This window comes from Plantibacter sp. VKM Ac-2885 (assembly GCF_015351205.1).
GTDB lineage: Bacteria > Actinomycetota > Actinomycetes > Actinomycetales > Microbacteriaceae > Plantibacter > Plantibacter auratus.
This window is the reverse complement of record NZ_JADKSK010000001.1, coordinates 1889402-1946056: the sequence shown is the minus strand read 5'-3', so window position 1 is coordinate 1946056 and position 56655 is coordinate 1889402. Positions and strand designations below refer to the sequence as shown.

The window sequence follows — 56655 nt, the reverse complement described above, 5'->3', positions numbered from 1 at the left end:
CACGCCGGCGACGGTGACGTTGACCTCGCTGGGCATCCCCTTCACCCCGCGCTCCTACCGACACGACCCGTCGGTGACGGCCTTCGGTCTCGAAGCCGCCACGGCGCTCGGGGTCGACCCGCCCAGGGTGTTCAAGACCCTGCTGGCGGAGGTGGACGGGTCGCTCGTCGTCGCGATCGTCCCGGTCGCCGACCAACTCGACCTCAAGGCGCTCGCGGCGGCCCTCGACGGGAAGCGGGCGACGATGGCGGACCCTGCCGTCGCCGAGCGGAAGACGGGCTACGTGGTCGGCGGCATCAGCCCGATCGGGCAGCGCACCACGCTCCCGACGGTGCTCGACGAGAGCGCCTTCGAGCACGAGACGGTGTTGGTCTCGGGTGGTCGGCGCGGGTTCGACCTCGAACTCGCCCCGTCCGACCTCGGATCGGCCGTCTCCGCCGTCGTCGCGCGGATCGCCAGATAGTCGGATCCCTCGAGGAGATCGCCCTACTGGTCCGCCACGGCGACGAGCCCGAGCTCCGCGGGGGTGAGGAGCAGCCCGTGTCTCGGCACGATGCGCACCGTGTACCCGAACCCTCCGGCCCGATCGAGGGGAAGCGTCCCCGCGTACTCGAGCGTGTGCTCCGGCCGACTCGTCGACGGGGACTGCTGCTGCTCGAGCGGCTGCGTCCGGATCTCGAGCAGTTCTCCCCCGGCACCGGGTACCCCGCAGACCACCTCGACGGTCACGTCCTCGGGTGACAGCGATCCCAGCTGGACGTAGGCGCGCAGCCGCAGCACGTCACCGACCTGCGGGACCGCGTCGACACCGCCGCTCTCGACATGGGCGACCGCCAGCTGTGGCCAGGCCTCGCGCACCCGCTGCTTGTATGCCGCGAGCTCGCGCGCCCGCTGCTGATCGGACGCGTTCAGCTCGCGCTCCATCGCCGCCGCCGGGAGGTACATGCGCTCCGTGTATTCGCGGACCATGCGGTCGGCACTGAGCGGTTCGGACAGCGTCGAGATCGTGTGTCGCACCATCTGCATCCAACGCTGCGGCAGCCCGTCGTCCTCGCGCTCGTAGAACCGGGGCACCAGCTGGTGCTCGAGGATCTCGTACAGCGCCGTGGCCTCGAGGGCGTCGCGTTCCTCGTCGTCCGCCGCCCCGTCCGCCGACGGGATGACCCAACCGTTCTCGCCGTCCGCGTACTCGTTCCACCATCCGTCGAGGATCGACAGGTTCAGTGCTCCGTTGAGCGCGGCCTTCATGCCGGACGTCCCGCAGGCCTCGAGGGGACGCAGCGGGTTGTTCAACCACACGTCACAGCCGGGGTAGAGCGTCTTGGCCATCCCGATGCCGTAGTCCGGCAGGAAGACGATGCGCGATCGGAGCTCGGGATCCTGGGCGAACTGTACGAGGCGCTGGATGAGTCGCTTGCCGTCGTCGTCCGCCGGGTGTGCCTTGCCCGCGACGACGATCTGGACGGGCCGTTCGGGGTGGAGCAGGATCGCGCGCAGTCGGTCGGGATCGCGCAGCATGAGGGTGAGCCGCTTGTAGCTCGGCACCCGCCGGGCGAACCCGATCGTCAACACCTCGGGGTCGAGCAGTTCGTCGATCCAGGACGGGAGCACCGCTTGCGGGTTCTGGGTCCGATAACCATCGGCGATCCGGCGCCGTACGTCGGCGACGAGGCGCTCCCGCATCCCGTGCTTGCGCGACCAGAGCTCGGCGTCCGAGAGCGACGGATCGGACCAGTCCGCCCGACTCGTGTCGGTCGTCCCCCACCGGTCCACGGCGAGGTCGACGAGCGACGGATCGGTCCAGCTCGGGGCGTGGACTCCGTTCGTGATCGACGTGATCGGCACGTCCGAGACATCGAAGCCGGGCCAGAGGCCTCGGAACATCGCCCGGCTCACCTCGCCGTGCAACCGACTGACGCCGTTCGCGCGCTGCGCCAGACGCAGGCCCATGATCGCCAGGTTGAAGACGTCGGCCGAGCCGCCGTTCGCCGTCTCGTCGCCGAGTGCGAGGACGTCCGGTGCGGCGACGCCCGGGAGTAGGTCACCGCTGAAGTAGCGCGTGATCACCTCACGGTCGAACCGGTCGATCCCGGCCGGAACGGGGGTGTGCGTCGTGAAGACGGTCCCGCCGCGCACGAGCTGCAGCGCCTCGTCGAAGGAGAGTCCGTTCCCGACGAGGTCGCTGATCCGCTCGAGCCCCAGGAAACCGGCGTGGCCTTCGTTGGAGTGGTAGACCTGCGGCAGCGCGTGGTCCGTGAGCTCGCTCCACTGCTTGATCGCTCGGACGCCGCCGATGCCGAGGAGGAGTTCCTGCAGGAGTCGATGCTCGCCGCCACCGCCGTACAACCGGTCCGTCACCCCGCGCAGGTCGGCGACGTTCTCCGGGATGTCCGTGTCGAGCAGCAGCAGTGGCACCCGACCGACCTCGGCGATCCAGACCCGTGCCGACAGGCTCCGGTCGTCGGGGAGCGCCAGGGTGACGGTGACCGGTGTCCCGTCCGGTTCCCGGAGCACCGTGACCGGGAGTCCGTCGGGGTCCTGCACGGGATAGGACTCCTGCTGCCAGCCGTCGTTCGTGATCGACTGCGCGAAGTATCCGGAGCGGTAGAGGAGGCCCACGCCGACGAGCGGCACACCCAGGTCGGACGCGCTCTTCAGGTGGTCGCCGGCGAGGATGCCGAGGCCGCCCGAGTACTGCGGCAGGGCCGCGGCGATACCGAATTCGGGCGAGAAGTAGGCGATCGTCTGCGGTTTCGGGTCCGGGAGGCCCTGGTACCACCGCGGCTCCTCCAGGTACCGGCGGAGGTCGGCGTGCAAGGCGTCGGCCCGGCCGACAAAGTCCGCATCGGCGGCGAGTTCCGCCAGTCGCTCCGGTGTCACGAGTCCGAGGCCGCTGATCGGATCGTGGTCGGACTCGCGCCAGACGTCCGGTGCGATCTCGTCGAACAGGCGCTGCGTCGGCTCGTGCCACGACCACCGCAGGTTCGCAGCAAGGGCGGTGAGCGAGGTCAGGGACTCGGGGATGAGCGCGCGGACGGTAAACCTGCGGATAGCCTTCACGCGCTCACTCTATGGCAACCGCAGCGGCCGCTCAGGGCACGGCAGCGCCCGAGGCCTTAGCATGACGCGCGACACCCCGCGCGCCCCTTCATCGGTGGTCGTTTCGCGGTACGGTCGGACCAGTGGCACCGAAGGAGATGGAACGCACTATGCCGAAGTCAGTACCGCAGTCCTCCACCGTCGACGACGCCGTACCGGTGTCGCTCACGCTGTCCCCGAGCATCGGGCGCATCCCGATCCTGGATCCGACCCCCTCGGTCGAAGGTGGCCGCTGGCCGGCCAAGGCGTTCGCGGGCGAGGTGGTGCCGTTCGGCGCGACCGCGTTCCGCGAAGGACACGACCTCATCGGCGTCGAGCTCCTGCTCACCGATCCGCGCGGGAAGACGGTCGCGCATCGGATGGCTCCGGGCGCGCCGGGCACGGACCGCTTCGAGGTCGAGGTCCAACTCGCGACGGAGGGCACCTGGCGGTACCAGGTCCGCGCCTTCGCCGACGAGTTCTCGACCTGGGAGCACAACGCCCGGGTCAAGATCGAGGCCGGCGTCGACGTCGATCTCATGTACCTCATCGGCGCGGAACTCCTCGAGCGCGCCGCGACGGACAAGCTCCGCCCGGCGAAGGACCGCCGCTTCCTCACCGCCGCCGCCAAGCTCCTCCGAGACACCGACGCCGAGCCGGAAGCCCGGTTCGCGGTGCTCGACGATCCAGAACTCCTGGCCATCGCCGACCGCCGGCCGTTCGCCGGTCTCGCGAGCACGAGCGACGAGCGCGTGGTCCGCGTCGAGCGCACCCGGGCCGGCGTCGGTTCCTGGTACGAGTTCTTCCCGCGATCGGAGGGTGCCGTGCGGAACCCGGACGGCTCCTGGACGTCGGGCACCTTCCGCAGCGCAGCCGGGCGGTTGCCGGCCGTCGCCGCGATGGGGTTCGACGTCCTCTACCTGCCGCCCATCCACCCCATCGGCGTGACGTTCCGCAAGGGACCGAACAACACCCTCACACCCGGCGAGCACGACCCGGGCTCCCCCTGGGCGATCGGTGGTGCCGCGGGCGGTCATGACGCGATCCATCCCGACCTCGGCACGGAGAAGGACTTCGTCGCCTTCGTCCGCCAGGCGAAGAAGGTCGGCCTGGAGGTCGCCCTCGATCTCGCCCTCCAGGCATCGCCGGACCACCCCTGGGTGACCGAGCACCCCGAGTGGTTCACGACCCTCCCCGACGGCACGATCGCGTACGCCGAGAACCCGCCGAAGAAGTACCAGGACATCTACCCGGTCAACTTCGACAACGACCCCGAGGGCATCCGGGCCGAGGTGTTGCGCATCGTCCGCCACTGGATCTCGCTCGGCGTGCGCATCTTCCGCGTCGACAACCCCCACACCAAGCCGCTCGACTTCTGGGAGTGGTTGCTCGCGACCGTCAACCGGACAGACCCCGACGTCGTGTTCCTCGCGGAGGCCTTCACCCGTCCGGCCCTGCTGCAGGGTCTGGCGAAAGTCGGTTTCCAGCAGAGCTACACCTACTTCACCTGGCGCAACACGAAGGAGGAGCTCGAGGAGTTCCTCGGCGCGGCAGCGACCGAGACCGCCGACTTCCTCCGGCCCAACCTGTTCGTCAACACGCCGGACATCCTCACCGAATACCTCCAGTTCGGTGGCCGGGCGGCGTACAAGGTGCGTTCGGCGATCGCCGCGACCGCCGCTCCGACGTGGGGGGTCTACGCCGGGTACGAGCTCATCGAGAACGTCGCCCGTCCCGGAGCCGAGGAGAACATCGACAGCGAGAAGTTCGAGTACCGTCCGCGGGACTGGGCCGCTGCGGAAGCCGCCGGCACCTCGCTGTCGCCGTACCTCACCCTGCTCAACCAGATCCGGTGTGCGCATCCCGCCCTCCGGCAGTTGCGCAACATCAGCTTCCACTGGAGCGACGACGACCAGATCCTCGTCTTCAGCAAGCATCTCGACCAGCGGTTCACCGGCACCGGTGAGCACGACACCCTGCTCGTCGTCGCCAACCTCGATCCGCACTCGGTCCGACAGACCATGGTGCACCTCGACCAGACCGTGTTCGGTGGCGTCCCTGGCGGCAGCTTCGACGTCACGGACCTCGTCACGGGAGCCGAGTGGATCTGGTCCGACAGCAACTTCGTGCGCCTCGACGCCTTCACCGAGCCCGTGCACATCCTGAGCGTGAGGATCCGACCATGACCACCAGCCCTGTGACCCCAGACGGAGCCGCTGCACCGAAGCGCTCCGGCCGTCGAGCCGCACCGATGCCGGTCGACGCCACACCGGCGCCCCGGGAGCTCCCGCTCCCCTCCGTCGAGGACTGGATCCTCGACGCCGTCGCGGAGGGCCGCTACCACGATCCGCACGAGATCCTCGGCCAGCACCTGGTCGACCTCGGCGGGGTGAGCGACCCCCTCGTGGTCGTCCGCGCCAGACGCCCGCTGGCCGAGCAGGTCACGGCGGTGCTCGCCAACGGAGCGCGCGTCGAGCTCGCGCACATCCGCGCAGGCATCTGGCAGGGCTTCCACGTCGACGGCATCATCGACTACACGCTCGACGCCCGCTACAGCGACGGATCGATCTGGAACGCCGACGACCCGTACCGGTTCGCGCCGTCGATCGGCGAACTCGACCTGCACCTCATCGGCGAGGGTCGCCACGAACGGCTCTGGGACGCCCTGGGCGCACACGTCACCGAGCTGTGTGGGGTCACCGAGTCGGTCGCCGGCACCGCGTTCGCCGTCTGGGCACCCCACGCACGTGCGGTCCGGGTCATCGGCGACCTCAACTCCTGGGACGGCACGGCGCACGCCATGCGCAACATGGGTGCGACGGGTGTCTGGGAGCTGTTCATCCCCACCATCGGCGCCGGCGAGCTGTACCGCTTCGAGATCCTGACCCAGCACGGCGACTGGGTCCGTCGGTCCGACCCGATGGCCCGGTTCACCGAGCGCTCCCCCGCCACCGCATCCGTGACCGGTGTCAGCGACTACCGCTGGACGGATGAGGCGTGGCTCGATCGGCGAGCCGCGAGTGATCCGCACAACGGACCCATGAGCGTCTACGAGCTCCACGTCGGCTCCTGGCGTCCCGGGCTCGGCTACCGGGACCTCGCGGACCAGCTCATCGAGTACATCGCGGAGCTCGGCTACACGCACGTCGAGTTCATGCCACTCGCCGAGCACCCCTTCGGCGGCTCCTGGGGCTACCAGGTCACCGGCTACTACGCGCCGACGAGCCGCTTCGGTTCGAGCGACGACCTCAAGTACCTGATCGACCGTCTCCACGGCGCGGGGATCGGCGTCCTCATGGACTGGGTGCCCGGCCACTTCCCCAAGGACGAGTGGGCCCTCGCGAACTTCGACGGTCAGCCCCTCTACGAGCACCCCGACCCGCGACGTGGCGAACAGCCGGACTGGGGCACCCTCGTCTTCGACTTCGGCCAGCCCCAGGTCAAGAACTTCCTGGTGGCCAACGCCCTCTACTGGCTCGAGGAGTTCCACGTCGACGGCCTGCGCGTCGACGCCGTCGCCTCGATGCTGTACCTCGACTACTCGCGGAAGGACGGCGAGTGGCTGCCGAACGTCCACGGCGGGCGCGAGAACCTCGAAGCGATCAGTCTCCTCCAGGAGGCGAACGCGACGGCCTATCGACGGAACCCCGGCATCGTGATGATCGCCGAGGAGTCGACGAGTTGGCCCGGCGTCACCGCGCCGACGAGCGAGGGCGGACTCGGGTTCGGCCTGAAGTGGAACATGGGCTGGATGCACGATTCGCTCCAGTACATCGAGCACGACCCGCTCTACCGGTCGCACCACCACGGCGAGATCACCTTCTCGATGGTCTACGCCTTCAGCGAGAGCTTCCTCCTACCGATCAGCCACGACGAGGTCGTCCACGGCAAGGGGTCCCTCCTCGCGAAGATGCCCGGGGACCACTGGCAGCAACTCGCGAACATGCGGGCCTACCTCGCCTTCATGTGGGCCCACCCCGGCAAGCAGTTGCTCTTCATGGGCCAGGAGTTCGGTCAGCCCTCCGAATGGTCGGAGGAACGCGGGCTGGACTGGTGGATCCTGGACCAGCCGAGCCACCGGGCACTGCTCGGCCTCGTGTCCCGACTCAACGCCGTGTACACGGAGCACCCGGCCCTCTGGGCCCTCGACCACGACGCCGCCGGCTTCGAATGGCTCGATGCCGGGGACGCGCAGAACAGCGTGCTCTCCTTCCTGCGCTGGGACGACGACGGCAACGTGATCGCCGCGCTCGTCAACTTCTCCGGCGCCCCCGTCGGCCCGTACCGGGTCGGTCTGCCTCGCGCGGGTCGGTGGGAGGAACTCCTCAACACCGACGCCGTGGAGTACGGCGGATCCGGCGTGGGCAACTACGGATCGGTCGAGGCGTCGGCGTCACCGTGGGCGGGACGCCCGGCTTCCGCCGAGCTCACGCTCCCTCCGCTCGGCATGATCTGGCTCAAGCACGTCGGCTGACCAGGCTTCCGCAGCACCCGGCTGCACGACGAAGGCCCGCCTCCTGAGGGAGGCGGGCCTTCGTCGTGCATCGGTCGGTCAGTAGAGCAGGCCGGTCAACCGGGCCCTGGCCTTCATGACGCGCGGATCGGTGACGCCGGCGACCTGGAACAGCTCGAGCAGGCGCGTCCGGACGGTGTCCTTGCCCGACTGGTCGAGGTCGGGGAACAGCGTCAGCAGACGGTCGAAGGCGTCCTCGAGGTGTCCTCCGGAGAGGTCGAGGTCGGCGACGGTCAGCTGGGCGTCGAGATCGTCGGGAGCGGCAGCCGCTCGTCCGCGGATCTCATCGAGGGTCTTCCCCGTGAGGCGGTGCAGCAGACGGACCTGGGCGAGGCCGGCCACAGCCATGTCGTCCTTCGGGTTCTGCGCGATGGCCTTCTCGTACGCGGCGATGGCCGTCGGGTAGTCGGCGCGCTCGATGGCCTCGTACGCCTCGGCGTGGAGGGGCGGCAGCGGCTCCTCCACGGGCTCGGCGGGAGCTGCGGCATCACTATCGGCGACGACGGCCCGACCGGAGACCCCGTTCTGCTCGGCCAGCTGCAGCAGTTGCTCGATGACATCGCGCACCTGCGACTCCGGGATCGCGCCGTTGAACATCGGCACCGGGCGTCCGCCCACGACGGCGACGACCATCGGGATCGACTGCGCCTGGAAGGCCTGGGAGAGCTGCGGGTTCGCGTCGACGTCCACCTTGGCGAGCACGAAGCGACCGGCGTATTCCGCGGCGAGGCGCTCGAGCACCGGCGAGAGCTGCTTGCACGGTCCGCACCATTCGGCCCAGAGGTCGATGACGACGGGGACCACGGAGGACAGCTCGACGACCTGTCCGAACCCGTCGTCCGTCGCGTCGAAGACGAGGGACGGGACCTGGACGGTCTGGTCGGTCGTCGCGCCGGGCGCTTCTGCAGGCGCGCCTGCTTGCGTCGGCGCGACGGCAGGCGGCGTCTGGTGGCGACGCGCGAGGCCGGAGAGGTCGACGGCGCCGCGCAGGTGTGCCGCGCTCGGCTCCGCGGCACTCACGGGAGCTCCGATGCGGCGATGAGGGTCTGGGTGAATCCGAGCAAGGTGATCTTCTCTCCGGAGTTGACGGCTGGCACGTAGAACAGGAGCTGGTCGCCGTAGGTGGCCTGTGTCCCCTTCGCGCTCTCGGTGATCCCGGAGAGCGCGGCGACCGCACCCGAAGGTTTCACGGTAGCACCGGCTGTGACGACGGAGACCACCTCGCCCTCCTGCACATTGACGGCGACGATCGCGCCGGAGTCGTTGGTCGCCAGCGCGACGTTCGGGCCGGTGCCGGCGGCCGCCGAGAAGGCGATACTCGCCGTGGTGGGGAGGCTCGCGGCCTTCGTGGCGCGGTCCGCGGCGACCTGCGTGCGGAAGACGTCGCCATCGGCGTTGAACAGGCCGGCGAAGGTGCTCGCATCGCCGTTCGTGATGATGTCGGCGTACGCCGCGGCGATCTCCTCCGGCGGCATGACGAGCAGCTTCGAGTCCGGCGGGACGCTCGCGGCACCGATGGTCGCGGGCGCGACGTTCTCGAGTCGCGCGCCCTCGAGGAGCTTCTCCGCGTAGACGACCTGGTAGTTCGACCGCGGGTCCTGCTGGGTCATCACGAGGACCGTCGGCGACACCGTCTCGTCGGCCTTGTCCTGGATCGCGGTCATGACCGTCCGTGGCCAGGCATCTGTCGCCTGAGGCAGCGTGAGCGTGACGGGTGACGCGGGGATGGGCGTCGCGCCAGCGGCGTCGGCCACCTTCGAGCGGAGGGCGTAGTTCGCGGTGCGCTCCTCGAGCGCCGGCCCGGAGAACCGGACGGCTGCGGCGGTACCGTCGAGCGCAGCATCGGCCTCGGACGCCGCCGTCGAGATCCGCGACACGATCCGCTCGACCTGAGGCACGGTGACGACGGGCGCCGCGAAGTCCTGGTCCTGGCTGTCGGTCGGCAGGTCCGTCGCGGTGACGGTGGGCGTCGGTGACGGCGCTCCGATGGTCGGCCAGTAGTCCTGGGAGCAGCCGCTCAGACCGAGCGTGCCGATGAGGACGAGCGGGACGCCCACGACGAGGGAACGGCGGAGCGGGGAGCGCTTCGTCTTGCCGGCTCCGAGTTCACGGGGGCGGCGCGGCTTCGGTTGTCTCGACATCTTCGTGATGCCCTTCTGTCCTTGTCCCGGACCCTTGCGACGCGGGCCTCGCGAGCGACGCATGCGCTGGATCCCCGAGAGGTAGAGCACGATGCCGGCGAGGAGCACGAGGATGCCACCGGCGATCAGCGGGCCGGCCCACGGGGTGGCGTTGTCGAGTGGCCAGGAGAGGCGGAGGGAATCCGGAGCAGCGGCCGAGCCGTCGGTCGCGATGAGCACGTCGATGTCCTTCGGCAGGTTCATCGTCGCGATGACCGCGCCCGCCTCGTCGTACTCGCCGAGCCAGAGGTCGGATCCGCGCGGGTCCGGGCCCTTCTCGGAGGTGGTGGTGTCGTCGGTGGCCTCGGGGGCCGGCGTCGCCGACGGCTCGGGACTCGGGGTCGCCCCGTCGTCGTCGGTGGCGTCCGCCTCGGCGGTGACGGTCGTGGTCGTCAGGGCGGTGCCGGCACTGTTGACGCCGACCCGGCTGTAGGGCTCGTCGCCGAGCCAGGCCGCGATGTCGTCGGAGCGCCCGTAGCTCATGAACACCTGCGTGTCGCCGCCCGCGCCCGCCACGATGGACTGCGCTCCCGGCTGCGACTGCAGCACGCTCCCGGGTATGACGATGAACCGGTCACCGCTGTCGACCGTGGTGGACAGGCTGAAGGTGCCGGGCGAGAGGAACACGGTCCGTTGCGCGATTCCCGTCACGATCATGACGGCTGCCACGACGAACGCGGCGATGGCGAGAACGAAACGCACGGATTACTCTCCTCTGGCGTCGGAGCGACGCGGGTGATCCTGCGTCCGACGGGATCCGGCGGGTCGGGCCGGCAGGAGACGCAGGTGGTTCAGGCTATCGGAAATGACTGGGAGGCGGCTAGACGGCCGCTGGGAGGCCGGGGGCCGGCCAGTGGGTCGGGAGCGGCAGCGCCTCGGGACGCACTGCAGCGACGATCTCGGTGAGCACGCGTCGGGTCTGGCTCTCCCCCACCCACAGGTGCTTGGCACCGTCCACAGGGACGAGGGTGGCCCCGGGGAGCACGCCGAACCGTTCCGCCGCTTCCGCTGGTCGGAGGTAGTCGTCGAACTCGGGCACGAGGACGACCATCGGTCGGTCGTCGCCGGTCCAGGCCCGGAGCTCGTCCTCCGTCGTGCGGTGCAGCGGCGGAGAGAGGAGGATCACGCCGTCGACGGCCGGGTCGCGCCCGTACTTCAAGGCGAGCTCGGTCCCGAACGACCATCCGACGATCCACGGATGCGGAAGCCCGCGCTCGGCCACGAACGCCAGCGCGGCCTCGACATCGGCCCGCTCGCCGACGCCGCCGTCGAACGCGCCGTCGCTCGTCCCCCGCGGAGACGAGGTGCCGCGGGTGTTGAAGCGGAGCACCGCGATCCCCGCGAGCGCAGGCAGGCGCGCCGCGGCCTTCCGGAGTACATGGGAGTCCATGAACCCGCCGGCGGTCGGCAGCGGGTGGAGCGTCACCAGGGTCGCGACGACCTCGCCGTCGGCCGGCACCGCGAGCTCACCGACGAGGGTCAGGCCGTCGGCCGTGTGCAGCTCGATCTCCTCGCGGACGGCGGGGAGCTCGGCGCCACCACGGATCTCGATGGTGTCGGTCATGAGTCAGTCCTCCGGGGCAGTGTGGTCGGGTCGTTTCGCGGCGTGCGGGGGTTCACCGGATCCGCCAGCAGTGGGAGTGCCAGTGCCGCCGGGCAGCGATGTCGGCCTGGTCGCCCAGGACCCCGTCAGCGCGCCACGTCACCACATGGGCGGTGCCGGGCGGGATGGACTGTCCGCATCCAGGACACACATAGGTCTTCTGCGCACTGGAACCGCTGACGGGCTGGACGAACCAGGATCCGTCTCGATGGTCCTCGGTGCGTTTCCACCCCGCCATCAGCCGTTCGAGACCGTTACCCTCGTCGTCGCCGGGCCGTGGCCGGTGGCGGTGGTGTCGGGGCATGGGTCAAGTCTAGGCTCAGCCTCCACGACCGTGTCGGGAGGCGGTTCCGGTCAGTACCAGCCGTTGGACTCCGAGTGGGCCCACGCGCCACACGGCGTGCTGTACCGACTCGTGATGTATCCGAGACCCCAGGTGATCTGCGTCGCGGGGTTGGTCGCCCAGTCGGCTCCGGCCGAGGCCATCTTGGAGCCGGGAAGCGCCTGCGGGATGCCCGTGGCGCCGGAGCTGGCGTTGTAGGCGTACACGTTCCAACCCGACTCACGGTTCCACAGGGAGACGAGACAGCTGTACTCGCCCTCGCCCCAGCCGTTGGCCATGACCATGTCGTAGGCGATGGCCTGAGCCGTACCCGGGTCGGGCGTGCCTGCCGCGGGAGCGCTGCCCGTGGACGAGGAACCGCCGCCGGTCGCGGCCGGCGTCGCCACGGGAGGCGGCGGGGGCGGAGCGACGACCTCGTAGCTGTCGCGGGCGAAGGTGTACTGGTAGTTCGAGCTTGCGACGACGGACTGCGCGGCGTTGCCACCGAACTGCGCCTGCTTCTCCGCATAGGAGGATGCCACGACGCTCGAGGTCGGGTCGACCATCGTCACGGCGACGAAGCCGAACGCAGCCGTCGCCGCGAAGATCCCGAGGACCTTCTTGCCGCGAGAGCGCGGCCGACGGTAGGGCTGAACAGCCTTACCGGTGTTCGGCTGGGCTGATGGTTTCCACGGGGTCACGTCAGTTGAGTCTTGAGGCACGATGCATCGATGGTAGCCGAGAATGCCTGATCAGGCCACCTGGTCGCCCGACGCTCAGCGAACCGCCAGCATGACGTCCACGACGCTGTCGAGCAGTGCGTCGACCTGGGACTCGCGGTAACCGGCCCATTCGTTGCGGAACACGGCCGTGCGGACGCGGTCGACGTTGAGCGGCGTCCCGTCGTGGAAGTAGGCGACGAGGCGATCCGCGAGGGCGTCCACGTCCTTCCGGCTGTAGCCGCGGGCGAGCAGGCTCACGCGCTGGAACCGCTGGCCCTCCGGCCTCGTCAGCCGGTTGAGGATGACCTGCGCGGTGCCGCGGGCGTCGCGCAGCCACTCCTTGGCGCCGCGCTCCTCGACCGACCGCTCCCGCTCGCGGAGCGAGAAGGCGTCCTCGAGTCGCTCGAGCGCCGCGTCGACATGCTCGGTGCTGTAGCCACCCCGGACGAGCCGGAACGCCACGTGCCGGATGTCCTCCGCGCTCAGGATCGCATCGGCGTCGGCGTCGGTGTCCTGCCCGTAGGCGGCGCGAGCGCGGTCGAGGAACTCGTCGACCTCGGCCGGATCGTAGCCACGCTTCGAACGTTTTGAGGTGGGGAAGATCGTGCTCACCGGACCATTCTCCCCCATGAGGGGCTGATCGGGCGAAATCGGACCGAGCCGGGACTCAGACCGCGAGTCCGCCGAACAGGAGGTAGACCACGTAGGCGACGACCGCCGACGGCAGGATCGAGTCCAGGCGGTCGAGGAATCCCCCGTGCCCGGGAAGCCACGAGCTCATGTCCTTCACGCCGATGTCGCGCTTGATGAGCGACTCCGCGAGGTCGCCGACCGTGGCACTGCCGAGGAGCAGCAGACCGAGCAGGACACCGACCCACCACGGAACACCGAGCATGAGGATCGCGAGCAGCACGCCGGCCACGACCGAGACGACCCCCGCCCCGGCGAAGCCCTCCCAGGTCTTGTTCGGGCTGATCACCGGCGCCATCTTGTGCTTGCCGAACGACAGGCCGCTCACATAAGCGCCGACGTCGACGCAGATGACGAGGATCAGGAACGCCAGCGTCCACCATTCGCCCTCGGGCTGGGCGACCAGGAACACGGCGAAGGAGGCGAGGAAGGGGACGTAGACCTGGATGAACGTCCCGGACGCGAGGTCGCGGACGAGAGTGGGAAGGTCGGTCCGCTTCGAAGCGATGGCCTGCTCGGCCACGCGCCAGACGATGACCAGCAGGATGCCGAGCAGGACGACGGACCAACGCCAGACGTCGTGGAGGAAGAACGCCGCCGGCTGCATCGCGACGGCCGAGATGACGGTCGGGATCGCCGGCACCCGGCGCCCGGTCTGCTCGAGGGCCTTCCGCAGCTCCAGTGTGGCGAAGGCCACCACGGCCGAAGCCAGGACGACGAAGATCACCTTGAAGATGATCAGGCTCACGAGCATGATGCCGCCCGCGGCCACCCCGATGAGGATGGCGTTCACGAGGTTGCGGCCGACGCGCGCCTCGATGCGTTCGTTCGTCGCATCGAACTGCGCCTTCGTCGCCTGGACCTGCCGTTCGATGTCGGCGCGTTTGGCGTCGACCTGCCGCTCGAACTTCGCGCGGCGGTCCTTCAGCTGGGACCGCAACTCCTGCGAGCCCGACTTGCCGGACCGGCCGGGCTCGGGCTTCGACGGATCGCTCGATCGCCCGGGAGCGACATCGTCTTCCACAGGTACCTCCAGCGGGCGTGCCGTCGGTCGAGGGACCGGTCGGCGAACGGAATCAGCGGTGGGACAGCGGCTCAGATGGAGAGCAGCTCGGTCTCCTTGGCCTTCAGCGCGGCGTCGACGGCGTCGATGTGCGACTTCGTGACGGCCTCGAGCTCCTTCTCGCCGCGTGCGACGTCGTCATCGCCGACCTCGCTCTTGAGCGCCTCGAGGTCGTCCTTGCCCTTGCGACGGATGTTGCGGATCGACACCTTCGCGTCTTCACCCTTGCCGCGGACGATCTTGACGTATTCCTTGCGACGCTCAGCGGTCAGTTCGGGCATGGTGACCCGGATGACGGTGCCGTCGTTCGTCGGGTTGGCGCCGAGGTTCGGGATGTCGCGGATCGCCTGCTCGATGTCGCGCAGTGCGGACTTGTCGTAGGGCGTCACGACGATCGTGCGAGCTTCCTGGTTCTGCAGGGAGGCGAGCTGCGCCAGCGGCGTCGGCGTGCCGTAGTAGCTCACCAGGACCTTCTGGAACAGCTGGGGGTTGGCGCGACCCGTACGCACCGTGGCGAAGTCATCCTTCGCGGCCTCGACGGCCTTCGACATCCGGGTACCAACATCCGAGAGGACATCCGCGATCACGAGCACTCCTTTGATTGCATTACTGGGTTCAGTCTAGTCGGGCGGCGGCGCTCGGCCTGGCCGCCCTGCCGCCTAAGCGGAGGTGACGAGGGTGCCGATATCGGCACCGCGGATGGCCGCCGTGACGTTGCCGGCCGGCTCCATGCCGAAGACGCGCATCGGCATGCCGTTGTCCATGCAGAGGCTGAAGGCCGTCGAGTCGACGACCTTGAGGCCGCGCTGGAGCGCCTCCTGATAGGAGATGGTGTCGATCTTCGTCGCCGTCGGGTCGACGCGGGGGTCGGCGGTGTAGACCCCGTCGACACCGTTCTTCGCGACGAGGACCTCGACGGCTCCGATCTCGAGCGCGCGCTGTGCGGAGACGGTGTCGGTCGAGAAGTACGGGAGTCCGGCGCCCGCTCCGAAGATGACGACGCGACCCTTCTCGAGGTGTCGCTCGGCGCGGAGCGGGATGTAGGGCTCGGCGACCTGCGTCATGGCGATGGCGGACTGCACGCGCGTGGCGGCGCCGGCCTGTTCCAGGAAGTCCTGGAGCGCCAGGGCGTTCATGACCGTTCCGAGCATGCCCATGTAGTCGGCTCGGCCGCGGTCCATGCCGCGCTGGCTGAGCTCGGCTCCGCGGAAGAAGTTGCCGCCTCCGACGACCACTGCGACCTCGACCTCGGCGGTCGCCTCAGCGATCTCGCGGGCGATCGACCCGACCACGTCGGGGTTGACGCCCAACTGGCCGCCTCCGAACGCCTCACCTGACAGCTTGAGCAGTACCCTGCGCTTCTTCTCCGGCATCCGCCTGTCCTTCCTCGTCCCTCACACAACTTAGCGTCAGGAGCCGCCCGCTGTCCGCGACAGCCGTCGACTCGCTGGCTGGATCGTCACCGATCCCACGTGCGCGGGTATGCCCGCGCACGCAAAGGGGTCCGGATCGCCACTGGCGATCCGGACCCCGTCACAACTGCTACGCGCCGACCTTGAAGCGGGCGAACCCGGTCACGGTGAGGCCCGCGTCAGCGAGCACCTTCTGCACGGACAGCTTGTTGTCCTTGGCGTAGTCCTGCTCGAGGAGCGCGACCTGCTTGAAGTACGAGGTCACGCGGCCCTCGACGATCTTCGGCAGTGCAGCCTCGGGCTTGCCCTCGTTCTTCGAGATCTCGGTGACGATCTCGCGCTCCTTCTCGACCTCGTCGGCCGGGACGTCGTCGCGGCTGAGGTAGGACGGGTTGGCGAACGAGATGTGCTGCGCGATGCTACGAGCCGTCTCCGCGTCGTCGCCCGTGTAGCCGACGACCACGCCGACCTGCGCGGGCAGGTCCTTGTTGGTCTTGTGGAGGTAGACGGCGAAGTGCTCACCGTGCACCACCGCGAGGCGGCGGAGCTCGAACTTCTCACCGATGATCGCAGCGGAGTCCGCGATGACCTCGGCGACGGTCTTGCCGTCGGCCGGGGCCGCGTTCCCCTCTTCGACGGTGGTCGCGCCGGCGGCGACGACTGCGTCGAGGACGAGGTCGGCCAGGGCGAGGAACTTCTCACCCTTCGCGACGAAGTCGGTCTCGCAGGCGAGCTCGATGAGCGTGGCGGTGTCGCCGTTCTCCTTCGCGGCGACGAGGCCCTCGCTCGTGGAGCGGTCGGCACGCTTCGCGTTGCCCTTCGCACCCTTGAGACGCAGGATCTCGGTCGCCTTCTCGACGTCGCCATCGGCTTCGACGAGAGCGTTCTTGGTGTCGACCATGCCGGTGCCGAGCTGCTCGCGCAGCACCTTCAGGTCAGCGAGAGAAAAGTTGGCCATTGCTGGTGTCCTCCTTGATTACTTCTCGTCGGCGACGACGGCGGCAGCTGCGCCCTCGGCGTCGGCGGCGGACTCGGTTGCAGCGACCTCGACGTCTTCGACAGCCGGAGCTGCCTCGACGGCGTCGGTTGCGGCGATCGCCTCATCGGCGACCTTCTCGGTCTCGGCGGAACCCTGCTCGCCGCCCTGGAGCAGCTCCTGCTCCCACTCGGCGAGCGGCTCGGCCGGGGCGTCGCCCTCGGTCGGCTTCTGGTGGCGCTGGATGAGACCCTCGGCGGCGGCGTCGGCGATGATGCGCGTCAGCAGGCCGACGGAACGGATCGCGTCGTCGTTACCCGGGATCGGGTAGGTGACCTCGTCGGGGTCGCAGTTGGTGTCGAGGATGCCGATGACCGGGATGCCGAGCTTGCGCGCCTCGTCGATCGCGAGGTGCTCCTTCTTGGTGTCGACGACCCAGAGCGCCGACGGCGTCTTCGAGAGGTTGCGGATACCACCGAGCGACTTGTGGAGCTTGTCCAGCTCGCGCTTCTTGATGAGGAGTTCCTTCTTGGTGAAGCCGCTCTTGGAGGCGTCTTCGAAGTCGAGCTCCTCGAGCTCCTTCATGCGGGCGAGTCGCTTCGACACCGTCTGGAAGTTGGTGAGGAGGCCACCGAGCCAACGCTGGTTGACGTAGGGCTGGCCGACGCGCGTCGCCTGCTCGGCGATGACTTCCTGCGCCTGCTTCTTCGTGCCGACGAAGAGGATGGTGCCGCCGTGGGCGACCGTCTCCTTGACGAAGTCGAAGGCCTGGTCGATGTAGCCGAGCGACTGCTGCAGGTCGATGATGTAGATGCCGGAACGCTCGGTGAAGATGAAGCGCTTCATCTTCGGGTTCCAACGGCGGGTCTGGTGCCCGAAGTGCACGCCGCTGTCGAGCAGCTGGCGGATGGTTACGACGGCCATGAGCCGTTCTCCTGTTCTGCGCTCGCCACCGCACCGCTGACGCGGACGGGTGGGAGTGCCTCGGTTGTCTGACGGACCGGATGGCCTCGTCCCTGGTGCCCGGCGCACGTCCGCCACGCTCCGGAGAGCGAGGACCGATTGGAAGTGGTGGCCGAAATGGCACGCGTAGTCACCCCGACGAGCGAGGTGCTCCGTTCAGCATAGCATCAGGCCACCGTGATGACGGCGCTCCACAGGCCGTCCGACCAGGTCCGTCTCCCCGCTCCGAGGCGCCCACCCGCCCTCGCTCTCCCGAGCCCGTCAGGCTCGGATCATGATGACCTCGATCGCGAGCCGGTTCCTCATCTCCTGCCTGGTGCTCCTCGCACCCGTGAGCACGTCTGGGGCGGCGCCGGCCTGGAGCTGGCCGATCGCTCCCCCGCACGTCGTCACCGAGCCGTTCGTCGCGCCGCCCGACCCGTACAGCGCCGGCCACCGGGGTGTCGACATCGCGGCATCGCCCGGTCAGCCGGTGGCCGCAGCAGCCGCCGGCGTCGTGACGTTCAGCGGGACGGTGGTCGACCGCCCACTCGTCGTGATCCGGCACGACGACGGACACCTCTCGAGCATCGAGCCGGTGGTGGGTTCGGTCGACGTCGGTAGCCGCGTGACCCGCGGGGCACCGATCGGGACGGTCGGCGTCGGCGGACACTGCGCCGACGGCTGCGTGCACTTCGGGGTGCGGCTCGACGGCGTCTACGTCAATCCGATGCTGCTGATCGGCGAGGTGCCACCGGCCGTCCTGCTCCCACTGACCACGACGGCGGGGGCTCAGGCCCGCGGGTGGGCGTTGCGGTAGCTCTCCTTGATGCGTTCGACGGAGACGTGCGTGTAGATCTGCGTCGTCGCGAGACTCGCGTGGCCGAGGAGTTCCTGGACCGCGCGGAGGTCCGCTCCCCCGTCGAGCAGGTGCGTCGCGGCGGTGTGCCGCAGGGCGTGAGGCCCTGCCGGACCACCACCGGGCACGGCGTCGAGGAGCCGGGCGACGAGCGTGTAGACGGAGCGTGGGCCGAGCCGTCCTCCGCGTGCGCCGAGGAAGAGGGCTGCGCCGGGCGTCGGTCCGCGGTCGTTCGCGGCTGCACGGGCGACCAGCTGCGGGCGGGCGCTCGTGAGGTAGTCGACGATCGCCGACTGAGCGGGGACGCCGAACGGCACGACCCGCTCCTTGTCGCCTTTGCCCGTGACACGGACGGTGAGCCGGTCGAGGTCGAGGTCGTCCCGGTCGAGTCCGCACAGCTCGGACACGCGGAGGGCCGAGGCGTAGAGCAGTTCGACGACGGCGAGGTCGCGGAGGGCGTTCGGCTCCCCCGATGCGGCGCGGTCCTCGAGCCCCGCGAGGAGGTCGTCGAACGGGCCCCGGCCGACGACGCGTGGCAGGGTCCGACCCGTCTTCGGACTCCGGAGACGTGCCGCGACGTCCGAATCGACCCTGCCGGTGCGCAGGAGCCAGGCGCTCCAGGCCTTGGCCGTGGCGGTGCGTCGCGCGAGCGTCGCCTTGGACGAGCCGGCCTCGGAAGCGGCCCAGAGCCAGTCGCGGAGGAGGTCCAGCGTCACGCCGTCGACGAGCTCGACGTCGCGTCCGGTGGCGAAGTCGGCGAGCTGCCGGAGATCGGAGGCGTAGGCGCGAACGGTCTGCGGCGACAGCCGACGCTCGGAAGCGAGGTGCTCCGAGAACCCGTCGATGCTGCTCCAGATGTCCACGTGGACAGCATGCCCCACGCGTCCGACGCCGTGGCCTTCCCCCGCCGACCGATCACCTCACGCCCGTCCCCCGACGAGCACCCACCCTCGTTCGCGTTCCTCGACGGCCCCGGCGAGATCGAGCGCACCGAGCACGCCGCTGACCTCGCGAGGACTCAGCCCACTCGCTTTCGCAAGCGCCTCGACGGTGCGCGGCGAGCAGGCACTCATCACATCACGGACCCGGCGTTCCTCTGGCGAGGCGAACGCCTGCGCGTCCGCGTCGACAGCGGTCCATCCGGCGAGTTCCGCCATCTGCTCGGCGTTCGTTACGCAGGTGGCGGCGTACTCACGGATCAGGCGGTGACAGCCCGCCGACGACGGACTCGTGACCGGGCCGGGCACGGCTCCGAGCGGACGCCCGAGGGACGCAGCGTGACCCGCCGTGTTGATCGACCCGGAGCGGTCGCCGGCCTCCATGACCACTGTCGCAGCCGAGGCTGCGGCGATGAGTCGGTTCCGCTGCAGAAATCGCCATTTGGACGGTGTGGACCCGCACGGTGATTCGCTGATGACGGCTCCACCGGCTTCGCGGATCCGCCGGATGAGCGCATCGTGACCGGCCGGGTACGGCCGATCGACCCCGCCTGCGAGGTAGGCCACGGTGACGCCCCCGCTCCCGAGGGCGGCTCGGTGCGCCGCGCCGTCGATGCCGTACGCGGCACCCGACACGATCGCGAAGCCCCGATCGACGAGCCCGGCCGCCGCCTCGAGGGTGACGTGCTCGCCGTAACCGGACGCGGCCCGGGCCCCGACCAACGCGATGGCGCGTTCTCCCGCAGGGACGTCGGGAGAACCACGCAGCCAGAGGGCGTGCGGCGCGTGCACACCGAGGTGGTCGAACCCCGCATGCCAGCCCGGAGCGCCTGGCAGGAGTAGTCGGACGCCGACCTCGATGGCCACCTCGCATGCGGCGACGAGGTCAGCCGAGACGAGACGGGGGCGCCAGCGTTCCAGCGCACTTCCGAGCACGCGGGAGGCGGGCATCGCGGCGGGATCCTCGGACTCGGCATCGGCATCGGCCGACGTCGAGCCTGAGCCTCTCGACCACTCGCTGCCGAGGATACGGCGCTGCAGTTCGGTCGGCCCCACCCGTTCCAGAACCGCTGACAGTGCGCCAGCAGGGCCGAGCGCACCGACCACGAGCCCGGCCACGCCATCGCCCGGTTCGGCGATCATCGTCCAGGCCGCCCGAGCGAAGGCCGCCCGTATCCCGGCGGTGCCGACGTTGTCGTCGGCGTCCGAGACGCGCTCGGCACCTCCATCTGCGCGAGGACGGCCCGCGGCCTCGACCGACTCCAGGCCGCCGAAGCCTCGGACGAGGCGCTCGACCAACTCGCGGTCCAAGCCGAACCACGCGCTCATGAGATGCCCTTCCGCAGGAAGAGGGCGCGCCCCAAGTGCTCGGCTGTGGGGCTACCGGCTCCGTCGAGGTCGGCGAGCGTCCAGCTCAGTCGGAGGATGCGGTCGTAGCCACGCATGGTGATCCCTCCCCTCTCGAGGGAGCGGTCCAATGCGGTGGTGACGGACCTGGGCAGCCGCATCCGCGGGCTCCTGAGCCAGGTGCCGCTCGCCTGTGCGTTCGTGATCCAGCCGGTGCCGGCCAACCGCTCGGCACTCGCGGCCCGCACCGCTTCGACGCGGGAACGGGCCTCAGCGGTGGAGACCCCGCCCTCCTGCGAGAGACTCGTCAGTGCCGAGGTGATCCGGTGCACTCGCACGCGGATGTCGATCCGGTCGAGGAGCGGCCCCGAGATCCGTCCGAGATAGCGTCGACGGGCCTGCGGTGGACAGGTGCAGACGCCGTCCGCCGTGCCGTACTGACCGCAGGGGCAGGGGTTCGCGGCGAGGACGAGTTGGAAGGCGGCTGGGAACGTCGCGCTGCCGTGCGCACGATGCACGGTGACCACGCCGGCTTCGAGTGGCTGACGCAGCGAGTCGAGGACGTCGGCGCGGAACTCCGGCGCTTCGTCGAGGAAGAGCACACCGTGCGCCGCGCGCGCGGCTGCCCCAGGCCGGATCTGGCGCGAACCACCACCGATGATCGCCGCCGCCGAGGACGAGTGGTGCGGGCTCTCCCACGGTGGTCGTCGGGCGAGCGCGCCGTCCGGCGGCAGACCGATGAGCGAGCGGAGGCAGCTGACCTCGACCGCTGCCTCGGGCTCGAGGTCGGGAAGGATCTCGGGGAGCCGGGCGGCCAGCATGGTCTTGCCGGCACCGGGAGGTCCGACCATCATGACGTGGTGCCCGCCGGCAGCCGCCGCGACCATTGCATCGACCGCGTCCGGTTGTCCGACCACGTCCGCGAGATCGAGCGGGTCGGGCATGGGCAGCCGATCGACCCGCTGTCGGACGGGTTCGAGGTCGATCGCGGAGAGTTCTGCACCGTGCCAGATGGCCGCATCACGCAGCGAGGTCGCCCCGATCACCGTGACGCCGGGCACGAGCTGCGCCTCCTCGACGTTTGCCGTCGGCACCATCACCGCGTCGTAGCCGGCGCGGGCGACGGCCAGGACGGCCGGCAGCACGCCGACGAGCGGACGGAGCCGACCGTCGAGCCCGAGTTCACCAAGGTGGACGACCCGCTCGGCGGACTCCCGGCGGACAAGGCCTCCCACGGCGAGACAGGCGATCGCCATGGAGAGGTCGAAGGCGCTCCCCTGCTTGGGCAGCGACGCGGGAGACAGGTTGATCGTGAGCTTGCCACCGGGCAGCTCGCAGCCGGAGTTCGCCGTCGCACTCTTGATGCGGTGTGCGGCCTCGCCGAGCGATTTGTCGGGAAGGCCGACGATCGCCATGCCCGGCACGGTCGCGGCGGCCGACGCCTCGACCTCCACGATCGCGCCCGTGAGGCCAGCGAGTGCGACCGACCAGGTGCGTGCGACGGCCATCAGGAGACTCCCCGCAGGTGCTGGAGTCGCATGTCCCCTTCGGACGGCAGCACGATGCCGACGACGTCGACGCGCATCCGCCGCGAGCGCGGGCGGTGCTCAGCGCACCAAGCCCCGGCGAGGCGACCGATCCGGGCCAGCTTGCTCGGCGTGACCGCCTCCGCGGGATCGCCGAAGCCGACACCGGAACGGGTCTTCACCTCGACGAACACCAGCGTGCCGTCGTCGTCCGCGACGAGGTCGAGTTCGCCCTGCGGGCATCGCCAATTGCGGTCGAGGATGCGGTATCCGCACGCCTCGAGATGATCCGCCGCCACCTGCTCGCCGCGTCGGCCGAGCTCGTCCTTCCGTGCCATGTGCACCTCCTGGCATCCAGCCAAGCGTGCAGACGAGGCTCGTTACCCGGAGGTGAGTCTGTCGTCGACGAGCGCGCGGCGAAGCGCGCCTGTGGAGCGCTGTCGGTCGCGGGGGCATCACTCTACTCGTCGAGCGTGAGTTCCTTCGGGAGCTCGAAGTCGCGCGAGGACAACTGCTCCACATTGACGTCCTTGAACGTGAGCACTCGGACGCTCTTGACGAACCGGTCGGACCGGTAGACGTCCCACACCCAGACGTCGGTCATGGAGAGCTCGAAGTAGAAGTCGTTCGCCGTGTCGCGTCGCACGAGGTCGACCTCGTTGGCGAGGTAGAACCGGCGCTCGGTCTCGATCACGTACTTGAACTGACCCACGACATCGCGATACTCGCGGTAGAGGGCCAGTTCGACCTCGCGGTCGTAGTCTTCGAACTCGTCTTCGTCCATGGTCTCTCCAGTCTACGTGTAGGCGGGCAGCCAGCTGCTCCGGTGGTGGAGGGTCAGGCCGTGCTCGGAGAGGGCCGACAGATGCTGCGCCGAACCGTATCCCTTGTTGCCCTCCCACCCGTACTCCGGCAGTGCCTCGTGCAACTCGATCATCAGTCGGTCGCGGTGCACCTTGGCGAGGACGGACGCCGCGGCGACCGACGCGCAGTCCCGATCCGCTTTGACCCTCGTGGTGATGGTGAGCGGTCGCTGGAGCGCCCGGCTCAGCCAGTCGCTGTTGCCGTCGAGCAGGACGGTCGATCCCGTGACGTCCGCGCCGACGGCGTGCAGTTCGAGCAGCGCCCGCCGTCCGGCCAACCCGAGACACGCGGTGATACCGAGCTCGTCGACCTCCGCGGGACTCGCGAGCCCGACGGCCCCGTACAACACCCACTCGCGGGCCAACGGTTCCAGACGGGTCCTCGCTCGCTCGCTCAACAGCTTCGAGTCGCGGAGTCCCTCCGGGAACGGCCCGCACGCCGGGGCGACGACCGCGGCGCCGACGGCCACCGGGCCGGCGATGGCTCCGCGACCCACCTCGTCCATGCCGATGACCGACGGGACACCCGCAGCGAACAGTTCGTGCTCGACCTCGAGGGTCGGTTCGCTGACGGCCATCACTCCTCTTCTGGGGCGGGGATGCCCTGGAAGACGGTCGGGTAGTTGTCGAGCCAGGCCCAGTTGCTGGACGGCCAGGTGATGACGAACGCACGCCCCACGACGTTGTCGATCGGGACGAAGCCCCCACCGGGGGTGTCGCCGTTGTAGCGGGAGTCCTTCGAGTTGTACCGGTTGTCGCCCATGACCCAGAGCGAGCCCTCCGGGACGACGATGTCGAACGGGTCTCCGGACACCTTCTCGGTGCCGGCCGGAAGCTTCACGTACGGTTCGTTCAGCGGAACCCCGTTGACCGTCATCTGCCCGAGCGGGTTGCAGCATGACACGTGGTCGCCCGGCAAGCCGATGACGCGTTTGATGAGGTGGTCGTCGCTGTCGGGAGCGACGAGGCCGAAGATCGACAGCACCCATTCGACGGCTGCGGTGACGGGAGGCTGCGGAGCCTCGACCGTCTGCGGGAGCCAGCCGCCCGGATCCTGGAAGACGACCACGTCGCCGCGGTTCAGCGAGACCACGTCGGGGACGAGCTCGTTCACCAGGATGCGGTCCTGGATCTGCAGCGTGTTCTCCATCGACCCGGACGGGATGTAGAACGACCGCACGAGGAAGGTCTTGATGAGGAAGGAGACCAGCAGCGCGACCACGAAGATGATGAGGAGGTCGCGAAGGAAGAGCAGCGCTCCGCGTTTGCCGCGAGGGCGCTGCTGGTGTTCGGGCGACGCGTCTGCCGCCAGGGAATTGTCTGTCATTTAACCGCCTGAGCTCCCCACCAGCTTATCCGGTGGGGAGCTCAGGAATGATCGCGGAGGGCGACCGGGAGGACGACTAGTTGTCGCGCTTCTCCTTGATCTTCGCCTTCTTGCCACGGAGCTCGCGGAGGTAGTACAGCTTCGCGCGACGGACGTCACCGCGGGTGACGACCTCGATGTGGTCGATGTTCGGGGAGTGCACCGGGAAGGTACGCTCGACGCCGACCTGGTAGCTCACCTTGCGGACCGTGAAGGTCTCGCGGACACCCTCGTTGGAGCGGCCGATGACGACACCCTGGAAGACCTGGATACGGGACTTGTTGCCCTCGATGATGTTCACGTGCACCTTGACGTTGTCGCCGGCGCGGAAGTCGGGGATGTCCGACTTGAGGGATGCTGCATCGACTGAGTCGAGAGTGTGCATGATGATTCCATCTCTGCGACCGCCACAGGTCGACCGCTGAATACGTTCGGAAGGAAGGGTGTGCCCGATGCCGGCGTTCCCCTGTGGCAGAACTGCGGAGGCACAAACAGCAATTGTGCCATGAAAGGGCCTCGGATGGGAAACCGGGCCCCGGATGGCGCAGGCGACGGCGGTGGATGTGACCGCTCAGCGACGCTCGTCGGGCTTCGACTCCTCGATCACGATGAACTCGCCGCCGTCGATCGGACCGGGATCGAACCGCGGCTGCGGCGGGATCGCCGATCCGGGGACCGTGCCTGGCCCCGCTGCAGCGGCCATGCGCTCGAATTCGGCCATCGTCTCCCGGGCGCGGCGTGCCGTCTCGGAGATGAGTTGCGCGATGACGCCCCAGAAGGCGGCGAGGCCTGCGACGACGCCGAGGACCGCCCAGAGGGCGACGCCCGAGCTGAACGAGCCGAAGCAGATGATCGTGACGTGCCAGAGCGTGAGCAGGCCGACGTCCGTCCACGACACGAGCTTCGTCGTCCGGACGCTGGCCCTGGCGGAGATGAGGAACGCGATCGCGGCGAGCGCGATGGCGAGGATCGGCATGGCGATGAAGAGCCCGAACAGGCTCCAGCCGCTCTCACCGAAGAGTCCCCATCCGACGAACGGCCAGGCGGGCAGCACGAAGATCGCGGCGAATCGCCAGTAGTAGAACGCCCGACGGATGATCATGTCTCTCAGGCTACCGCCGGGCTCCTGAGCGCGCACTGGTCGTTCGCTGTCGGCCGATGTCGGTTCCGGCCCGCGTGGTCAGAGGAGCTTGCGCTGCAGGGCCCAGGCGGCGAGTTCGTGGCGTGAGGACAGCTGCAGCTTGCGCAGCACGCTCGACACGTGGGTCTCCACGGTCTTCACGGAGATGAACAGCTCCGTCGCGACCTCCTTGTAGGCGTAGCCGCGGGCGATGAGGCGCATGACCTCCTGCTCACGGGCGGACAGCCGGTCGAGCTCGTCGACGGACTCCGCCGTCTCCCCCGTCACGGCACCGAAGGCGTCCAGGACGAATCCCGCGAGCCGGGGTGAGAAGACCGCGTCGCCGTCGTCGACCCGTCGTGCGGCCTCCGCGACCTCGGCTCCCGAGGAGCTTTTCGTGATGTAGCCGCGTGCACCGGCCCTGATCACCCGGACGACGTCCTCGGCGGCGTCCGAGACGCTGAGCGCGAGGAACCGGGTGGCGGGCGCGGTGGTCACCGAGCCGGCGATCACGTCCGCGCCACCGCCGCCGGCGCCACCCGGCAGGTGGACGTCGAGCAGCACGACCTGCGGGCGGGTCTCCCCGATCACCCGGATCGCCTCCTCCACGTCGCCGGCCTCCCCCAGCACCTTGATACCGGGATCGAGCTCGCTGCGCAGCCCGGAACGGAAGATGGAGTGGTCGTCGACGATCACGACGGTCAGTGGTCGGTCGCTCATGGTCGGCTCCTCGGAACGGTCGGGACGGTGTCGGGCTGCGGCGCAGTCGGCGCGGCGTCGTGGACGGGCAGGATGAGACGGACCTCGGTACCTCGTCCGCCTGGCCCTGATCGGATGGTCGCCTCGCCACCGATGCGCTGCATCCGGCCGATGATCGACTCCCGGACCCCGAGGCGGTCCCGCGGGACCTGTTCCAGGTCGAACCCGGGGCCGCGGTCGGAGATCGACACCTCGATCCGCTGCGGTGCCGTCTCCAGGTAGACGGAGACGTCGCCGCCGGCGTGACGTGCCGCGTTGAGCACGGCCTCCCGTGCGGCGGCGAGGAGCGGCTCCGGGGCGTCGTCGATCGCACGCCCGACCGCGACGACGTCGACGCGCACCGCGTGGTCGGCCTCCACCGCGGCCGCGATGGTCCGCAGCTCGGTCGCGAGGTCGCCCGTCGGAGCGGTCCCGCCGGAGAAGAGCCAGTTCCGCAGCTCGCGCTCCTGCGCCCTGGCGAGACGGGACGCCTCGCTCCCCGGACCGGCCTGCTGCTGGATGAGCGCGAGCGTCTGGAGCACGGAGTCGTGCAGGTGCGCGGCGATCTCTGCGCGGTCGGCCTCGCGCATCCGCGCGGCGCGCTCGTCGGCGAGGTCACGGTTGAGCTGGAGCGCCCAGGGGGCGATGACCACGGCGACCCCGAGGAGCACGGCGATCGCGGCGACGATGACCGTCCACATGTTCGGGCGGTCACCGGTGACGAAGAACAGGAGGATGCCGAGGACGACGAGGACGAGCGCTCCGAGCACGCGGATCAGGAGGGCACGTGAGCCCTCACCGCGACCACGCTCGCCGAACTGCCGCCACGCGAGTGCGGCTCCCGCGAGGACGACGATGACGGGGATGACGGCCTCGAGCGGGATGTCCAGCCCGGTCCGAGTCGCGATCAGTGCGGTCCCGGCCGCGAGCAGTGCGATCCCGAGCAGCACCTCCGTGATCGGCGCGCGACGGGGGCCGTCGAGGTCGTCTCCGTCGTCGTTCGAGGCAGGCCGGAGCAGGTGCTCCCGAGGATCGAGCGGTGCGTCCGCGCCTTGCGTCGGCGTCATGACCCACAGCCACGCGTAGAGGAGCAGGCCCGCTCCGCCGCAGCACGCGAGGATGACCGTCGCCGTCCGCACCGCAGCGACGGGGAGACCGGTGTGCTCGGCGAAGCCGGCGCAGACACCGCCGAGCAGGCGGCGCCTCGGACGGATCATCACCTCGGTTCCCATGGAGCCATCCAAGCAGTTCGGGATGCGGTCGGCACCCTGGGACGGCAGGATCAGGGTGCACTCAGGGTCATGCCGGATGGGCCCGACCCGGACGCTTCGCCAGAATCGGACCATGACGAACCACAGCAAGCCGCCCACCGGAGCAGAACCGGGGGCACCCGCCCCGCAGGATCCGACGACCCGCTTCTTCGACTGGTGGCGGTCCACCGGTCTCCGTCGCTCGAGCGACTCGTGGCTCGGCGGTGTCGCCGGGGGTGTCGCGGTCCGGCTCGGCCTCGATCCGATGATCGTGCGCGGAGCCCTCATCGTCATCGCGATCCTTGGCGGGCCGGTCCTCTTCGTCTACGCCGCGGGCTGGGCGCTCATCCCCGACCAGCAGGGGCGGATCCACCTCGAGCGTGCGATCCGGGGCGTCTTCGACCCGGCGATCGTCGCGATCGGCATCCTCGCGGTCCTCACCGCCGTGCCGTTCATGCGCGGCCTCTGGTGGGACGGCGTGCCGCATGCGTGGAACCTGCCCGGGTGGCTGGAGTCGACCATGACCGCCGGTTGGGTGATCGCCCTGGTCGCCGCAGCTGTCTGGCTGATCGTGATGTTCTCCCGCCGCGACCCAGGGCGGGCGACTCCGTCTGAGACACCGCCGCAGCGCGACCCGTGGACCAGCGACGCCTCGATCCCGAAGCCGACGGCACCATCGCCCACGGCCTCCCCCTCGGGCCCTGCCGGCTCGGCCCCGGCCTCCCCCGGTGCCGCGAACCCGGTGTCGCTCGCGAAGGTCGACGGTTCGCCAGGTGCTGCGGGCGCGACCGTCCCGCTCCCCGGAGCCACCACCACCGCAACCGCGTGGGAGGGGGCTCCGAGCCAGCAGCGCGGCTGGACGAGTCAAGAGTTCCGGGACGAGATGAGCCGCCAGCGAGCCGAGCAGCAGGCCGAGCGCGAGACGAAGGCTCGAGAGCGTCGTGCGCAGCACCCTGGAGCGGCCTTCGTGGCGATCACCCTCGGACTGGCGCTGCTCGCCGGTGCCGGCGCGGCCGTCATAGCAGCGGGCGCCGGGTTCTCGGTCCCGGTCGTCGTGGTCATCGGGCTCGCCGCAGCGCTCGGTGCGCTCGCCGTCGCGACGATCATCGCGGGCATCAGCGGACGGGAGAGCGGCTGGCTCGGGCTCTTCACGTGGGCCGCTGTGATCTCCTTGCTCGCCACCGGCGTGTTCCCACTCGGCTCTTCCTTCCTGCCGGTCGGACGCACGACCTGGACCGTGACGTCGACGGATGCGGACGACCGACGCGGCTACGTGATGATCGCCGGCCAACCCACGCTCGACCTCGGTGAACTCGCCAACGACGACGCGTTGCGCGGTGGGACGATCGACGTGTGGATCCTTGCAGGCGAGGTCGACGTGCTCCTCCCCGAGGACGTGCCGGTGATCGTCGAGTTCTCAGCGATCGCGGGCACCCTCGAGACGGGACGCGACGGTCGGGACAGGACGGACCGACGCGGCGGAGCCCTCTTCCAGGATGAGGCACGGTACGGACGAACGGCGTCAGGAGACACGACGCGGGTACGGGTGTGGACGGTCGCCGGCAGCGCTGTCGTGACCGAGGAAGCGGAGGCGGGACGATGACCGAGCAGGACGACCGGACCGGAGCGGCGGACATGTCGTCCCCAGCCGACGCGGCGACGGGACCGACTCCTTCGGAGACCGATCAGACGGCCACCACGGAGTCGACCAGAGCGCAGCCGACCACTTCACAGACGGCAGATGAGCCGAGGACCGATGTCGGCCCGACGGATCGAGTTGGTCGACCACCGCGCTTCGGCACGATCCTCTGGGGCGTGCTCCTGCTCGTCTTCGCCGGGGCCATGCTCGTCACCAACCTCACCGAGGTGCGCATCGACCCCCTGGGGTGGATCACCGGGGCGATCATCGCGACCGGGGCGGTCCTCGTCATCGCCGGCATCGCCGCCGCCGTGCGGCGTCGGCCCTGACGGCCGTCAAGCGCGGAACCCCTGCGCGCTCAGGCGTCCGGCTCGTCGGCGGGCAGCAGATCCGGGCGGACCTCGCGGGTCCGCTCGATCTGCTGCTGCCGACGCCAGGTGGCGATCGCACCGTGGTTGCCGCTCAGCAGCACCGGCGGCACCGGTAGTCCTCGCCACTCGGCAGGCTTCGTGTAGCTCGGGTACTCGAGCAGCCCGTCTTCGTGCGACTCCTCGACGAGACTCTCGGGGTTGCCGACGACCCCCGGGACGAGCCGACCGATCGCCTCGATCATCGCCATCACGGCGACCTCTCCCCCGTTGAGGACGTAGTCGCCGAGGCTCACCAGCCGGACCCGCGCTCGGCTGGCGGTGTGGTCGAAGACGCGGTGGTCGATGCCCTCGTACCGGCCGCAGCCGAAGACGAGGTGCGGCTCGGCCGCGAGCTCGCGGGCCATCGCCTGGGTGAACACCTCGCCCGCCGGAGACGGGAAGATGACCAGCGGCTCCTCCTCGGTGTCGTCACCCAGGATGCCGTCGAGCGCCTCACCCCAGGGCTCCGGCTTCATGACCATGCCGGCTCCCCCGCCGTACGGGGTGTCGTCGACGGTGCGGTGACGGTCGTGCGTCGAATCCCGCAGGTCGTGGACGTCCAGTTCGATGAGCCCGCTCTGCTTCGCCTTGCCGAGCAGCGAGAGGTCCAGGGCATCGAAGAAGGTCGGGAAGATCGTGACGATGTCGATGCGCATGAGGAGCAGTCTATTCGCGCGACGGTCGTCGTCCCGGTCGCGTCGGTCAGCCGATACGACGACGACGGAGGCGCCGGTTGCACGCAACCGACGCCTCCGTCATGGGTGTTCCGAGCCGGAGGACCGACTCGGAACGAGTACTACTGCTCCGGCTGCGAGGCTCCGGTGTCGTCCGGAGCCTCGTCGGAGGCCTCGGACTCGACTGGACCGGCCGTCGTCGTCTCGGGGGCGTCGTCGGCCTCCGGGAGTTCCTCGAACAGGCCGGTTGGCGGCGTGACCGTGACGATCCCGGCGGCGATGTCGACCGTGGGGACGATCGCCTTGACGAACGGAACCATGACCTCGCCGTCGCCGGTCTTCACAATCAGGAGGTCCTGAGCCGGGAAGTGGTCGACGCGAGCGACGGTACCGACGGCGACGCCGTCGCGGTGCACGGCCAACCCGACGAGCTGGTGGTCGTACCACGCGTCGTCTTCGACCGGCAGCTCGGTGGGATCCTGCTCGACCCAGAGGATCGCTTTCACGAGGGTCTCCGCCTCACTGCGATCGGAGATGCCGACGAAGAAGGCGACCGGCTGGCTGTTGTACCAGCGCAGTTCGATGAGCTCGAGCGTCTTGCCGCGCCACTTCGATCCTGCGGGGACCTGGAGCGTGAACGTCGAGCCCGGGGTGAACCGGTGCTCCGGCTCATCCGTGTAGAGCTCGACCTTCAGGGCGCCCTTCAGGCCATGGGCTTTCGTGAGCCGACCGACCCGCAACTGGGTCTTCGGCTCCGTCTCGTCCGCCACCTACGCGCTGGCGCCGGAGGCGTCCGTGTCGACCACGTCGACTCGGACCCGCCGACCGTCTGCCAGCGCTGCCACGAGGGTGCGCAGGGCTTTGGCCGTCCGGCCGGCACGACCGATGACCCGGCCGAGGTCCTCGGGGTTCACACGAACCTCGAGGACCTCGCCACGGGCGGAATTCTGTGCCGTGACGCGAACGTCATCCGGGTGATCCACGATCCCCTTGACGAGATGTTCGAGCGCGGGAGCGAGCAAGACTACGCCTGCTCTGCTTCAGCGGCGTCGGCAGCGGGCGCCTCGGCCTCGGCCGGAGCAGCCTTGGCCGCGGGGGCCTCAGCCTTCGGCTTGAGGACGGGCTTCTTCTTCTCGTCGGCGACGAAGGCGGCCTTCGGCTCCTTGACGCGGACGGTGCTCACGGCGTCCTTGTCGCCCTTGAACTTGCCCCAGTCACCGGTGAGCTTGAGGAGTGCTGCGACCTGCTCGGTCGGCTGGGCGCCGACGCTGAGCCAGTACTGCGCACGCTCGGAGTCGACCTCGATGAACGAGGGCTCCTCGGTGGGGTGGTACTTGCCGATCTCCTCGATGACACGACCGTCGCGCTTCGTGCGCGAGTCTGCGACGACGATGCGGTAGTACGGCGCACGGATCTTGCCGAGACGCTTGAGACGGATTTTGACAGCCACGATTCTCCTGAATGATGTGATGTTTGATGTGCTCGCTGCCGAAAGGTGGGGCCACACGCTCGACGCGAAAACTGTGGTTGCTGCGGGCGTCGGATAGAGGGTCGAACTCCGCGCAGACTCAACTCTCTATTCTGCCAGACATCGGGCGATCTGGGTAATCCGAGGACACCGATACCGGATGACCCCTCCACCCCGTGTGAAGATGGGCTGGCGCGCGGCATCCGGCCGCGCCCTGCGGGAGGTCGACGCCAATGCCCATCGAGTTCGCCAGATCCGAGCGTTCGACCGTCGGCCTCGAATGGGAGGTCGCCCTCGTCGACCGCGACACCGGCGATCTCGTCGGCGTAGCGGACACCGTCCTGTCGGAACTCCGCCCGAGCGACGGTTCCGATCATCCGCAGATCACCAACGAGCTGCTGCTCAACACCGTCGAACTCGTCTCGGGCGTGCACCACACGGTCCCCGAGGCGATCGCGGACCTCGAAGGCCAGCTGGCCGAGGTGCGGGCGATCACGGATCCGATGGGCGTCGAACTCATCTGCAGCGGTTCGCACCCGTTCGGCCAGTGGTACGACCAGCAGGTCACCGACAAGCCCCGCTACCACAAGCTCATCGACCGCACCCAGTGGTGGGGTCGCAACATGATGATCTGGGGCGTGCACGCGCACGTCGGCGTCGAGACGGTCGACAAGGTCCTCCCGATCATGAACGGGCTGCTGACCTATCTGCCCCACCTCCAGGCGCTATCGGCATCCAGCCCCTACTGGGGCGGGGTCGACACCGGGTACGCGTCGAACCGCGCGCTCATGTTCCAGCAGCTCCCGACGGCGGGCCTCCCCTACCAACTCTCGGACTGGGAGCAGTTCGAGGCCTACGTCGACGACATGACGGTGACCGGCATCATCGAGGACCACACCGAGGTCCGCTGGGACGTGCGACCGTCGCCGCAGTGGGGCACGGTGGAGATGCGTGCGTGCGACGGAGCGTCGACCGTCGCGGAGTTCGGGGCCCTCGCCTCGCTCATCCACTGCCTCACCGAGCACCTGTCCGAGCGCCTCGACGCCGGAGAGCGCCTGCAGACCCTGCAGCCGTGGTACGTCCGCGAGAACAAGTGGCGTGCGGCGCGGTACGGCCTGGACGCCGAGATCATCCTCGACTCCTCGGGCCACGAGCGCCTCGTGACCGACGACCTGCATGACCTGCTCGACACCCTCGCGCCGGTCGCTCGCCGGCTCGGCTGTGCGGACGAACTGGCGAGCATCGCCACGATCATCGAGCACGGCGCGAGCTACCAGCGACAGCTCGCCGTCGCCCACGCGAACGGCGGCAGCCTGCAGGCGGTGGTGAGCTCGCTCGCGAAGGAGCTGCGACACGGGGTTCAGCCCTCCGCCTGACGAGGCGGCGTCACTCAGCGCGGTCGAGCGTCCCGATCCGCGTGCCGGCGTCGTCGGTCACGGTCAGGCGGCCGCCGTCGTCCGAGAGCGTCGCCTGTGCGATCCCCCGCAGCCAGGTGTCGACGCCCGGGCACGCCATCAGGGTGCTCGCGACGTCGGAGACGACGACCGCGTCGTCCTCGGCGCGCCAGGAGCCGGAGAGGCTGTTGCAGCCGTCCGAACCACTCACGCGACCGTCGTCGGTGAACACCAGGTGCGGGTCGGCGGCGCCGGTCCCCTCACCCCAGGTGCCCAGGACGCGTTCGCCCGGAGGCGGAGCGGAGCACCCGGCGAGCATGCCCGCGGCCAGGACGACTGCGACGACCGAAGCCGCTGTCCTCAGCGCGCGCATACCACCTCCGCTCGACTCAGCGACCCAGGAACTTCTGCAGCTCGGCGAGCTCCGCCTCGGTCGGGGCTGCCGATCCCGACGACGAACCGCCGCCGAGGCCGAATCCAGCGCCCGTGGCGGCAGCCTGCGTCTCGACGGCGCCGGCGTTCTCCGCCGCGCGCTTGGCCGGGTTGCCTGAGCGGGAACCCTTTTTCTTGGCCTGCGGCTTCGGTCGGTTCGTCCTGGCACCGGGGACCGGACCCATCCCGGGGATGTTCGGCACGCCGCCCTTGGCGACGGTCTTCATCATCTTGGCCGCCTGCTCGAAGCGGTTGACGAGGGCGTTGACCTCGGTGACGGTCATGCCGGAACCCTTGGCGATGCGCAGGCGGCGGGATCCATTGAGGATCTTCGGGTTCGTGCGCTCGGCCGTGGTCATCGACTGGATGATGGCCTCGGTGCGGACGATCTCGCGTTCGTCGAAGTTCTGGAGCTGCTCCTTCATCTGCCCCATGCCGGGGAGCATGCCCATCATCTTCTTGATGGAACCCATGCCGCGCAGCTGCTGCATCTGCTTGAGGAAGTCGTCGAGCGTGAAGGAGTCGGTCGCGAACTTCTCCGCGACCTTGCGCGCCTCCTCCTCGTCGAAGTTCTGCTGCGCCTGCTCGATGAGGGTGAGGATGTCACCGAGGTCGAGGATCCGGCTCGCCATGCGGTCGGGGTGGAACGGCTCGAAGTCGTCGAGACCCTCACCGGTCGACGCGAACATGATGGGGCGTCCGGTGACCGAGGCGATGGAGAGTGCCGCACCACCGCGGGCGTCGCCGTCGAGCTTGGAGAGCACCACGCCGGTGAAGTCGACGCCGTCGAGGAAGGCCTTGGCCGTCGCGACCGCGTCCTGACCGATCATCGCGTCGATGACGAAGAGGACCTCGTCGGGATCGACCGCCTTGCGGATGTTCGACGCCTGCTTCATGAGCTCGGCGTCGACGCCGAGTCGTCCGGCGGTGTCGACGATGACGGTGTCGTAGAGCTTCTGCTCGGCGAAGCGCACGCCGTCGCGGGCGACCTTGACCGGGTCGCCGACCCCGTTGCCGGGCTCGGGAGCGTAGACGGGGACGCCCGCCTGCTCGCCGACGACCTGGAGCTGGTTGACGGCGTTGGGGCGCTGGAGGTCGGACGCGACGAGGAGCGGCGTGTGGCCGTCCTTCTTGAGCCACTTGGCGAGCTTGCCCGCGAGTGTCGTCTTTCCGGCACCCTGGAGTCCGGCGAGCATGATGACGGTCGGCGGCTTCTTCGCGAACTCGAGACGGCGCTGCTGTCCGCCGAGGATCGTGACGAGCTCGTCGTTGACGATCTGGACGACCTGCTGCGCCGGGTTGAGGGCCTTGCTCACCTCGTCACCCAGGGCGCGTTCGCGCACGCGACCCGTGAAGTCCTTGACGACGTCGAGTGCGACGTCCGCGTCGAGGAGGGCGCGACGGATCTCGCGGACGGTGCCGTCGACATCGGCCGCGGAGAGCTTGCCCTTGGTGCGGAGGTTCTTGAACGTATCCGCGAGGCGGTCAGAGAGTGTGCCGAACGTTGCCATGATCCCTCCAGTTTAGGGCAGACCGCGGCGCGAGCCGGTCGAACGTCGCCATGGTCCGAAGATGAGTATTTGGACGCCGTCCAACAATGCTATTGTGGCGGCCATGACACAGCTCCTCATCGCCGGGCTCGCGCCCGCATTCGTCCCGTACCGCGAGGGTTGGGCGCTGCAGCGTCGGGTCCATGAGGCGGTCGTCAGCGGTGAAGGGCCCGAGCACCTCATCCTGTGCGAACACGAGCCCGTGTACACGGCGGGCAAACTGACCCGGCCGCATGAGCGTCCCGACGACGGCACACCGGTCGTCGAGGTCGACCGCGGCGGCCGCATCACCTGGCACGGACCCGGACAGCTCACCGGCTATCCGGTCGTCCGCCTCCCGGAGCCGGTCGACGTCGTCGCCCACGTCCGTCTGCTCGAGGAGGTCATGCTGCAGACGATCACCGAGCTCGGCGTCATCGGCCGCCGCATCGACGGACGGTCGGGTGTCTGGGTCGACCCCGTCGCCGGTGGACCGGCCGCGAAGATCGGCGCGGTCGGTGTCCGGGTGCAAGCGGGGGTCACGCTGCACGGCTTCGCGCTCAACTGCGACAACTCCCTCGAGCCCTTCGGCCACATCGTCGCGTGCGGCATCGCCGATGCCGGGGTCACCACGATCAGCGCCGAGCTCGGTCGACGGATCACGCCGAGCGACGTCGCGGAGCGCGTCTCCGAGATCTTCGAAGCACTCCGGCCCGGCTGGACGGCCGCGTCCGTGACCACGGTCGGAGCGGCCGCGTGAGCGGCTGCGGCGCACCGGCACCCGCTCCCGCGGCGGACACCGGCGGACGGAAGCTCCTGCGACTCGAGGTCCGGAACGCCCAGACCCCCATCGAGCGGAAGCCCGACTGGATCAAGACCCGCGCGACGATGGGACCCGAGTACCGACAGCTCCAGGCGCTCGTGCAGGAGGAGGGCCTGCACACGGTCTGCCAGGAAGCCGGCTGCCCGAACATCTTCGAGTGCTGGGAGGACCGCGAGGCGACCTTCCTCATCGGCGGGTCGCAGTGCACGAGACGCTGCGACTTCTGCCAGATCGACACCGGCAAGCCGGCCGACTACGACCGCGACGAGCCACGGCGGGTGGCCGACTCGGTGCAGCGGATGCGGCTGCGCTACGCGACCGTCACGGGCGTGGCGCGCGACGACCTCCCCGACGAGGGGGCGTGGCTGCACGCCGAGACCGTCCGGCGCATCCACGAGACGAACCCGGGGACGGGGGTCGAGATCCTCGCGACCGACTTCTCCGGCAACCCCGACCTCCTCGGCGAGGTGTTCGCCTCCCGTCCGGAGGTGTTCGCACACAACGTCGAGACGGTCCCACGCATCTTCAAGCGGATCAGGCCCGCCTTCCGCTACGAGCGCTCCCTCGACGTCCTGACCCAGGCGCGTGCCGCCGGCCTCATCACGAAGTCCAACCTCATCCTCGGGATGGGCGAGGACCGGAGCGAGATCAGTCAGGCGCTCGAGGATCTGCACGAGGCCGGCACCGACATCATCACCGTCACCCAGTACCTCCGCCCGACGCCTCGACACCTCCCCGTGGACCGCTGGGTCAAGCCGCAGGAGTTCCTCGAGATCAAGGAGGAGGCCGAGGAGATCGGGTTCCTCGGTGTGCTCGCGGGTCCGCTCGTCAGATCGTCCTACCGTGCCGGACGCCTGTGGGCGCAGTCGATGACCGCGAAGGGCCGCGAGGTCCCCGAGGGACTGCAGCACCTCGCAGACGCCTCACTCGGCTTCGCCCAGGCGGTCTGAGGCCGACGCCTCGACCGGTCGGGCTCAGTCCTCGCTCGTGACCCCGGTGACCTCGCCGTCGGAGCTGTACGCGACCATGAGCACGCCGTCGAGCTGGTCCGCGTCGAGCGAGTACTCGAAGATCGCGAACGCCTCGTCGCCGTTGTGCTGATGCGGCGCGAACCCGACGCTCAACAGCGTCATCGACCGGATGACGTCGACGTCGCGGTCTCCGGACTCGTCGACCAGGACGTCCGGCAGGGACTCCCCCAGCTCCTCGACGGCCTGGATGATGTACTCGGTCACCTCGGAGGTGCGGTCGTCGACCTCGCTCAGCATCGCCTCACGCGAGCGCAGGTCGAAGCCCTCCAGGGCGAGGATCATCGCGGCCGCCAGGTCGAGAGCATCGGCCGGGATGTCGTCCTCGTCCGGGGCGCTCAACGAGATGGAGACGGACTGCTCCCCGACGTCGATGTTGTCGGACCAGTAGACGCCACCACCAGGCTCGGTCGCGATGATGCCGAAGTAGTCGTGTTCGATCGCCATCAGCTGCCCACCAGGTTCTGTGCGAAGACGTGCGGCGTGAAACCGGTGAGGTCGCCGATGCCCTCACCCTGACCGACGAGCTTGATCGGGATGCCGGTCTTCTCCTGCACGGCGAGGACGAACCCGCCCTTCGCGGAGCCGTCGAGCTTCGTCAGGACGAGCCCGGTCACCCCGGCGTGCTCGATGAACGCCTGCGCCTGCGACAGACCGTTCTGACCGGTCGTCGCGTCGAGGACGAGGAGGACCTCGGCGATGGGCGCCTGCTTCTCGACGACGCGACGGATCTTGGACAGCTCGTCCATGAGCCCGCCCTTCGTCTGCAACCGGCCAGCGGTGTCGATGATGACGATCTCGGTGCCGGTCTGCTTGGCGTACTCGATCGTCTGGAAGGCGACGGACGCCGGGTCCTGTCCCTGCTGCTGGGGGCGGACGATCTGTGCGCCCGCGCGCTCCGCCCACGTCGCCAGCTGCTCCACGGCAGCGGCACGGAAGGTGTCCGCGGCGCCCACGACGACGGTGCGGTCGTAGTTGCGCAGGAACTTCGCGAACTTGCCGATGGTGGTCGTCTTGCCGACCCCGTTGACGCCGACGACGAGGACGACCGCCGGACGCTCGCTGAGCTTCAGCGTCGTGTCGAACTTCGACAGCCGCTCCTCGACCTCCTCGCGCAGCATGCGCTGGAGGTCGCGCGGGTCGGTGGTGCGGTAGCGGTCGACGGAGGCGTGCAGGCCCGTGACGATCGACTCGGTGACGTCGGGACCGAAGTCGGCGCCGATGAGCGCATCCTCGAGGTCCTCCCAGGTGGTCTCGTCGATCGTCGGACGTTGGAACATGCCTTTGAGGGCACCGGAGAGTGACCAGGGTGTGCGTGCAGCCATGGTCTCAGCGTAGCCGTCGGCGACGCGGTCCCGTCGCGTGGGCACGAGACCGGATCAGCTCGCGCGTTCTGCTGCCACGCGCTGACCGACGACGGCCGACACCCCGTCCTGCCGCATCGAGACGCCGTAGAGGGCGTCGGCGATCTCCATGGTGCGCTTCTGGTGCGTGATGACGATGAGCTGGCTCGTCTGACGGAGGTCCTCGAAGATGGTGAGGAGCCGCCCGAGGTTCGCGTCATCGAGGGCCGCCTCCACCTCGTCCATGATGTAGAACGGGCTCGGCCGGGCTTTGAAGATGGCGATGAGGAGGGCGACCGCGGCGAGCGAGCGCTCCCCACCCGACAGGAGCGACAGGCGCTCGATCTTCTTACCGGCGGGCTTGACCGACACCTCGATACCCGTGGTGAGCATGTGCTCGGGGTCGGTGAGCGAGATGCTGCCCGTGCCGCCCGGGAACAGGATCGGGAACACCTCGGTGAAGGCGGCTTCGGTGTCGGCGAACGCCGAGGCGAAGATGACCTCCATCTTCCCGTCGATGTCCTCGATGATCGACAGCAGGTCGGCGCGGGTGCTGGTGAGGTCGGCGAGCTGTTCGGTGAGGAAGCGGTGGCGCTGTTCGAGTGCCGCGAACTCCTCGAGCGCGAGCGGGTTGACCCGCCCGAGTTGGGCGTAGGTGCGCTCCGCTGCTACGAGACGCTTCTGCTGCTCGGCGCGGACGTAGGGCGTCGTCGGCACGTCGTCCGACTCCTCGGTGGGTTCCTCTTCCGGCTCGGCGTCCGGCGCCGCGGGTCCGTCGGCAAGTGCCTCGGGTGCCTCGTCCGAGTCGGGCGTCGTCGTCTCGGGCGAGACCTCCGAACCGGTGTCGTCGGCCGTTCGCACAGCCGAGCGGGCGGTCGCGCGGGGTGTCGGAGGGTCGACGGGCACCGGAACCTCGGGCCCGTACTCGGCGACGAGCACGTCCTCGACGAGTCCCAGCTCCGACCCGGCGCGCTCGAGCAGACCGGACAAGTGGAGCTTCTTCTCGTAGATCTGGAGTTCGAGGCCGTGGACGCTCTCGGTGACGACCTGCAGCCGCTGCCGGAGCGTGTGCTCCTCGCCGCGCAGTCGCACGAGCTCGGCGTTCCGGCTGGACCGCGTCGCCTCGGCTGCCGCGAGCGCGACGCGGGCCTCGGTGACCGACCGGTCGACCGAGTCGAGGACGGGCGGGAGCGCCTCCGTCACGGCGGCGGCGGCCGCGGCCTGGCGCGCACGGATGACGGCACGCCGAGCTGCTTCCTCAGCTGCGGCCTGGTCGGCCTGCCGCTGCCGCTCGAGGTTCGCGACCGCGAGCTCCTCCGCCCGCACGCGTTCGCGCGCGGTCTCGAGGAGGAGGCGGCGCTGCACTTCGGCCTCGCGCGCCGCGTCCAGTTCGGCGGAGAGCCCATCGCGTGCCGAGACGTCGAGGAGCGGTCGTGGACGCGCGCGAGCGGTGTCGTGGTCCAGCTTGGCCCGTTCCACGGCGGCAGCGGCGTCGGCGACGGCCGCCTCCGCCGTCCCGGCAGCTGCGAGGAGGCGGTCGTGTTCGGCCTGCGCGGATTCGTACCGGACCGTGACCCGGTTCACGCGCTCGGCCTGTGAGGCACGGTTGGCGTCGAACTCGCGGAGGGCGCTGAGCGCCGCCTGCGCGGTCTGCTTCGCCTCCTGCAGGATCGTGCGCTGCTCGGCCAGGGCGAAGCGCGCCCGTTCGATGAGCGACTCGACCTCACCGTGTCGATCGGCGGCAGCATCGCGCTCGGCCAGCAGCTCGATGCGACTCTGCGCTCCGCCGCTCCCCCCGCGGACAATGCTGTCCGTTACCACTGCGCCGTCGCGGGTCACGAGGGTGAACGCGCTGAGCGACGAGCCGAGTCGGTCGTACGCCGCGATCGCGTCGTCGAGCGAGTCGACCACGAGGACCGAGGCGAGGATCCCCAGCACGCCCGGAGGGGCATCCACCAGCTCGGCAGCCGAGGTGAACCCGGCGGGCACGTCCGGGACGTCTCGCGCACCGTCGGCGATGACGATCTCGACCCGGCCGAGCTCCTGATCGGCCGCGTGATCGAGCGCCCGACGGGCAGCGTACCGGTCGACGGCGACGGCGGCCTCCGCGAGCGTGCCGAGCGCTGCGGCCACAGCCGACTCGTGGCCGGGTCGGACCTGCACCCGGTCCGCGACGATCCCGTCGATCCCGTCGAGACCGCTCGCAGCGAGCTCGGCCGAGCCGGTCTTGAGGTCGAGGGCGCGCGAGAGTGCACTGGTCTTGGCGCCGAGCGAATCGCGTTCACGTTCGAGGGTGTGGAGCTGCTCGCGCAGGCCCTCGATCTCCCCTTCGGCCTCCGCTGCGCCGCGCTGGGCCGCCTCGTAGGCGTCGTCGAGTCCGGAGTCGGCGGCGTCCGCCAGGGTCGGGTCGTCCTCGAGCGCTTCATACTCCAGCCGCGCGGCGTCCAGACGGAGGGCAGCGGCGTCGATCGCGTTCTGCTGGCGCAACGCCTCGCCACGGACCGCGGCGAGTTTGGACCCGGCGGCGTCGACGGCACCCGCGAGCTTGGAGAGCTCCAGGTCGTGTCGTGACACGAGCGCGCTCTGCGCTGCGATCTCGACGTCCACCGCGTCGAGTGCGGCGCGCTTCGCGCGGGTGTCCGCCTGCGCCTCCTGCAACGCGCGCTCCGCGTCGGCGACCGCCACCCGCAGTCCGTCGATCTCCGCGGTCGCGTCGGCGACCATCTGCTTCGTGATCCGGGGTTCGGCGGCCGTCGCGTCCGTCGAAGAGCCGAGGAGTGCGAGCCGCTGATTGGCGAGCGTGTACAGGTTCCGGAGGCGCTCCTGCACGCTCTCGAGCTCGAAGGTGATCCGGCGGGCGTCGTCGACCGCGTCGCCGAGTTGTGCCTGCTCGATCCGGTTGATCCGCAGTTCCGCCTGTTCCAGCTGCTCCTGGAGGACGAGGCGCTCGCTGTGGCGCTCACTCTCCGAGCGGTTGTGCTCGTCGAGGGAACGCCGGAGGCCCACGACGTCGTCCGCGAGGATCCGAGCGCGGGCGTCGCGGACGACCGCGGCGATCGTCTGCGCCTCCCGGGCGATCTCCGCCTGACGACCGAGCGGCTTCAGCTGCCGGCGGATCTCGCCGGCGAGGTCGCTCAACCGCGTGAGGTTGGTCTGCATCGCCTCGAGCTTCCGGAGCGTCTTCTCCTTGCGTCGGCGGTGCTTCAGGATGCCGGCCGCCTCCTCGATGAAGCCGCGTCGCTCCTCGGGCGTCGCCCGCAGCACCGCGTCGAGCTGCCCCTGTCCGACGATGACGTGCATCTCGCGGCCCAGACCGGAGTCGCTCAGGAGCTCCTGGACGTCGAGCAACCGGCACGTGTCGCCGTTGATGGCGTACTCGCTCCCGCCGTTGCGGAACAGGGTGCGGCTGATCGTCACCTCGGTGTACTCGATGGGCAGTGCGCCGTCGCTGTTGTCGATGGTGAGCGTGACCTCGGCTCGACCGAGCGGTCCCCTGGTCGACGTGCCAGCGAAGATGACGTCCTCCATCTTGCCGCCGCGGAGGGTCTTCGCCCCCTGCTCGCCCATCACCCAGGCGAGCGCGTCGACGACGTTCGACTTGCCGGAGCCGTTGGGACCCACGACGCAGGTGACGCCCTGCTCGAACGCGAAGGTGGTGGGGTGCGCGAAGGACTTGAACCCTTTGAGCGTCAGGCTCTTCAGGTACACGCGCACCTCCTCTCCCGCGTCGCGGATGCTGTGCACTACGGTAGCGAATCCGCGGACGGACGAGGGACACCACGCTGTGCCGGCCCGCCGGGGCGGTCGTACCATGGACCGCATCACCCAGGACGGTCTGGTGTGGGAGGGAGGCGACGATGCGCGTCACGATCGACGAGGTGGAGATCCCGGCGTCCGGGAGCTCAGCCGTGTTCGAAGCGGTCCAGGAGGTCGCGAACACGCTCGAAGCGGAGATCTGGTCCACCGACGACTTCGCCCTGACCTCCGCCATGACCCTTCCCGAGTACCGCGACCAGCGGTTTCAGCGACGCGTCCTGCTCGCCGCCGTCCTCGACGGCCGTGTGGTCGGTCGCGGCTGGCTCGGGTATGGCACCGAGGCCGACGCGGTGACGGCCTCCCTGGACGTCGGTGTCCTCCCCGAGGCGCGTCGTCGTGGGATCGGCACAGCGCTCCTGTCGGAGTTGGAGCGACGGGCCCTCGCGGCCGGCCGCCCGACGGTGACCGACTTCACCCAGCACGCCGTCGACGACATCCCGGCCGGCGAACCGCTCCTCGGTGCGAGCGTCGGCGAACAGGCGATCCCCGCGAACGCCGCGGCCAGCCGGTTCATGCTCGATCGTGGATACGCCCTCGCGCAGGTCGAGCGGACGAACCGCTGCGACCTCGCCACGACGCTCGGGGAGCTGCCGGACATCGTCGCTGCGTCGACCGCCCGAGCCGGGCACGAGTACCGCCTCGTGCACTGGTTGGATCGCACCCCCGACGAGCTGCTCGGCTCGCTCGCGACGGCCCGCGAACACATGGCGACGGACATCCCGGCCGCCGATCTGGAGCTCGACCCCGAGGTCTGGACGCCCGAGCGGGTCCGCGCCCGCGAGGACCAGCTGGCGGCGTCTGGCGACCACGCGATCGTCGTCGCCGCCGTCCACCGCGACAGCGGCACGGTCGCCGGGTACAGCGAGCTCGTCCTCGGCGAGGGCAAGGAACACGCGGAGCAGTGGGACACGCTCGTGCTCGCCGACCACCGGGGACACGGCCTCGGACTCTGGATGAAGGCGGCGAACCTCCTCGCACTCGCCGATCAGGCACCCGAGCGGTCCCGGATCTACACCTGGAACGCCGACGAGAACGCGCACATGCTCGCGATCAACGACCGACTCGGTTTCCGCATCGTCGGCTACTCCGGAGAGTGGCAGCGCCGACTCCCCCGCAGCGACTGATCGTCAGGTGCGGCGCTGGCACACGGGACAGCGGTGCGAGCCCCGGTTCATGAACTGCTCGCGGACGATGAGCGTGCCGCAGCGCGCGCACGGTTTGCCCTGCCGGCCGTAGGCGTTCAGGCTGTGGGCGAAGTACCCCGCCTGACCGTTGACGTTCACGTACTGGGCGTCGAAGCTCGTCCCGCCCTCGGCGAGGGCCTTGGCGAGCACGGAGCGGACCTCTTCGAGCAGCCGGCCGGCGCGTCCGAGCCCGAGACGGGCGGTCTCCTGCTCGGGGTGGATGCGCGCCGCCCAGAGCGACTCGTCCGCGTAGATGTTGCCGATCCCGCTGACCAGGGTCTGATCGAGGAGCGCCCGCTTCACACCGGTGCGTTTCTCGCGCAGTCGTCGGAGGAAGACGGCGTCGTCGAAGGCCGGGTCCATCGGGTCGCGGGCGATGTGAGCGACCTGGTCGGGCACCATCGCGACCTCGTCGCCGAACCCACCTGCGGCTCCGTCCGTCGTCGGGACGAGCGCGGTCACTGCCATGGAGCCGAAGATCCGCTGGTCCACGAAGTGCAGCCAGAGCTCGCCGTGCTCGGGATGCTCCAACTGCAAGCGGATGCGCAGGAGTCGGTCGGCGTCATCGCCAGGTGACCGGAGCAGCATCTGCCCGCTCATGCCCAGGTGACCGACGATCGCCTCATCGTCGTCGAGAGGGAACCAGAGGAACTTCCCGCGTCGGACGGCCGATCGGATGGTCCGCCCCGTCAGCCGTGCGGTGAAGTCGGCGACACCACTCGCGTGGCGGCGCAGGGAGCGTTCGTCGAAGACCTCGACGCCGGCGATCGTCGCCCCGCTGACGGCGGGCTCCAAGCCGGCGCGGACGACCTCGACCTCAGGGAGTTCCGGCACTGATCCTCGACCAGGCTTCCAGGGCCGCGGCCATCTCGGCGTGCTTCTTGCTCGTGCCGGAGCCCGTCGCCGTGACGGCGGTGCCCACGGTGACCGTCGCGACGAACCGTCGGTTGTGGTCGGGGCCGGAGCTGGCGATCTCGTAGACGGGCGCCGGCGCACCGATGGCCGCGGCGGCCTCCTGGAGGCTCGTCTTCGGGTCCATCGCCGCACCGAACCGCTCAGGGTTCTCGAGCAGGGGGTTCACCAGCCGCAGGACGAGTGCCGTCGCCGCGTCGGGACCGGCCGACAGATACGTCGCGCCGATGACCGCCTCCATCGTGTCGGCCAGGATGGACGCCTTGTCGCGGCCACCGGTCTGGTCCTCGCCCTTGCCGAGCTTGATCCGCTCGCCCAGACCGATCGAGCGTGCGACCTCCGCGAGCGCGATCGTCGAGACGAGGCTCGCACGTCGCTTCGCCAGCTGCCCTTCGTCGAGGTGCGGGAAGTCGCGATAGAGCATGACGGTGACGGCCTGCCCGAGGATCGAGTCGCCGAGGAACTCGAGGCGCTCGTTGTGCGGGAGTCCACCGTGCTCGTACGCGTACGAGCGGTGCGTCAGCGCCAGGTCGAGCAGCTCGTACGAGACGTCGACACCCAGTTGCCGTGCGAAAACGACCACACCGGGATCGGTCTCCGATACGGAGCCGATTCCGGTGTGGTCGGAATGATTCGTGTTCACGCTGTTCGAACGCGGACGTTCAACGCGCGGATCAGACGTCTGCGACCTTGCGGCCCTTGTACTCGAGGTACAGGGCGGTGCCCTGCGAGTCCTCGACGACCTTGGCGCGGTGCGGCAGGCTGTACGTGACGCGGCCGTTCTCCACCGTCTTCACGAGCGTCGGCACGGCGGCCTTCCACTGCGAGCGACGCGAGCGGGTGTTCGAGCGCGAGACCTTCCGCTTCGGGGGGTTTCCAGCCATGATCTATCTCTCTTCTGTGTCTGCAGCGGCGCGCTGGGCGCTACTGGCGTCTGTGTCAAGTACGGAGTCTGAGGACAAGCCCGCGAGCGCAGACCAGCGAGGATCTGCGACGTCGTGAGGGTGTCGTTCCGGACGTTCGGCCAGCCGCTCACCGGTCTCGGGGTCGAGTCCGGGGCAATCCGGCTGGCACACCGGCTGAAACGGCAATGCGAGAACTACCGCATCTCTGACCAGAGGTTCAAGATCCACGTGGTCGTCGTGAACCTCGAAGTCAGACGCTTCCGAATCAGGATACGCGAAAAGTTCCTGAATCTCGACTTCGACAGGCAGTTCGATGTCGCGGAGGCAGCGTCCGCACTCGCCGGTCGCCAGTGCGTCGACGTCGACGGTCACGAGGATCCCCTCGTGAACGGATTCGAGACGCACCTGCTCGGAGAGCGTCGTGCCCTCCTGGACGGCGACCAGACCCTCGCCCCAGCGCTCGGCGAGCACCACCTCGAGGTCGTGCTCGCGCATCTCCCCGGGACGGTTCACCAGATCGCGCACGTTGACGCTGAACGGCGAATTGTTCGTTCTCTTCCTAGTCACGATCGACGATTCTACGCCGAACCCGACCGGGAGGACGCCCTAGCCCTCCTGGAGGAAGGTCGCCACCACCTGCGGGACGTACGGGCTGACATCGCCACCGAGCGCGGCCACCTGCCGGACGAGTGAACTGGAGACGTGCGCGTGTGCCGGATCAGGCAGGAGGAAGACCGTCTCCACGCCGGCGAGGCTGCGGTTCATGATGGCCATGGGCGTCTCGTACGCGACGTCGACCTGCGAGCGGATGCCCTTCACGAGCACGCTCGCGCCGACGTCCGTGCAGTAGTCGACGAGCAGGCCGACGTTCCACTGCGCTACGACGATGTTGTCGGGCAACCCGCCGTCGGCGATGGAGCGCTCGAGCAAGGACACCCGCTGCGGCATCGGCAGTAGAGCGGACTTGTCGGGATTGTGCACGACCAGCACGTGCAGTTCGTCGAAGATGCGCGCCGCCCGCTCGATGACATCCAGGTGACCGAGGGTGACTGGGTCGAACGATCCGGGGACGACGGCGATCCGCTTCATGCCGCCAGCCTATCGGTGCTCAGTTCTTGGCGAGCGCGGCGCGATCGGATTCGTCGAGGCGCCGGCGGAGCGCTTCGGCCAGCACCGGGTGGTCGGCGAGGTCGGGATCGGTGTCGAGGAGCTCGGCGGCATCCGCCCGCGCCTCGATGATGACCTCGCTGTCGTGCACGACCCGGAGCAGCTTGAGCGAGGACCGCCCGCCCGACTGCATGCTGCCGAGGACGTCGCCCTCGCGCCGCAGTTCGAGGTCGACCTGCGCGAGGTCGAAGCCGTCGAGCGTCGCGGCCACCGCGTCGACGCGCTCGCGTGCGGTGCTCTCCGCCTCCGCCGCGGTGACGAGCAGACACAGACCCGGGACGCCGCCTCGGCCGACGCGTCCGCGGAGCTGGTGGAGCTGCGACACCCCGAAGCGCTCCGCGTCGAGCACGACCATCGTCGAGGCGTTGGGGACGTCGACGCCCACCTCGATGACCGTCGTCGCCACGAGCACGTCGATCTCACCGGCCGCGAAGGCCCGCATCGTCCGGTCCTTCTCCTCCGCGCTCATCCGGCCGTGGAGGACGTCGATGCGTCGGGAGGCGAGCAGCGGGTGGGTACGCAGCTGCTCCACCGTGGTGAGCACGGACGCGATCGGGCGCGCCGGGTCGGCGTCCTCCTCGAGTTCCTCACCGGGCTCGACCTCCTTGGCGTCGATCGCCGGGCACACCACGAACCCCTGCCGCCCCTGCGCGAGTTCCTCGGCGAGGCGCTCCCAGACGCGGGAGATCCACCGCGGGTGATCGGCCAGGGCGACCACGAAGCTCTCGATCCCCTGCCGCCCGCGTGGCAGCTCCTTGATGATGCTGACGTCGAGGTCGCCGAAGACGGTCATGGCCACGGTCCGTGGGATCGGCGTCGCGGTCAGTACGAGGACGTGCGGCGGTGTGCGTCCCTTCTGACGGAGCTGGTCGCGCTGCTCCACGCCGAAGCGGTGCTGTTCGTCGACGACGACCATCCCCAGATCAGCGAAGGTCACGGCGTCACCCAGCAGCGCGTGCGTCCCGATCACGATCCGGGCCTGGCCTGCGACGATCCGCAGCAGCGCCCGTTTGCGATCGGAGGTCGGCAGCTGGCCGGTGAGCAGCGTCGGCATGAGCTCGGCCGAGAGGTCGGGCCCGAGCGAACGGACGATCGACCGCAGGTGCTGCGCCGCGAGGACCTCGGTGGGCGCCAGGAGCACCGACTGTCCCCCGCTGTCGGCGACGGCCGCCATGGCCCGGAGGGCGACGAGCGTCTTGCCCGAACCGACCTCGCCCTGGACGAGCCGGTTCATCGGATTGGGCTGCGCGAGGTCGGCCGCGATCTCCGTGCCGACCGTCTGCTGGTCGCCGGTCAGCTCGAACGGGAGCGCGGCATCGAGGCGCTCGAGGTAGCCGCCGGCTTTCGGCACGCGGGGTTCGGCCGCCAGGGCACGGGTGGCCGCGCGCTGCTGGAGCAGGGCCGTCTGCAGGAGGTACGCCTCCTGGTACCGCAGACTGCGCCGGCCACGCTGCCAGTCGCGGTCGACCGCCGGGCGGTGCACCGCCCGGATGGCGGCGTCGAAGGAGAGCTCACCCCTCGCGGCACGGACCGACCGCGGGACCGGGTCCTCTTGCGGCGGCAACGCGTCGAGGACCAGTTCCACGGACTGCCTGAGGTTCCAGCTCGTGATCGTGCTCGTCGCCGGGTAGATCGGGATGGGCGCCTCCGACCACGCCTTCGCCTGGGCGTCCGCGAGCGCCGGTGCCTCGGCGTCGTCGGGGAAGAGCTGGTACTGCGGATGTGCGAGCTGGTAGCTGCCGCGGTAATCACCGACCTTGCCGGCGAAGATGCCGCGGAGTCCGGGCCGGAGTTCGTTCGCCCGCCACTTCTGGTTGAAGAACGTGAGGTTCAGGCGGCCCTGGCCATCGGAGATGACCACCTCGAGGATGGAGCCCTTGCGCTGCTTCATCTCCCGGTCGCGGACCTCGACCACGTCGGCGACGATCGTGACGTCCTCCCCGAGTGGCAACTGGCCGATGGCCGTCAGTTCACCCCGACGCGCGTAACGGCGTGGATAGTGCTCGAGGAGGTCGCCGACGGTCTCGACACCGAACGCCTTCTGCAACGCCGTCGCCGTGCGACCGCCGAGGACGCCACCGAGCTTCGTGCCCAGCTCGATCCCCGTCATGCCGTCGATTCTATTCGGCACCTCGGACACCGCGGTTCGCCCGGCTCCGCGCGGCCTGCGAGGATGGGACCATGGCCGGCATCAGGATCATCTCGGGTTTCGCCGGATCACGCACGATCCGGGTCCCGGGCAGCGGGACACGACCGACGAGCGATCGCGTCCGCGAGGCGCTCTTCTCCGCGCTGGAGGCCCGCGACGTGATCGCCGGCGCCGAGGTGCTCGACCTGTACGCAGGCTCGGGGTCGCTGGGGCTCGAGTGCGCCAGCCGGGGTGCCGCCGTGGTCACCCTCGTCGACCGGGGGTCGGAGGCCGCGAAGCTGTGTCGGGACAACGCGAGGATCGTGACCTCGGCAGCGCCTCGCGGCGCGGCACCACGCATCACGGTGCACGCCAAGTCGGTCGCCGCCTATCTGTCCGGGGCGACGGTCCCGTCCGACCTCGTCTTCATCGATCCCCCGTACGACCTCCCCGAGGCGGAGCTCACGGCCAACCTCGCCGCGCTCGTCGGTCTGGTCACCGACGACGGGCTCGTGCTCGTCGAGCGGAGCTCCCGCTCGCCCGAACCGACCCTTCCCGCCGCGCTCGAGGTCCTGCGGAAGAGCACCTACGGCGAGACCGTCGTCTGGTGGATCACGCCGGTCTGAGTCACCGCGTCACCGTCACCGCGTCACCGCACGGTCCTCGCGCCACAACGGCCGGGAACACCGCTCAACCGGACGCGTCGTCCCAGTCGCGGTAGGGGTCCCAACCGGCGCGACCGTCGTAGGCCACACCGTCGACGAGGACCCCGGCACCGGTCCGGGCCGTGCCGATGGTCCGGAAGCCGGCGGGGATCGTGGTGGCGGCCGGGAACGTCGCCAGGAGGGAGTGGTCCTCGCCACCGGCGAGGGCGAGCGCCACATCGGCACCCAGGTCCTCGGCCCGCAGGTCGATCGCGACCCCACTCGCCCGCGCGAGGCGACCGGCATCGAGCGCGAGCCCGTCCGACAGGTCGAGCATCGCCGTGGCACCGGCGACGGCGGCGACGACCCCGGCAGCGATCGGTGGCCGTGGCGCGAGTTGTGCCTCCACCTCGACCGGGTGATCGCGTCGTAGGACGGATGCTGCCTCGGCCGAAGGCACGCCGTCGGTGTCGACCCCACGCGAGAAGAGGAGTCGCAGACCTGCCGCAGCCGAGCCCAATTCCCCCGCGACCGCGACCACGTCGCCGGGTCGCGCTCCGTCACGTCGGACGGGGGCACGACCCTCCAGGTCGCCGAACGCCGTCACCGCGATCATGAAGACGTCGGACACGGCCAGATCGCCGCCGACGACACCGCAGCCGGGCGCGAGCTCGGCACAGGCGTCGCGCAGTCCGTCTGCGAACCCGTCGAGCACGGCGACCGGCAGGTGCTTGGGCATGGCGAGTGCGACGACGAGTGCCGTCGGACGCGCCCCCATCGCCGCGACGTCCGCCAGGTTGCTGGCCGCAGCCTTCCACCCCAGGTCGTGGGCGCTCGACCACGCCAGCCGGAAGTCCGGCCCATGGATCATCGTGTCCGTCGTGACGACGAACCGACCGTCCGGCGCCAGGACGACCGCGGCATCGTCACCCGGCCCGAGGAGTTCGGCGTCGGCGTGCGGCAGGCGAGGGAAGATGCGCTCGAGCAGCTCACCCTCGGCGAGGTCCCCGACACAGGGCCCGACGGTTCCGTGATCGTCGGACGCGCTCCCAGACTCGTTCATGGGATCAACGGTAGCCTGGTGGGCGATGTCCCCGATTCGTGTGCTCCTCGCCACCGCCCTCGCCGCAGCCGCAACCCTGGCCCTCGCCGGCTGCGCGCCCGCCGTCGCGCTCGAACCCGCCGCCGATGCGAACAACCCGCAGTGCGCGGAGGTCACGGTGCGTCTGCCCGACGTCGTCGCCGAACTGCCCGAGCGAGGGACCGACGCCCAGGCCACCGGCGCCTGGGGCGATCCCGCGACGGTCCTCCTGCACTGCGGCGTCGCGATCCCCGGCCCGACCACGCAGCAGTGCCAGTCGGTGAACGGCGTCGACTGGATCATCGACGACGCCGACGCGCCGAACTACCGGTTCACCACCTTCGGGCGCACGCCCGCGGTCGAGATCGTGCTCGACGGCGACGCCGTCGCCAGCAGCACCGTCCTGGCCGATCTGGCGCCTGCCGTGTCCGTGCTCCCCGTCACCGGGAAGTGCACCGCACTCGGCGACGCCGACCTCCCGATCCCCACCGACGGCTGACCGTTCCGGCGCCGCTGCGTTCAGGAGCGGGCGCGCGCGACCTCGATCAGCTCGGTGATGAGCTCGGGGTAGCTGAGCCCCGAGGCCAACCAGCAGCTCGGGAACATCGAGATCGGGGTGAACCCCGGCATGGTGTTGACCTCGTTGACGACGAAGCCGTCCGCGGTCAGGAAGAAGTCGACCCGGGCGAGCCCCGCGCAGCCCAACGCCTCGAACGCCCGACGAGAAAGGTCCTGCATCTCCGACAACTGCTCGGGACGAAGATCGGCGGGGCAGACGAGCTCGATACCGGGGGCGTCGAGGTACTTCGCCTCGAAATCGTAGAAGTCGCGTCCGGTCACGACGACCTCGCCGGCCACCGAGACCCGAGGTGGCTCGCCGGGGAGGGACTCGAGGACCGCACATTCGACCTCGCGGCCCACCAGACCGGTCTCGACGAGCACGGTCGAGTCCTCGGCGAGGGCCAGTTCGATCGCCGCACGGAACGCGTCCGGCGTCGACACCTTCGACACGCCGACGCTCGAACCGGCTCGCGCCGGCTTCACGAACGCCGGTGACCCGAGCGATCCGAGCGACACGAGCACCTCCTCGGGTGCCGTGGCCCAGTCGTGGGCGGTGAACCGCACCCACGGGGCGACGGCGATCCCGGCGGCCTGGAGCACCGTCTTCGTGAAGTGCTTGTCCATGCCGAGGGAGGACGCGAGGACGCCGGAGCCGACGTACGGGAGGTCGACGAGCTCGAGCATGCCCTGCACGGTGCCGTCCTCGCCGAACCGACCGTGGAGGATCGGGAAGACGATGTCGATGGGGCCGAGGGTGAACGGGACGCCGTCCTCCCCGACGACGGTCAGCTCACGGCTGCCGATGCGCTCAGGCCAGCGCACGGCCGGCCGCGAGGGGTCGACCTCCGGCAAGTGCGCGGGGTCGAGCGCGTACCGGCTCGGGTCGTCGACCTCGAGGACGTACGAGCCGTCGTGGGCGATCCCGACCGGGTAGACGTCGTACCGTTCGCGGTCAATCGCGGCGAGGACGCCGCCCGCCGTTGCGCAGCTGATCGAGTGCTCGCTTGAACGGCCTCCAAAGAGCACCACCACTCCGGTCTTGTGCGTCATCGTTGCTTCTCTCCCCCTGGGGTTCGTCGTCGTCGGTCGTGAGGTGCGGTGCGATGTCCTTCGGGTCGAGCGTGCCGTCGAGCACCTGCTTGACCTGTTCGACGATGGGCATCGCGACCCCCTTCGCCTTGGCCAGCTCGAGCACCGGCGCCACGGACGCGAGCCCCTCCGCGGTCTGCTGCATCTGTTTGACGACGTCGTCGAACTGATACCCCTGGCCGAGGAGACGCCCCGCCGTGTTGTTGCGGGACAGCGGCGACTGGCAGGTCGCGATGAGGTCGCCGAGCCCGGCCAGGCCCGAGAGGGTCTCCGGCTGCGCGCCGTGGGCCACCGCGAAGTCGGTCATCTCGACCAACCCGCGCGTGATGATGGAGGCCTTCGTGTTCTCGCCGTAGCCGACGCCGTCGACGATGCCGATCGCGACGGCGATGAGGTTCTTGAGCACACCGCCGAACTCGGTGCCGATGACGTCGGTGTTCACGAAACTGCGGAAGTACCGGTTGCGCGCGAGGAGCGCGACCGTCTGCGCCGTCTCGAGGCTCTCCGAGGAGATCACGGCGGCCGTCGGCTGCTCGCGGGCGATCTCGAGCGCGAGGTTGGGGCCCGAGGCGACGGCGATGCGTGACGGGTCGATGTCGAGGGTCTCGCGGATGACCTCGCTCATCCGGGATCCGCTGCGACGCTCGACGCCCTTCATGAGCGAGACGACGATGGTGCCGTCCTCGAGGTGCGGGCGGAGCGCGATGAGGTTGTCGCGCAGGGACTGGCTCGGGACGGACAGGAACACGACCGAGGCACCGCGCACGGCGTCGACCATGCTCGCGGTCGCCGTCATCCGCATCGGCAGATTGATCCCGGGCAGGTAGTCGCTGTTGCGCTTGGCCTCGGTGATCTCGCGGGCGAGCTCGGGCCGTCTGGCCCACATGACCACGTCGGAGCCACCGTCTGCGAGGATCTTGCCGAACGTCGTGCCCCAGCTGCCCGCTCCGAGCACGGCGACCCTCGTGGCGGCCGGTGGTTGCGGAACGTTCCTAGGACTCAAAGCGGCCTGTCTCCTTCTGCTGGTGTTTCGAGGGATCCCAACGCTCCGTGGGAGCTTGGGCACCGCGCAGTTCCTCGCAGAGGGCGGTGATGGCCTGCATGACGACCTCGGTCGCCTCGTTCAGCGTCTTCGAGTCTAGCTGCCGCCCGGCGAAGGCCGAGAGGTCCACCGGCTCGCCGATGGCGACCTCGACGCGCTTCCGCAAGGGGAACACCCGCAGCTTGCCGTACCGGGGCATGACCTCCTGCGTGCCCCAGTGCGCCGCGGGGATGATCGGCAGGCCGTGCGTGAGGGCGATCCGGACCGCGCCGGTGCGCCCGCGCATCGGCCACAGGCCCGGATCACGGGTGAGCGAACCCTCGGGGTATACGACGACGCCCTGACCGCGTTCGGTCAGGTGTGCTGCAGCGCTGACCGGGTCCATCCCGCGGGCGGAACCCTCGCGCTCGACGGGGATCTGGCCGGACTTCCGCAACAACCACCCGACCACCGGGACCTTGAACAGACTGCCCTTCGCCATGAAGCGGGGCTGTCGCCCGAGCCGCCAGACGGCCACGCCCATGATCAGCGGGTCGAACTCGCTGTCGTGGTTGGGCGACAGGATGAACGGCCCCTCCTGCGGCAGGCGTTCGCCGTGCCGGACGCGGAGCTTGACGAGAGCACTGAACGGCGGGATCGCGATCGACGACAGCAACCAGTAGATCGACGGCCTCGACCGTTCCACCCCCACGGCGGACTACTTCGTTTCGAGGACGAAGTCAGCACCGAGCTGCTGGAGCTTCACGATGAAGTTCTCGTACCCACGGCTGATGATGCCGACGTTGCTGACCGTCGACTTGCCCTCGGCGGTGAGCGCCGCGATGAGGTGGCTGAAGCCACCGCGGAGGTCGGGTACCTCGATGTCGGCACCGTGCAACGGAGTCGGTCCGTTGATCACGGCGGCCTGCTCGAGGTTGCGCCGCGGCACCCGACGAGGCGTACCCGACAGCCCGTTGGGGTGCACGACGATGTTCGCGCCCATGGTGTTGAGCGCGTCCGTGAAGCCGAAGCGGTTCTCGTAGACGGTCTCGTGGACGATCGACTCGCCCGTCGCCTGCGTCAGCGCGACGATGAGAGGCTGCTGCCAGTCCGTCATGAAGCCGGGGTGCACGTCGGTCTCGATGACCACGGGCTTCAGCTCCTCCTTGCGGTAGAACCGGATGCCGTCGTCGGTGATGTCGAACCCGCCACCGGCCTTGCGGAAGATGTTGAGGAACGTCATCATGTCCTGCTGCTTCGCGCCGCCGACGAAGACGTCGCCGTCGGTCGCGAGCGCGGCCGACGCCCAGCTCGCGGCCTCGTTGCGGTCGCCGATGGCCGTGTGGTCGTACCCCTCGAGCTTGTCCACGCCTTCGATGAGGATCACGCGGTTCGGCTCGTAGGAGATGATCGCGCCCATCTTCTGGAGGACGGCGATGAGATCCATGATCTCCGGCTCGATCGCCGCACCCTTGAGTTCTGTGGTGCCCTTGGCACGGACCGCCGTGAGCAGGACCTGCTCCGTGGCGCCGACGCTCGGGTACGGGAGATGCACCGTCGTCCCGTGGAGACCGTTCGGGGCCGAGAGACGGATGCCCTGCGGGAGCTTCTCCACGACCGCGCCGAACTTGCGGAGCGCGTCGAGGTGGAAGTCGATGGGGCGGTCGCCGATGCGGCAGCCTCCGAGGTCGGGGATGAACGCCGCCCCGAGGCGGTGGAGCAGCGGCCCGCAGAACAGGATCGGGATCCGGGAGAAGCCGGCGTGCGCGTCGATCTCCTCCATGTGGGCGGACTCGACGTTGGTCGGGTCGAGGCGGAGCTCGTTCGGGTTCTCGCCCTCCGTCACGTCCACGCCGTGGATCTCGAGCAGGGAGCGGACCACCCGGACGTCGCTGATGTTCGGCACGTTGCGCAGGACGCTGACGTTCTCGCCGAGCAGCGACGCCACCATCGCCTTGGTCACGAGGTTCTTGGCACCCTTGACCTCGATGCGGCCCCGGAGCGGGATACCGCCGTTGATCGTGATGCGGTCGACATCGAGTCCGACCGACGAGCCTGCCGCCTGTGACGCCTGGACGAGTGAATTCAAACCGGTACCTACTGCCTTGCTACTTGACGGGAATGGTGCGGGGCAGCCAGTTCGGCCGCCGGGCTTCGAATGCGGTGATCTGCTCCTCGCTACGGAGCGTCAGCCCGATGTCATCGAGTCCTTCGATGAGCCGCCACCGAGTGTAATCGTCGACCTGGAACGAAACCGTGAGATCGCCGACCGTGATGGTGCGGGAGATGAGGTCGACGACGGAATCCGCGCCTGGAGCGGCCTCGATCGCAGCCCAGAGCTGCTCGAGCTCCTCCTCCGTGACCTGGGCGGCCAGGAGGCCCTGCTTGCCGGAGTTCCCGCGGAAGATGTCGCCGAAGCGGGACGACACGACGACCTTGAACCCGAAGTCGCGCAGCGCCCAGACGGCGTGCTCACGCGACGACCCGGTACCGAAGTCGTGCCCGGCGACGAGGATGCTCGCGCCCTGGTAGGCCGGCTGGTTCAGGATGAAGTCGGGGTCCTGGCGCCATCCGGCGAAGAGTGCGTCCTCGAAGCCCGTCTTCGTGACCCGCTTCAGGTAGACGGCGGGGATGATCTGATCGGTGTCGACGTTGGAGCGCCGCATCGGAGCGGCGACGCCGGTGACGGTCGTGAACTTGTCCATCAGGCGTGCACGCCTTCCTGCTCGGTGGCCGCGTGTCTGCCGGGCTCGACCTCGAGATCGGCCGGGCTGGAGAGCGTGCCTCGGATGGCGGTCGCCGCGGCGACGAGCGGTGAGACGAGGTGCGTGCGGCCGCCCTTGCCCTGGCGACCCTCGAAGTTGCGGTTCGACGTCGAGGCGCAGCGCTCCCCCGGAGCGAGCTGATCGGGGTTCATCCCGAGGCACATGGAGCATCCGGCGAACCGCCACTCCGCACCGAAGTCGGTGATGATCTTGTCGAGCCCCTCGGCCTCCGCCTCGATCCGAACCCGGGCGGAACCCGGGACCACCATCACCCGCACACCCTCGGCCTTCGTGCGGCCCTCGATGACGGATGCGAACGCCCGCAGGTCTTCGATCCGGCTGTTCGTGCAGGAGCCCATGAAGACCGCGTCCACCGGGATCTCCTTCATCGGGGTCCCGGCTTCGAGTGCCATGTACTCCAGCGCGCGCTCGGCTGCGGAGCGCTCGTTCGGGTCGGCGATGGCCGCGGGGTCGGGAACGTTCTCGCTGAGCGAGACGCCCTGGCCCGGGTTGGTGCCCCAGGTGACGAAAGGTTCCAGCGCGTCGGCGTCGAGGAAGACCTCGGCGTCGAAGGCGGCGCCTTCATCGGTCGCGAGGGTGTCCCAGTAGGCGACGGCTTCGTCCCAGTCGGCTCCGGTCGGAGCGTGCGGGCGGCCCTGCAGGTAGTCGTAGGTGATTTGGTCCGGGGCGACCATGCCGGCACGGGCACCGGCCTCGATCGACATGTTGCAGATCGTCATGCGGCCCTCCATGGAGAGCGCACGGATCGCCGAGCCGCGGTATTCGAGGACGTAGCCCTGCCCGCCGCCGGTGCCGATCTTCGCGATGACGGCGAGGATGATGTCCTTCGCGGTCACGCCCGGCCGCAACGTGCCTTCGACGGTGATCGCCATGGTCTTGAACGGCTTCAACGGCAGCGTCTGCGTGGCCATGACGTGCTCGACCTCGCTGGTGCCGATGCCGAAGGCCATGGCCCCGAAGGCGCCGTGGGTCGAGGTGTGCGAGTCGCCGCAGACCACCGTTATCCCGGGCATCGTGAGGCCGAGCTGCGGCCCGACGACGTGCACGATCCCCTGATCGAGGTCGCCGAGGGAGTGGATCCGCACCCCGAACTCCGCGGCGTTGCGACGGAGG

57 protein-coding genes (2 of these 57 only partly in view) are annotated in these 56655 nt (G+C 69.6%); 12 read left to right on the top strand and 45 right to left on the bottom strand.

Annotated elements, in window-relative coordinates; genetic code table 11:
- A protein-coding gene (gene ybaK, locus ITJ66_RS09385) for a Cys-tRNA(Pro) deacylase (protein WP_194644437.1) crosses the window boundary here: on the top strand, nt 1-463 show its 3' portion. The gene continues 29 nt to the left of window position 1, outside the view; 463 of the gene's 492 nt are visible here — the last part of the coding sequence; its start codon lies beyond the left edge, outside the window; the stop codon is at nt 461-463.
- A 23-nt stretch (nt 464-486) separates the two neighbouring features.
- On the opposite strand, the gene glgP is transcribed toward ybaK, so the two are convergent.
- Nucleotides 487-3060 carry an alpha-glucan family phosphorylase gene (gene glgP / locus ITJ66_RS09380; RefSeq protein ID WP_194644436.1) on the bottom strand — a complete coding sequence of 858 codons (2574 nt, stop codon included), beginning with the start codon at nt 3058-3060 and terminating at the stop codon, nt 487-489.
- Nucleotides 3061-3209: 149 nt separating this feature from the next.
- Between glgP and ITJ66_RS09375 the strand changes: the two genes are divergently transcribed.
- Nucleotides 3210-5264 carry an alpha-1,4-glucan--maltose-1-phosphate maltosyltransferase gene (locus ITJ66_RS09375; RefSeq protein ID WP_194644435.1) on the top strand — a complete coding sequence of 685 codons (2055 nt, stop codon included), beginning with the start codon at nt 3210-3212 and terminating at the stop codon, nt 5262-5264.
- 65 nt (nt 5265-5329) lie between these two features.
- A complete protein-coding gene (gene glgB, locus ITJ66_RS09370; RefSeq protein ID WP_194644812.1) occupies nt 5330-7552 on the top strand; it encodes a 1,4-alpha-glucan branching protein GlgB in 2223 nt (740 codons plus the stop codon).
- A gap of 78 nt (nt 7553-7630) precedes the next feature.
- Here the strand turns inward: glgB and ITJ66_RS09365 are convergent, their stop codons facing one another.
- From ITJ66_RS09365 to rpsB, 11 genes are all read right to left on the bottom strand, one after another.
- On the bottom strand, nt 7631-8611 hold the full coding sequence (locus tag ITJ66_RS09365) for a tetratricopeptide repeat protein (protein ID WP_194644434.1): 981 nt from the start codon (nt 8609-8611) through the stop codon (nt 7631-7633).
- The gene (locus ITJ66_RS09360) at nt 8608-10473 is read right to left on the bottom strand and encodes a hypothetical protein (protein WP_194644433.1); all 1866 of its coding nucleotides are present in this window, start codon (nt 10471-10473) and stop codon (nt 8608-8610) included. Before ITJ66_RS09360 ends, ITJ66_RS09365 begins: the two co-directional genes overlap by 4 nt.
- Nucleotides 10474-10591: 118 nt before the next feature.
- Nucleotides 10592-11335, bottom strand: coding sequence for an alpha/beta hydrolase (locus ITJ66_RS09355; protein WP_194644432.1), 744 nt, complete (start codon nt 11333-11335; stop codon nt 10592-10594).
- 52 nt (nt 11336-11387) lie between these two features.
- A complete protein-coding gene (locus tag ITJ66_RS19775) occupies nt 11388-11678 on the bottom strand; it encodes a hypothetical protein (RefSeq protein WP_071260877.1) in 291 nt (96 codons plus the stop codon).
- A 50-nt stretch (nt 11679-11728) separates the two neighbouring features.
- Nucleotides 11729-12397, bottom strand: coding sequence for a hypothetical protein (locus ITJ66_RS09350; RefSeq protein WP_079705666.1), 669 nt, complete (start codon nt 12395-12397; stop codon nt 11729-11731).
- A 75-nt stretch (nt 12398-12472) separates the two neighbouring features.
- Entirely contained in the window at nt 12473-13030 is a 558-nt protein-coding gene (locus tag ITJ66_RS09345; protein WP_231884326.1) for a DivIVA domain-containing protein, read from the bottom strand.
- 55 nt (nt 13031-13085) lie between these two features.
- Nucleotides 13086-14132, bottom strand: coding sequence for a phosphatidate cytidylyltransferase (locus ITJ66_RS09340; RefSeq protein WP_240043907.1), 1047 nt, complete (start codon nt 14130-14132; stop codon nt 13086-13088).
- Between the two features lie 71 nt (nt 14133-14203).
- Nucleotides 14204-14758: a ribosome recycling factor gene (gene frr / locus ITJ66_RS09335; RefSeq protein ID WP_064295107.1), complete on the bottom strand. Its 555-nt coding sequence runs from the start codon at nt 14756-14758 to the stop codon at nt 14204-14206.
- 72 nt (nt 14759-14830) lie between these two features.
- Entirely contained in the window at nt 14831-15544 is a 714-nt protein-coding gene (gene pyrH, locus ITJ66_RS09330; protein ID WP_194644431.1) for a UMP kinase, read from the bottom strand.
- Nucleotides 15545-15713: 169 nt separating this feature from the next.
- Nucleotides 15714-16541 carry a translation elongation factor Ts gene (tsf, locus tag ITJ66_RS09325; protein WP_064295106.1) on the bottom strand — a complete coding sequence of 276 codons (828 nt, stop codon included), beginning with the start codon at nt 16539-16541 and terminating at the stop codon, nt 15714-15716.
- A gap of 18 nt (nt 16542-16559) precedes the next feature.
- Entirely contained in the window at nt 16560-17483 is a 924-nt protein-coding gene (gene rpsB, locus ITJ66_RS09320) for a 30S ribosomal protein S2 (protein ID WP_064295105.1), read from the bottom strand.
- A 313-nt stretch (nt 17484-17796) separates the two neighbouring features.
- Between rpsB and ITJ66_RS09315 the strand changes: the two genes are divergently transcribed.
- Nucleotides 17797-18321 (top strand): murein hydrolase activator EnvC, encoded by a 525-nt coding sequence (locus tag ITJ66_RS09315; protein WP_194644430.1) that lies wholly within the window; start codon nt 17797-17799, stop codon nt 18319-18321.
- Here the strand turns inward: ITJ66_RS09315 and ITJ66_RS09310 are convergent.
- The 11 genes from ITJ66_RS09310 to ITJ66_RS09260 all read right to left on the bottom strand — a co-directional run bounded on the left by ITJ66_RS09310 (nt 18294) and on the right by ITJ66_RS09260 (nt 27490).
- On the bottom strand, nt 18294-19223 hold the full coding sequence (locus ITJ66_RS09310) for a tyrosine recombinase XerC (protein ID WP_071260881.1): 930 nt from the start codon (nt 19221-19223) through the stop codon (nt 18294-18296). The two genes, ITJ66_RS09315 and ITJ66_RS09310, sit on opposite strands and share 28 nt — an antisense overlap.
- A 57-nt stretch (nt 19224-19280) precedes the next feature.
- A complete protein-coding gene (dprA, locus tag ITJ66_RS09305) occupies nt 19281-20627 on the bottom strand; it encodes a DNA-processing protein DprA (RefSeq protein WP_228501541.1) in 1347 nt (448 codons plus the stop codon).
- Nucleotides 20624-22153 (bottom strand): YifB family Mg chelatase-like AAA ATPase, encoded by a 1530-nt coding sequence (locus tag ITJ66_RS09300; RefSeq protein ID WP_194644429.1) that lies wholly within the window; start codon nt 22151-22153, stop codon nt 20624-20626. Before ITJ66_RS09300 ends, dprA begins: the two co-directional genes overlap by 4 nt.
- On the bottom strand, nt 22153-22509 hold the full coding sequence (locus ITJ66_RS09295; protein WP_064296323.1) for a YraN family protein: 357 nt from the start codon (nt 22507-22509) through the stop codon (nt 22153-22155). Before ITJ66_RS09295 ends, ITJ66_RS09300 begins: the two co-directional genes overlap by 1 nt.
- A 122-nt stretch (nt 22510-22631) precedes the next feature.
- Entirely contained in the window at nt 22632-22955 is a 324-nt protein-coding gene (locus tag ITJ66_RS09290) for a DUF2469 domain-containing protein (RefSeq protein ID WP_071260887.1), read from the bottom strand.
- A gap of 12 nt (nt 22956-22967) precedes the next feature.
- A complete protein-coding gene (locus ITJ66_RS09285) occupies nt 22968-23612 on the bottom strand; it encodes a ribonuclease HII (protein ID WP_137241867.1) in 645 nt (214 codons plus the stop codon).
- Nucleotides 23612-24361, bottom strand: a complete 750-nt coding sequence (gene lepB, locus ITJ66_RS09280) for a signal peptidase I (RefSeq protein WP_194644428.1) — start codon at nt 24359-24361, stop codon at nt 23612-23614. The genes ITJ66_RS09285 and lepB overlap by 1 nt, the downstream gene beginning before the upstream one ends.
- 76 nt (nt 24362-24437) lie before the next feature.
- On the bottom strand, nt 24438-24785 hold the full coding sequence (rplS, locus tag ITJ66_RS09275) for a 50S ribosomal protein L19 (protein WP_194644427.1): 348 nt from the start codon (nt 24783-24785) through the stop codon (nt 24438-24440).
- A 186-nt stretch (nt 24786-24971) separates the two neighbouring features.
- Nucleotides 24972-25502 carry a hypothetical protein gene (locus ITJ66_RS09270; RefSeq protein ID WP_137241868.1) on the bottom strand — a complete coding sequence of 177 codons (531 nt, stop codon included), beginning with the start codon at nt 25500-25502 and terminating at the stop codon, nt 24972-24974.
- Between the two features lie 78 nt (nt 25503-25580).
- Nucleotides 25581-26240 carry a response regulator transcription factor gene (locus tag ITJ66_RS09265; protein WP_194644426.1) on the bottom strand — a complete coding sequence of 220 codons (660 nt, stop codon included), beginning with the start codon at nt 26238-26240 and terminating at the stop codon, nt 25581-25583.
- The gene (locus ITJ66_RS09260; protein WP_194644425.1) at nt 26237-27490 is read right to left on the bottom strand and encodes an ATP-binding protein; all 1254 of its coding nucleotides are present in this window, start codon (nt 27488-27490) and stop codon (nt 26237-26239) included. The genes ITJ66_RS09265 and ITJ66_RS09260 overlap by 4 nt, the downstream gene beginning before the upstream one ends.
- 112 nt (nt 27491-27602) lie before the next feature.
- On the opposite strand from ITJ66_RS09260, the gene ITJ66_RS09255 reads away from it, so the two are divergent.
- A complete protein-coding gene (locus tag ITJ66_RS09255) occupies nt 27603-29111 on the top strand; it encodes a PspC domain-containing protein (protein WP_194644424.1) in 1509 nt (502 codons plus the stop codon).
- A complete protein-coding gene (locus ITJ66_RS09250; protein WP_194644423.1) occupies nt 29108-29476 on the top strand; it encodes a hypothetical protein in 369 nt (122 codons plus the stop codon). Before ITJ66_RS09255 ends, ITJ66_RS09250 begins: the two co-directional genes overlap by 4 nt.
- A 29-nt stretch (nt 29477-29505) precedes the next feature.
- On the opposite strand, the gene trmD is transcribed toward ITJ66_RS09250, so the two are convergent.
- The 4 genes from trmD to rpsP form a co-directional block, all read right to left on the bottom strand.
- Nucleotides 29506-30213 carry a tRNA (guanosine(37)-N1)-methyltransferase TrmD gene (trmD, locus tag ITJ66_RS09245; RefSeq protein ID WP_085510627.1) on the bottom strand — a complete coding sequence of 236 codons (708 nt, stop codon included), beginning with the start codon at nt 30211-30213 and terminating at the stop codon, nt 29506-29508.
- Between the two features lie 140 nt (nt 30214-30353).
- Nucleotides 30354-31001 carry a ribosome maturation factor RimM gene (gene rimM, locus ITJ66_RS09240; RefSeq protein WP_370582602.1) on the bottom strand — a complete coding sequence of 216 codons (648 nt, stop codon included), beginning with the start codon at nt 30999-31001 and terminating at the stop codon, nt 30354-30356.
- A complete protein-coding gene (locus ITJ66_RS09235) occupies nt 31002-31253 on the bottom strand; it encodes an RNA-binding protein (protein WP_064296312.1) in 252 nt (83 codons plus the stop codon).
- 2 nt (nt 31254-31255) lie between these two features.
- A complete protein-coding gene (gene rpsP, locus ITJ66_RS09230) occupies nt 31256-31681 on the bottom strand; it encodes a 30S ribosomal protein S16 (protein ID WP_064296311.1) in 426 nt (141 codons plus the stop codon).
- 251 nt (nt 31682-31932) lie between these two features.
- Between rpsP and ITJ66_RS09225 the strand changes: the two genes are divergently transcribed.
- Nucleotides 31933-33075: a glutamate--cysteine ligase gene (locus ITJ66_RS09225; protein WP_194644422.1), complete on the top strand. Its 1143-nt coding sequence runs from the start codon at nt 31933-31935 to the stop codon at nt 33073-33075.
- Nucleotides 33076-33085: 10 nt separating this feature from the next.
- Here the strand turns inward: ITJ66_RS09225 and ITJ66_RS09220 are convergent, their stop codons facing one another.
- Entirely contained in the window at nt 33086-33466 is a 381-nt protein-coding gene (locus ITJ66_RS09220) for an META domain-containing protein (RefSeq protein ID WP_194644421.1), read from the bottom strand.
- Nucleotides 33467-33482: 16 nt separating this feature from the next.
- Nucleotides 33483-35036: a signal recognition particle protein gene (gene ffh, locus ITJ66_RS09215; RefSeq protein WP_064296308.1), complete on the bottom strand. Its 1554-nt coding sequence runs from the start codon at nt 35034-35036 to the stop codon at nt 33483-33485.
- A gap of 103 nt (nt 35037-35139) precedes the next feature.
- Between ffh and lipB the strand changes: the two genes are divergently transcribed.
- A complete protein-coding gene (gene lipB / locus ITJ66_RS09210; protein ID WP_194644420.1) occupies nt 35140-35814 on the top strand; it encodes a lipoyl(octanoyl) transferase LipB in 675 nt (224 codons plus the stop codon).
- Nucleotides 35811-36827 (top strand): lipoyl synthase, encoded by a 1017-nt coding sequence (gene lipA / locus ITJ66_RS09205; protein WP_064296306.1) that lies wholly within the window; start codon nt 35811-35813, stop codon nt 36825-36827. Before lipB ends, lipA begins: the two co-directional genes overlap by 4 nt.
- Nucleotides 36828-36851: 24 nt before the next feature.
- Here lipA and ITJ66_RS09200 read toward each other — a convergent pair whose 3' ends face one another.
- The 3 genes from ITJ66_RS09200 to ITJ66_RS09190 are packed head-to-tail and all read right to left on the bottom strand — an operon-like array spanning nt 36852 to nt 41956.
- Nucleotides 36852-37352: a DUF2004 domain-containing protein gene (locus ITJ66_RS09200; RefSeq protein ID WP_192005129.1), complete on the bottom strand. Its 501-nt coding sequence runs from the start codon at nt 37350-37352 to the stop codon at nt 36852-36854.
- Nucleotides 37352-38230, bottom strand: coding sequence for a signal recognition particle-docking protein FtsY (gene ftsY, locus ITJ66_RS09195; protein ID WP_064296361.1), 879 nt, complete (start codon nt 38228-38230; stop codon nt 37352-37354). Before ftsY ends, ITJ66_RS09200 begins: the two co-directional genes overlap by 1 nt.
- Before the next feature lie 54 nt (nt 38231-38284).
- A complete protein-coding gene (locus ITJ66_RS09190) occupies nt 38285-41956 on the bottom strand; it encodes an AAA family ATPase (RefSeq protein WP_194644419.1) in 3672 nt (1223 codons plus the stop codon).
- 149 nt (nt 41957-42105) lie between these two features.
- Between ITJ66_RS09190 and ITJ66_RS09185 the strand changes: the two genes are divergently transcribed.
- The gene (locus ITJ66_RS09185; protein ID WP_194644418.1) at nt 42106-43188 is read left to right on the top strand and encodes a GNAT family N-acetyltransferase; all 1083 of its coding nucleotides are present in this window, start codon (nt 42106-42108) and stop codon (nt 43186-43188) included.
- Nucleotides 43189-43191: 3 nt separating this feature from the next.
- On the opposite strand, the gene mutM is transcribed toward ITJ66_RS09185, so the two are convergent.
- The 6 genes from mutM to ITJ66_RS09155 form a co-directional block, all read right to left on the bottom strand.
- Entirely contained in the window at nt 43192-44082 is an 891-nt protein-coding gene (gene mutM, locus ITJ66_RS09180; RefSeq protein WP_191940866.1) for a bifunctional DNA-formamidopyrimidine glycosylase/DNA-(apurinic or apyrimidinic site) lyase, read from the bottom strand.
- Complete coding sequence (gene rnc, locus ITJ66_RS09175; RefSeq protein ID WP_086473824.1) at nt 44066-44743, bottom strand: ribonuclease III; 678 nt, start codon at nt 44741-44743, stop codon at nt 44066-44068. The genes mutM and rnc overlap by 17 nt, the downstream gene beginning before the upstream one ends.
- A 91-nt stretch (nt 44744-44834) precedes the next feature.
- Nucleotides 44835-45044 carry a 50S ribosomal protein L32 gene (gene rpmF, locus ITJ66_RS09170; RefSeq protein WP_056006932.1) on the bottom strand — a complete coding sequence of 70 codons (210 nt, stop codon included), beginning with the start codon at nt 45042-45044 and terminating at the stop codon, nt 44835-44837.
- A 3-nt stretch (nt 45045-45047) separates the two neighbouring features.
- Nucleotides 45048-45560, bottom strand: coding sequence for a DUF177 domain-containing protein (locus ITJ66_RS09165; protein WP_071261222.1), 513 nt, complete (start codon nt 45558-45560; stop codon nt 45048-45050).
- A gap of 111 nt (nt 45561-45671) precedes the next feature.
- Nucleotides 45672-46154, bottom strand: a complete 483-nt coding sequence (coaD, locus tag ITJ66_RS09160; RefSeq protein WP_064296302.1) for a pantetheine-phosphate adenylyltransferase — start codon at nt 46152-46154, stop codon at nt 45672-45674.
- Between the two features lie 19 nt (nt 46155-46173).
- Nucleotides 46174-48342: an ATP-dependent DNA helicase RecG gene (locus tag ITJ66_RS09155; RefSeq protein WP_194644417.1), complete on the bottom strand. Its 2169-nt coding sequence runs from the start codon at nt 48340-48342 to the stop codon at nt 46174-46176.
- 71 nt (nt 48343-48413) lie between these two features.
- Here ITJ66_RS09155 and ITJ66_RS09150 point away from each other — a divergent pair, with 71 nt between their 5' ends.
- Nucleotides 48414-48986, top strand: coding sequence for an RsmD family RNA methyltransferase (locus ITJ66_RS09150; RefSeq protein WP_194644416.1), 573 nt, complete (start codon nt 48414-48416; stop codon nt 48984-48986).
- A 64-nt stretch (nt 48987-49050) separates the two neighbouring features.
- Here the strand turns inward: ITJ66_RS09150 and thiL are convergent, their stop codons facing one another.
- Nucleotides 49051-50067 carry a thiamine-phosphate kinase gene (thiL, locus tag ITJ66_RS09145; RefSeq protein WP_194644415.1) on the bottom strand — a complete coding sequence of 339 codons (1017 nt, stop codon included), beginning with the start codon at nt 50065-50067 and terminating at the stop codon, nt 49051-49053.
- Nucleotides 50068-50092: 25 nt separating this feature from the next.
- Here thiL and ITJ66_RS09140 point away from each other — a divergent pair, with 25 nt between their 5' ends.
- Entirely contained in the window at nt 50093-50584 is a 492-nt protein-coding gene (locus ITJ66_RS09140) for a DUF3515 family protein (RefSeq protein ID WP_138946803.1), read from the top strand.
- 20 nt (nt 50585-50604) lie between these two features.
- Here the strand turns inward: ITJ66_RS09140 and ITJ66_RS09135 are convergent, their stop codons facing one another.
- The 6 genes in view from ITJ66_RS09135 to leuC are tightly spaced (at most 37 nt apart) and all read right to left on the bottom strand, a layout consistent with a single transcriptional unit that may run on beyond the window.
- Nucleotides 50605-51696: a D-alanine--D-alanine ligase family protein gene (locus ITJ66_RS09135; RefSeq protein WP_194644414.1), complete on the bottom strand. Its 1092-nt coding sequence runs from the start codon at nt 51694-51696 to the stop codon at nt 50605-50607.
- Nucleotides 51599-52690: an NAD(P)H-dependent glycerol-3-phosphate dehydrogenase gene (locus ITJ66_RS09130; protein WP_229938610.1), complete on the bottom strand. Its 1092-nt coding sequence runs from the start codon at nt 52688-52690 to the stop codon at nt 51599-51601. The genes ITJ66_RS09135 and ITJ66_RS09130 overlap by 98 nt, the downstream gene beginning before the upstream one ends.
- 37 nt (nt 52691-52727) lie before the next feature.
- Complete coding sequence (locus ITJ66_RS09125) at nt 52728-53468, bottom strand: 1-acyl-sn-glycerol-3-phosphate acyltransferase (protein WP_191940861.1); 741 nt, start codon at nt 53466-53468, stop codon at nt 52728-52730.
- A gap of 6 nt (nt 53469-53474) precedes the next feature.
- Nucleotides 53475-54845 (bottom strand): UDP-N-acetylglucosamine 1-carboxyvinyltransferase, encoded by a 1371-nt coding sequence (murA, locus tag ITJ66_RS09120; protein WP_064296294.1) that lies wholly within the window; start codon nt 54843-54845, stop codon nt 53475-53477.
- A 19-nt stretch (nt 54846-54864) separates the two neighbouring features.
- Nucleotides 54865-55461, bottom strand: coding sequence for a 3-isopropylmalate dehydratase small subunit (gene leuD / locus ITJ66_RS09115; protein WP_194601395.1), 597 nt, complete (start codon nt 55459-55461; stop codon nt 54865-54867).
- On the bottom strand, nt 55461-56655 hold the 3' portion of the coding sequence (leuC, locus tag ITJ66_RS09110) for a 3-isopropylmalate dehydratase large subunit (protein ID WP_085510608.1). Its footprint extends 302 nt past the window's final position; the window shows 1195 of its 1497 coding nt (coding positions 303-1497); the start codon falls outside the window, past its right edge; it ends in the stop codon at nt 55461-55463. Before leuC ends, leuD begins: the two co-directional genes overlap by 1 nt.

Bases quoted from the DNA above. Each gene is read 5' to 3' on its own strand.
- ITJ66_RS09375 (WP_194644435.1), top strand. From the start codon at position 3,210: ATGCCGAAGTCAGTACCGCAGTCCTCCACCGTCGACGACGCCGTACCG.
- glgB (WP_194644812.1), top strand. From the start codon at position 5,330: ATGCCGGTCGACGCCACACCGGCGCCCCGGGAGCTCCCGCTCCCCTCC.
- ITJ66_RS09355 (WP_194644432.1), bottom strand. From the start codon at position 11,335: ATGACCGACACCATCGAGATCCGTGGTGGCGCCGAGCTCCCCGCCGTC.
- ITJ66_RS19775 (WP_071260877.1), bottom strand. From the start codon at position 11,678: ATGCCCCGACACCACCGCCACCGGCCACGGCCCGGCGACGACGAGGGT.
- pyrH (WP_194644431.1), bottom strand. From the start codon at position 15,544: ATGCCGGAGAAGAAGCGCAGGGTACTGCTCAAGCTGTCAGGTGAGGCG.
- tsf (WP_064295106.1), bottom strand. From the start codon at position 16,541: ATGGCCAACTTTTCTCTCGCTGACCTGAAGGTGCTGCGCGAGCAGCTC.
- rpsB (WP_064295105.1), bottom strand. From the start codon at position 17,483: ATGGCCGTCGTAACCATCCGCCAGCTGCTCGACAGCGGCGTGCACTTC.
- ITJ66_RS09315 (WP_194644430.1), top strand. From the start codon at position 17,797: ATGATGACCTCGATCGCGAGCCGGTTCCTCATCTCCTGCCTGGTGCTC.
- dprA (WP_228501541.1), bottom strand. From the start codon at position 20,627: ATGAGCGCGTGGTTCGGCTTGGACCGCGAGTTGGTCGAGCGCCTCGTC.
- ITJ66_RS09300 (WP_194644429.1), bottom strand. From the start codon at position 22,153: ATGGCCGTCGCACGCACCTGGTCGGTCGCACTCGCTGGCCTCACGGGC.
- ITJ66_RS09295 (WP_064296323.1), bottom strand. From the start codon at position 22,509: ATGGCACGGAAGGACGAGCTCGGCCGACGCGGCGAGCAGGTGGCGGCG.
- ITJ66_RS09290 (WP_071260887.1), bottom strand. From the start codon at position 22,955: ATGGACGAAGACGAGTTCGAAGACTACGACCGCGAGGTCGAACTGGCC.
- ITJ66_RS09285 (WP_137241867.1), bottom strand. From the start codon at position 23,612: ATGGCCGTCAGCGAACCGACCCTCGAGGTCGAGCACGAACTGTTCGCT.
- lepB (WP_194644428.1), bottom strand. From the start codon at position 24,361: ATGACAGACAATTCCCTGGCGGCAGACGCGTCGCCCGAACACCAGCAG.
- rplS (WP_194644427.1), bottom strand. From the start codon at position 24,785: ATGCACACTCTCGACTCAGTCGATGCAGCATCCCTCAAGTCGGACATC.
- ITJ66_RS09270 (WP_137241868.1), bottom strand. From the start codon at position 25,502: ATGATCATCCGTCGGGCGTTCTACTACTGGCGATTCGCCGCGATCTTC.
- ITJ66_RS09265 (WP_194644426.1), bottom strand. From the start codon at position 26,240: ATGAGCGACCGACCACTGACCGTCGTGATCGTCGACGACCACTCCATC.
- ITJ66_RS09260 (WP_194644425.1), bottom strand. From the start codon at position 27,490: ATGGGAACCGAGGTGATGATCCGTCCGAGGCGCCGCCTGCTCGGCGGT.
- ITJ66_RS09255 (WP_194644424.1), top strand. From the start codon at position 27,603: ATGACGAACCACAGCAAGCCGCCCACCGGAGCAGAACCGGGGGCACCC.
- ITJ66_RS09250 (WP_194644423.1), top strand. From the start codon at position 29,108: ATGACCGAGCAGGACGACCGGACCGGAGCGGCGGACATGTCGTCCCCA.
- trmD (WP_085510627.1), bottom strand. From the start codon at position 30,213: ATGCGCATCGACATCGTCACGATCTTCCCGACCTTCTTCGATGCCCTG.
- ITJ66_RS09225 (WP_194644422.1), top strand. From the start codon at position 31,933: ATGCCCATCGAGTTCGCCAGATCCGAGCGTTCGACCGTCGGCCTCGAA.
- ITJ66_RS09220 (WP_194644421.1), bottom strand. From the start codon at position 33,466: ATGCGCGCGCTGAGGACAGCGGCTTCGGTCGTCGCAGTCGTCCTGGCC.
- ffh (WP_064296308.1), bottom strand. From the start codon at position 35,036: ATGGCAACGTTCGGCACACTCTCTGACCGCCTCGCGGATACGTTCAAG.
- lipB (WP_194644420.1), top strand. From the start codon at position 35,140: ATGACACAGCTCCTCATCGCCGGGCTCGCGCCCGCATTCGTCCCGTAC.
- ITJ66_RS09200 (WP_192005129.1), bottom strand. From the start codon at position 37,352: ATGGCGATCGAACACGACTACTTCGGCATCATCGCGACCGAGCCTGGT.
- ftsY (WP_064296361.1), bottom strand. From the start codon at position 38,230: ATGGCTGCACGCACACCCTGGTCACTCTCCGGTGCCCTCAAAGGCATG.
- ITJ66_RS09185 (WP_194644418.1), top strand. From the start codon at position 42,106: ATGCGCGTCACGATCGACGAGGTGGAGATCCCGGCGTCCGGGAGCTCA.
- rpmF (WP_056006932.1), bottom strand. From the start codon at position 45,044: ATGGCTGGAAACCCCCCGAAGCGGAAGGTCTCGCGCTCGAACACCCGC.
- ITJ66_RS09165 (WP_071261222.1), bottom strand. From the start codon at position 45,560: ATGCGCGAGCACGACCTCGAGGTGGTGCTCGCCGAGCGCTGGGGCGAG.
- coaD (WP_064296302.1), bottom strand. From the start codon at position 46,154: ATGAAGCGGATCGCCGTCGTCCCCGGATCGTTCGACCCAGTCACCCTC.
- ITJ66_RS09155 (WP_194644417.1), bottom strand. From the start codon at position 48,342: ATGACGGGGATCGAGCTGGGCACGAAGCTCGGTGGCGTCCTCGGCGGT.
- ITJ66_RS09150 (WP_194644416.1), top strand. From the start codon at position 48,414: ATGGCCGGCATCAGGATCATCTCGGGTTTCGCCGGATCACGCACGATC.
- thiL (WP_194644415.1), bottom strand. From the start codon at position 50,067: ATGAACGAGTCTGGGAGCGCGTCCGACGATCACGGAACCGTCGGGCCC.
- ITJ66_RS09140 (WP_138946803.1), top strand. From the start codon at position 50,093: ATGTCCCCGATTCGTGTGCTCCTCGCCACCGCCCTCGCCGCAGCCGCA.
- ITJ66_RS09135 (WP_194644414.1), bottom strand. From the start codon at position 51,696: ATGACGCACAAGACCGGAGTGGTGGTGCTCTTTGGAGGCCGTTCAAGC.
- leuD (WP_194601395.1), bottom strand. From the start codon at position 55,461: ATGGACAAGTTCACGACCGTCACCGGCGTCGCCGCTCCGATGCGGCGC.